Below are 56713 nucleotides of genomic sequence, written 5' to 3'. Positions count from 1 at the left end.
GCGTGGGCCAACGGCGTAATGCCATCGCCATCGGCCAGCTCGGGATCGGCGCCGGCGTCCAGCAGCAACTGCACGATCTGCACATGACGCGCCCCTCCATCGCCGAGCAGGATCGCTTCCAGGAGTGCGGTCCAGTGCAGGCGGTTGACATGGTCGACCGCCACGCCTGCGCGCAGCAGCGTGCGCACGGTGGCGACGTGGCCACGCTCGGCGGCAGGAATCAGCGCGGTACCGCCATAGCGATTTGTGCTGCGCAGATCGGCGCCGTGCGCCAGCGTCATCGCCAGGATCTCATCGAGGCCACGCGCACCGGCGTACAGGTAAGCGCTGTCCTGCAGTGCATCCTTGGCGTTGACGTCGGCACCGGCTTCGATCAGCTCGCGTGCGGCGTCCACGTTGTTGCCATGGGCAGCCAGCAGCAGCGCGGTGCGGCCCTGGCCGTCGCGTGCCTCCAGATCAGCGCCCTGCCCGATCGCCTCGCGCACGGCCTCGGCGTCGCCGCGGCTGGCGGCATCCCGCAGGTTGGCATCGGCGTCGGCCCTGGAGGTGGCGGTGCAGGCGGGCGTGAACATGATCAGCAGGCACAACATCAGCACGCGCGCCAACGGCGCAGGCCAGGCAGAGCAACGATGGAAGCGCATGTCGGTGTCTCCTCCTGTCCGTCGCCGCGACACAGCGCGGCGCTCGCAACGGCCGGGCATTGCCGGCCCCTGCCCTGCATGGTAGAAGTCGGTCCTGGTATCCAGAAGTGAAATGTTCAAATGCAAGACAGTGCCAAATCGAATAGAACGCTGTTCGAACTGGACCTGCTGCGCGCGCTGGTGATGGTGGCCGACTGCGGCAGCTTCACCACCGCGGCCACCCGCCTGCATTCGACCCAGTCCACCGTGAGCCAGAAGGTGCGGCGGCTGGAGGAACTGGCCGGGCATCGCCTGCTGGAACGTGGCCACCGCGATGTGCATCCGACCGATGCCGGTCACACCCTGCTCGGCTACGCGCGGCGCATGCTCGACCTCAACGAGGAAATGGCACAGGCGCTGGCCGGCGCCACCGTGGAAACCGCGGTGCGCATCGGTGTGCCTGAGGATTTCGTCAACGCGCAGACCACGCGCATGCTGGCCGCCTTCAGCCGCCATCACCCGCAGGTGAAACTGGAGATCAGCAGCGGCCTCAGCCGCGACCTGGCGCATGGCTTCGACCATGGCGAACTGGACCTGGTGCTGGTCAAGCAGCGCCGCAACAGCCGTCAGGCGGTGCATTGCCGGCGCGAGCCGATGCATTGGATCGACAGCCGACGCAGCAGCTGCCTGCAGCATGAGCCGCTGCCCTTGGTCACCTTTCCACCGCGTGGGCTGTACCGCGACGAGATGATCCAAGCGGTGGAGGCTCTGGGCCTGCGCTGGCGCATCGCCTTCACCAGCTCGTCGCTGAGTGGCATCCAGGGTGCGGTCGCCGATGGCATCGGCATCAGCCTGCTGCCGCGCCGCGCGGTCAGCCGCGAACACCGCATCATCGACGGCGAGCGTGGGTTGCCGGTCATCGACAACTACGAGATCGGCCTGCTGCATCGTACCGACGCCGATGAGGCCGTGCGTGCGCTGGCCAGCGAGCTGTGGCGGCAGGTGCAGCGCGAACCGGATTGATCACCGCACGTGGATGGAACTTGCACATCGATCATCGAAATCTGGTCAGACCTGTTCCACACGGGGGTTCATCGCCGGCTAGAGTGCCCGCTGTTTCCGTGCCCCACGGCGCTTTGCCATGTCCGACCAGACCCCCACCCGCTTCGACGCCCTGCCCGCGGCCCTGCAGACCCATCTGCAACACCAGCGATCGCAGATCGCCACACGCGTGGCCGCCGGTTTCCCCACACTGCCGGCGCAATGGCCGCTGACGGCCACCATGTTGCAGCGTGTGGTCGATGCCGAGCTGATCGATCGTGACGACTGCGAGGGCTGGGAAGCACTGGGCGTAGCGTTCGGCGATACGCTGGCCCAGCGCGTGCCGGGCCTGGCCTGGATGCAGGTCACCGATGCGTGGGGCATCGATGCGGTGCTGCGCTACGCCGACAGCAGCCTGCAGATCGGCGCCAGCACCCTGCTGCTCAAACGCGTTGAACAGGGCCAGGTGATCGACATTGCCCATCTGCTGGCGTGGCTGGAAGAGTTCGTCGCCACCCGCGCCGACGACTACGCCTGACCGACGCGCGCCGGCGATGATCGCATTCCATCCACGCACGGCGTGGATTTACCGCCAACGACCATCGACCACCACCCGGCGCTCCGCCGGGACCCCGGCCACGGCAGCCGGGCCATGATCGGCCCGCACCGCCACGAAGGTCGCCGGCCGGCCTTCGCCGATGCCGTGCTGCGGCAGCCCGATCACCTGCGCGGCATGGGTGCTGACCATGTCCAGTGCCAGCATCAGGTCGGCATCGGTATGGAAGCCGGAACGGTAGCCCAGCAGCATCGCCCGCTGCAGCAGATCGCCATTGCCATACGGCCACCAGCAGTCACGGATGTTGTCGTTGCCGGCGAACACACGCACGCCGGCGTCATGCAGCGCGCGCAATGGCGGGAACGGATGGTCGCCCGGTGCGTTGCTCATGATCGCCACGCCAGCGACGGCCAGCGCTTCACCCACCTGCAACGCGCGCACCAGCGGCACCTCGCCCAGCGAATACGCATGGCTTACCGCCACCCGTCCCTGCAGGCCGGCAGCGCGGGTGCGCGCGGCAATGCGTTGCAGCTGGGCCAGGCCGATCTCGCCGGGCTCATGCAGATGAATGTCCAGCAGCACGCCGTAGCGCTCGGCCAGGCCGAACAGCAGCGCCAGCTGGCCTTCCGCATCGCCATCGAGCGTGGTCGGATCGATGCCGCCCAGCACCTCCACGCCAGCGGCGGCGGCCTGCTCCAGCACCACGGCGGTGCCAGCACAGGACATCACGCCCGCCTGCGGAAACGCGACCAGCTGGATGCGCATGATGTCGGCACAACGCAGCGCCGCCTCGCGCACAGCCTCCAGATGGCGCAGGCCGGTACTGCCATCGATATCGACATGGCAGCGCATGCCCACCGTGCCAAAGCTGCTGCATTGGCGGATCAGCGCTTCGGCACGATCAACCATCGGCGCGGCCGTCGCCAACGCGGCCTTTTCCACCGCCAGCCGCTCGCGCAGGCTGTTGACCGGCTGATGCGGGTGCCAGCGGTCACCCACGAAACTCTTGTCCAGGTGGATGTGGCCATCGATCAGGCCTGGCAGGACGGTAAAGCCCTGCAAGTCGACGCTTTCCGCCCCCTGGCGCGGCGCGGCATCCTCATTGAGGCCATTGATGCGTCCGTCACGGATATGAAAATGCAGCGGCGCGCCATCGCGGTCGACACCCCCATGAACGAACTGAAGCGTCATCGGAAACTCCCGGAAAACCAGAACAGGGCGCCATCGTGCCCCCCACCGCAACCATCGGCCAACGAAATATCTACATGCAACGCATTCATCAGAACGATGAATGACCCTGCGACGGCCGGTCGCAGCTACGCCGTGCATACCCCTGAACGGGTACCATAGCCCCCTGTTTCCGTTGTGATGCCGCATGGGCCCGTCCGACCGCCACGATCGTCTCCGCCGCTGGCAAGCCGCGTCCCTGCTCGCCGCCGCCCCGATCGCCAGCCTGTCCGCCACGGATGCGGCGGCCACCGCGCCGTTGCAGGCGCCGCCGGGCCAGCAACGCATCGCGCCGGCTGCGCTGGTCGAACGCCTGCATCAGCGTGTGCTGTCCGGGCAGAGCGCCACCGCCACCCTGGAACACTGGTGCGCCGAGCACGGCCTGGCCGAACAGGCGCGGGTGCGTGCGGTGCGCGTGCACGGCCAGGACAAGCCGGCCCCCGCCGATGTGGTGCAGGCGCTGGGCGCGACCCAACCGGGCACCGCCCTGCGCTACCGCCGCGTGCAGCTGGTCTGCGGCAGCCGCGTGCTGTCCGAGGCCGACAACTGGTACCTGCCCGGCCACCTCAGCCCGGCAATGAACCAGGTGCTGGACAGCACTGACGAGCCGTTCGGCCGTGTGGTCGGCCCGCTCGGCTTCCAGCGTCAGACCCTGGCCGACCAGACCTTCTGGCCGCCGCGCGGCGAAGGCGACCACGGTGTGATCCTGGAAGTGCGTGCGCTGCTGCGTGACCGCCAGCAGCAGCCCTTCAGCTACGTCATCGAGTCATACCTGCTGCAGGCGCTGCCCTAGGCGGCCACCAGATGTAACGACACCGGACAGTGGAACAGCAGAGGGCCCGGTCATGCCGGGCCTTCCGCTTTCCTGCCGGATCAGCGGAACCGGTAGTCCAGCTGCAGCCAGTACTGGCGGCCATACGGGTCGTAGTTGCCGACCGGATAGAACGGCCAACCGCCGCCATTCCTGTCCGCCGGCGGGCGGCTGTCGCGCAGGTTGTTGACGATCACACCCACCGACAGGTTCTCGCCGAACTGGCGGAAAACGCTGGCGTTGTAGGTCATGTACGGCGCGATGCGGCCACTGCCATCGGTCTTCGGCAACGAGCCGAAACGATTGCCGTACAGGGTCGTAGTCCAGTCGCCCTGGTTCCAGGTGATGCTGCCGTTGGCCTTGCTGCGCCACTGGTAGTCATCCAGCGAATTGCGGATGTCACGCTCGGGGTCGTCGGAGAACTGCTTGTACGTGTGCTCCAGCACCACGGTGTAGGCCAGGCGCGTGGTGAAGCGGCCATAACGGCCGGCGTCAAAACGCCAGTTGCCCTTCAGGTCCAGGCCGCGTACCGATTCGGACGCGGCGTTGATCGGGTTGATCAGTACACGGGTCACCTGGTCCGGCTGCACCGTGGCAGTGGACGGATTGCGGATCACCCGCGACAGCGCGTCCTGGCAGAGCGGCGACGCGAGGTCGCGCGCCTCGCCGCCCAGCGTGCGGCCCAGCCGGCAATCGGCCTCGTCGCGCAGGATGCGGCTGGTGTCCAGGCTGGTCACTTCGTTGTCGATGCGGATGTCGTAGTAATCGGCGCTGAAGTCCAGCCCTGCCAACGGCGACCACACCACGCCGAAACCATAGGACTTGGCCGTTTCCGGCTGCAGCTGCGGATTGGCGCGGTTGCTGTAATCGATCGACAGGCCGTTGTAGTCGCAGTTGGCGTACGCCTGGCCGGCCGTACGGCAGCGCCAGTAGTCGGTCATGCCCGGGTTGTAGCCTCGGGTCTCGGTGGCGAACACGTAGTTCATGTCTGGTGCGCGGAAGCTGGTCGCCGCGGAGCCGCGGATCAGCAGGCTCTCGATCGGCCGGAACTCGACGCCGACGCTCCAGGTCGCCTTGCCGATGTGTTCGCCGCCGGCGCGATACTGGTCATAACGCCCGGCCAGGGTGGTGGTCAGCGACTGCAGCAACGGCAGTTGCAGTTCAACGCCAGCCGCGTAGCGATCACGATCACCACCGGCACCGATGCCGGCGCTGGTGTTCCAGAACTCGCCGGTGCCCAGGCGCGGGTCCGGGCGGTTGCGGTAGCCCTGGCTGCCGGCCTCGACTACCGCCGCCAGCGCGGCGTCACCGCCGGGCAGCGCGAACAGGCGGCCGTTGACGGTGGCGCTGAAGGTCTGCAGCCACGCGGCATTGCGGCTCTCCTGGTAACCGGACAGGCCCTGGTACTCGTTCGGCGTCAGCGGCTGGAACAGGCGCGCCGGGTCCGGCGCATAGACCTCCACGCCGTTGCGCACGCCCAGCTTCGGGCCGAGCAGGTACTCATTGATGCCGGCCAGCAGCACCGGGCGACGGGTACGGTTCTCGTAGCGCGAACGGCTGTAGACCGCTTCGTAATCCCAGCCGCTGTCACCGATCTGGCCGCGTGCGCCGACATTGAACGACCACGAGTTTTCCAGGAAGCGATTGGCATTGCGCGGCAGGCCGCCGATTTCCTCCGGTGCGAAGCGACGGTACCAGCTTTCCAGGTTGCCGGTGGTCTGGTTGTAGAAGTAGTTGCGTGCCGAGGTCCAGGTCGGGGCACGGGTGTTGTTGTAGATGCGTGCGCTGCCCACCGCGACGTCGGCGAACAGGTCGGTGTGCTCGTCCAGATGGAAGGTCAACAGGCCATAGCCGTTGAGGTTGCGTTTCTGGGTCTGTACGGTCCAGTAGCTCGCCGCGGCCTCGTTGCTGCCGCAGTACCAGCCCTGGCGTGGGTTGTTGGCGCGGAACACGCTGCCCCCGTAGATGTCCGATGCGGCGTCGCAACCGTTCACGCCCGGGTCGATGTTGCGCCCGGTGGCGGCATTGCGCCGGTAGGCAATCGCCGTCGCCTGCGGCGCCTTGCCGCTCGGATCATCGTCCAGCGAGTCCATGAAGTCGCGCTGGCGCGCATGGATCGCCTTGCGTACGTCGAATTCGAAGCCGAACAGGCCCTCCCAGCGTTCGCCGGAACTGCCTCCGACCACCTGCACGCGCTGGTTGTCACCACCACCCTGCTGGGTGCCGCCGGCACGTACGTTCACGTCCACGCCGTCGAAGCGGTCCTTGAGGATGATGTTGACCACGCCGGCGATGGCGTCGGAGCCATACACCGCCGACGCGCCCGCGGCCAGCACCTCGATCCGCTCGATCAGCGCACTGGGGATGTTGGCCAGGTTGACCACGTTCACCGAACCTTCGTAGGCCAGCGGGTAGTCGGCCTGACGGCGGCCATTGACCAGCACCAGCGTGCGGTTCGGGCCGAGACCGCGCAGGTTGATGGTGTTGGCGGCCGGTGTGAACGTATTGCCGAAGTCCTCGCCCTGCACGTTGCCGGTGTTCTCGGTCAGCGCACTCAGGGCATCGAAGGCATTGCGGTAACCCTGGGCGTCGATCTGCTCGCGGCTGATCACCGTCACCGGTGATGGCCCTTCGACGCTGGCGCGCGGGATGCGCGAGCCGGTGACCTTCACTTCCTGTAGCGAGACGGGTGCGCTTTCCTGCGCGAAGGCCGGCAGCGAGGCCAGCATCAGGGACGACAGCGCGAGCACCAGCGGACGCGGGCGCAACGCCTTGTAAGAGGCGGACATGGGCTTCCTGGGGGAGTGGCGGAGAGTACGGGGGCAGCGCTCTGTGCGACGCATAACGATCCCGTAACGAAAGTGTCCTGAATGGGAGGTTTCAACGGAAATGACCAGCCCTGATGGGCTTATGCCTGAACCGAATCAGACCCGTTCGCTTTGCAACCGGATTTTTGCAACGAATTGAATGGCATGGCCGCGCGCGTCCTCCCATCGTGCCGGAATGAACAACAGCGTCCCCAACTCACACCTCGCCCCGTTGCGACCGGTCCTGCGCCGCCATCTGCTGCAGCTGCAGGCCGCACCGATCACCCTCCGCTCATTCCAGCGCACCGACCTGCCGCGCTGGCGCATCTTCGACGACCGCCGTCAGCGCGGCCAGCGCCATCCCCCTGGTGTTGACGAAGAAGCACGGTTCCTGGCCAGCATCCACCGCTCGCGCCTGCAGCAGGACAATGACCAGCTGGTGCTGGGCGTGTTCGATGACACCCAGGGCGCACTGCTCGACCAGTTGCAGGTTCGCCTGCAGTCACAGCATTCGCGCTGTGCCGAACTGCAGTCGCTGCAGCACCAGCACGCCTATCCGCAGGCCGCGCTGCAGGCACTGTGCCCGTTCCTGTTCGAGGATGTCGGCCTGCATCGCGTCTTCGTGCTGCTGCCGCCGGCCTGCACCACGCCGTTCGCCCAGGCGCTGCAGAACCTGGGCTTCACCCGGGAAGGCGTACTGCGCGACCACCATCTGGACGCGGAAGGATGGCAGGACCGCCAGTTGCTGGCGCTCACTGCGCCGGTCTGGCGCAACTGCCAGCAGCGGATCGGCTAGCGCACGCGTTCCAGCGTAGCGCCGGCGCCGGTCAACACCGAGCAGGCATGGTCCTGCAGTTCCTCGCCGCTGGCATCGTTGCCGCTGGCGGCGTCCACGCGGGTGGCCAGCAGGATGAAACCGGGGCCACCCTGCACATCGTCGCGACCGGCTACCACCAGGCTCCACTGACCGACGTCGTCCACGCCGCTGAGACCATAGGCCAGCAGATTCAGGGGGTTGGCGGTCAGCTCGGCACCTGGCAGCAGGTAGGCCCGGTATGAATGGCCGCGCAGCGGCACCGGCAGCGGCGACCAGTGCGGGCCAAGGGCGCCGGCCTGTGCATCCAATGCCTGCAGCACATCCGCACGCAGGCAGTCGACATGGATGTGAAGCTGGTGCTGGGAACGGCCGTGCGGCGAGTTCAACGCCAGGCTGGCCACGTTGCGCGGCAGCGGCTGGCCCAGCGCCTGTTCGGTATGGTCGCGCGCCTGCCAGGCAGCCGCAAAGTAGTTCGGCGCGCCGCGCTGGTACAGAGCGTGGCTCTCGATGCCGCTGAGCTTGTCCAGCGGCATCAGCAGGAACTGATAGTCACCGTGCGCATCCTTGACCAGCACGTCGCGTCGGTCGGCAGCCGTCTCCACCCGCAGGCAGCTGCCACGGGGACCTTCGGCCCCCTGGCAGTCACGCTCGATCAGGCGCCACAGCGCATCGGAGTGGGCTGGCGCCGGCACGCTGGCACAGGCAGACAACAGCAGCAGGACGGGCAGCAGCAAAGGGCGCAGGGACACGGCAACGGCTCACGGAACAGGCACGGCAGACGGTGCCGCGCTGCATTCTAGCCAGTGCAACGCTGCAATCAGTAGGTGCCGAACGGCACTTCTACCACGATCGGGGCCACGCCCTCGCCCGCCTGCAGGGTGTAACGGTCCAGCGCGCCGTCGTCATCGGCCTGCGGCAGGCGCTGGAACTGCAGCAGATAATGGCTGTCGCCCAGGCGCAGGGTGTTGCCATCGGCCTCCAGTGCAGCCCCTTCTGGAACCAGCAGGCCGCCCAGGTCGCTGTAGGCGCCGGGTACATCGGCGAAACCGTAGTCGGCCAGTTCGTCCACCCGCTGCATCGCGTACACGTGCGGCATATAGGGACGCGCCGGACTGCGGCCATTGCTCAGGTCGGTCACCCAGGCCTGCGGCAGGTGGTATTGCTCACGCAGCGCGGCCACGCCCAGCGAGGGGCTCGCCACCTGCAGGCAACACACCGGGCGCTTGCCCTCGCGATCGAGAATGGCGAATCGATCGCCGCGGGTAGCCGCCTGCGGCAGCATGGCGAACGCCAGGTTGCGCTGGGCCGGTGCGTAGCCGACCTCGGTCTGCAGGTTGCGCCAGGCACCAAACACCGGCGCGTCGGCCGATGCCACCGGTACCGGTTCGGCGGCGGAGGCGGCAAACGCCACGCCCAGCACCGACAACGCCAGTGCCGTGATCGTCTTGCCCTTGCTGCGGAACGCGCCTGCCGTCATACCGTGTCCAACACCTGCACCGGAATGGCCCGGCCTGCCTGCCGGCGTGCTGCCAGCCATCCCTACCACTATGCAATGGCTTTGCTGTGCCGGCAATGACCGGGTCGCTGACGCCTTTCGCGCGGCGGGTGCTATCGTTCCGGCCATCTTCCCCGCGCAGGAGCGCTCCCATGCCCGCCTTCCGTTTGTCCTTGTTGCTGCCTGCCTCGGCCCTGCTGCTGTCGGCCTGCGTCAGCACGCCTGGCCCGCAGGTCAAGGGCACCGGCCACTGCGACGCCAGCCAGCTCGGCTGGGCGATCGGCCAACCGGCCAACGAACCCAACATCCGCCGCCTGTCCAGCGAAAGCGGCGCCGGCATGGTCAACCCCATCGGCCCGGCCACCATCACCACCAAGGACATCCGCACCGACCGTCTGCGCGTGTACGTGGACAAGGACAACATCATCACCGCTACCCGCTGCGAGTAAGCGCCGCAGAAGGTTTCTGTAGAGCCGGGCGCACGTTCGGCTGCTCTTTCGTGGTAGCCGAGCATGGCTCGGCTCTACAGGGTTCAAGGCTCGGTATAGCCGGCGCAGTCCGGCAGCGCCTGGTCGGGATGGAATACCCCGTCACTGAAGCGGAACAACCGCGTATAGCTGCACGCCGGGTCCTGCTCGCTGCGCAGGTCCTTCTTCTTCAGCGGGCCCTTGGCCAGCGAATCCTCGAAGCGCGAAACACCGGCCGGGAACCGGGTGGCCACGGTCTGGTAGCGCAGCACCGGCATGCCGTTGGCGGCGGCATCCAGCGCCAGCTTCGCCGAGAAGCCGTACTCGTCGTGGCAGGCGCCGGCGCGCTGCTTCATGTCCTGCTCGCTGAAACAGGCGCGGATCATCGCATTGCCCTGCCATGGCAGAGTCAGCACGTCGTCGTCCACCTGGATGTCATCCTGCAGATGACGCACGCGCGCCAGCTGCAGCGTGGACGCGTCGGCACCACCGCCTGAGTACATCGTGCTGAATCTGACGATACCGCCCACCAGCACGTTCTGGCGGGCGCGCTGCCGCGGGTCGCTCACTGTTTCATCGCTGCCCACGCCCGGCGCCAGGCGCACGATCCAGGGCCACAGCGACAGCTCGCTTTCCTGCGGCACGTCGATGCTGACGTGGTAGACGTGCGGCTCGCTTTCGCCGGGCACCGTCTCGGACACTTCCAGCGAGGTCGGCCGGTCGCCGTCCTCGGCCACCGGTTGCACGCGCGCGCACCAGGCACGGTCGAGGGTGCAGTAGTGCATGCGCGCGTCACCCTGCCCGCTCTGTTCCAGCACCTGTCCCAGCGGCTCCATCACATTGCCGGCGGCGTCACGCTGCTGCGGCAGGATCGAGCCCTGGGCCGCCGCCAGCATGGGGGTGGCCAGCAGCGCGGCGCATAGCGTGGCGCGGGCAAAGGTCGTGGACATCCGGTCGGCTCCTGCGGGTGGGATTCCGATGGTAACCGTTGCCCGGGCGCGGTCGAGCCATGCTCGCCATTGCCCTTGTAGAGTCGAGCAAGCTCGACTCTACGTTGCCGTCAAGGCCCGCCGCAGTCGCAGCCATGCCAGCCCTTGGCCTTCGAGGTCTGGCCGATGCCGGGGTTGAAGGTGTTGCTCGGGTCCAGTTGCCGGTAGAAGTCCGCCAGCGCCGGCTTGGCCGGGTACAGGTGGCCGACGTTGTGCTCGGCCGGGTATTCGGCACCACGCTGGTCCAGCAGCGCCCACATCGCGTGCTCGATCGCCATCGGGTCTTCACCCTTGCGTGCGATGTAGTCCTGGTGGAACACGTGGCACAGGAAATGGCCGTAATACAGTTTGTGCAGCAGGCGGTCGTCGATGTCGGCCGGCAACTGCTCGAACCACTCTGCATCGTCGCGACGCAGCGCAATGTCCAGCGCCACGATGTCCTGTACCTGGTCGCGATGCACCTCGCGGTAGCGCACCGCGGCACCGGCCACGGCGAAGCGATGCAGGAACGCCTTGCGCCCCTCCTCTGCCGTGCAGTGGAAGTAACCGCCCTCATGATCGGCAAAGAAGCCCCGCAGCCACGCCTCGGTCTGCGCTGCGTCCTGCGCGGAAACCTTCAGCAGCAGATGATGTTCGTAACGCTGGCGGAACTCGCCCATGCGCCCGGGCAGGTGCGAAGGCAGCAGCCCGGTCAGCGCCTGCATCACCCGGTCGGTGACACCACGCAGGCCGAGCCGTTCGAACCAGCCATCGACCCGGCTCTTCAGCGCGAACGCAGCAGGCACGCGCGCGGTGCCGAGGCGGTCGATCAGCAGGAAGCTGTCCTTGCCGTAGCGTTCGCCGATGTCATAGGCCTCGCGATGGATGTACTCGCCGGCAATCGGCAGGCGCTCGAAGCCGGTCAGCAGCTGGCGCCGGATCGCGGTCAAGCTGTCGGTGCGGTTGCTGCCGATGTAGAAGACCTCGGCGGGCTCCTTCTCGAAGGTATCCAGGCGCACCGCGAACACCGCCAGCTTGCCTGCCGAACCGGCCGCTTCGAAGTGGCGGCTGGGGTCAGCGTTGAAACGTGCCGGGGTATCGGCATCGACCTTGCGCACTTCCTCGGAGTAACGTGGATCGGAGGCGGCGCGGCCGTCGCCATCGCCCACATCGGAAGCACGGTAGTCGCCCGCCTGCAGGCGCTGCAGGATCTGCTCGGGCGTATCACCCAGCGCGATGCCCAGATGATTGACCAGCTGCAACCGGCCCTGCGCATCCACCTGCGCATACAGCGCCAGCTCGGTATAGGCCGGGCCACGGCGCACCAGCGCGCCCCCGGAGTTGTTGCAGATACCGCCCAGCACCGAGGCGCCGATGCAGGACGAGCCGATCACCGAATGCGGTTCGCGACCGAGCGGCGCCAGCGTCTGCTCAAGGCGGTCCAGCGTCGCACCGGGCAGGCACAGTACCTGGCGGCCTTCGTTCAACAGCTGGATGCCGGTAAGGCGCAGCGTGCTGACCAGCACGATCGGACGGCCATAGTCGCTGCCATCCGGGGTGGAACCGCCGGTCAGGCCGGTGTTGGCCGCCTGCAGGATGATCGCCGCCCCCCCCTGCACCGCTGCCTGCAGCACGCGCCACAATTCCAGCAACGTACCCGGACGCACCACCGCCAGCACCGGGCCATCGCCGAAGCGATAGCCGCGACGAAAGCGGCGCGTGGCTCTGTCGCCGGTCAGCACATGGCGGTGGCCTACCGCCGAACGCAGCTGCGCCAGCATCGGCGCATCGCGGCTCATGGCAGCCGCACCAGGGAATCGCGGCCGATATCGGCGATGCGGTGTGCGCCGGTCAGGGTCATGGCAACGCGCATTTCCTTGGCGATCAGGTCCAGCAGATTGGCCACCCCGGCCTCGCCCTGCGCCGCCAGCGCGTAGACAAAGGCACGCCCCAACAACACCGTGTCTGCGCCCAGCGCCAGCATGCGCACCACGTCCAGGCCGGTACGGATGCCGGAGTCGGCCAGGATCTTCAGGTCACCCTGCACCGCATCGGCGATCGCAGGGAGCGCGCGCGCGGTGGACAGCACGCCGTCCAGCTGGCGGCCGCCATGATTGGATACCACGATGCCATCGGCACCGAACGCGACCGCATCACGCGCGTCATCCGGGTCGAGGATGCCCTTGATCACCATCGGGCCTTTCCAGAACTCGCGGATCCACTCCAGATCCTTCCACGAAATGGACGGATCGAAGTTGCTGCCTAGCCAGCCGATGTAATCCTCCAGCCCGGTCGGGTTGCCCCGATAGGTGGAGATGTTGCCCAGATCGTGTGGGCGCCCGAACAGGCCCACATCCCACGCCCAGTGCGGATGGGTGATGGCCTGGCCGATACGGCGCAGCGAGGCATTGGGGCCGCTCATGCCCGAGTGGGCGTCACGATAGCGCGCGCCCGGCACCGGCATGTCCACGGTGAACACCAGCGTCGTCACGCCCGCCGCCTGTGCACGCTCCAATGCATTGCGCATGAAACCGCGATCGCGCAGCACGTACAGCTGGAACCACATCGGGCGCTGGATGGCCGGTGCGACTTCCTCGATCGGGCACACCGACACCGTGGACAGGGTGAACGGAACACCGCGGCTGTCGGCCGCACGCGCCGCCTGCACTTCACCGCGCCGGGCATACATGCCGGTCAGGCCGACCGGCGCCAGTGCCACGGGCATCGCCAGCGTCTGGCCGAACAACTCGGTTTCCAGACTCAGGTCGGACATGTTGCGCAGGACGCGCTGGCGCAGCGCGATGTCGGACAGATCGGAAACGTTGCGCTTCAGCGTGTGCTCGGCATACGCACCACCATCGATGTAGTGGAACAGGAACGGCGGCAGCCTGCGCTCGGCGGCGGCACGGTAATCGGTGGAGGCGGAGATGATCATGGGGTCAACCGGAAGTAATCAGCCATGCGGGGAAGGTAGACGCGACGCCCGCGCACGCCGGGCTTCGTTGTCATCAAGGGTGCGCAGCGTGGTGTGCACGAACTCGAGATGGGCATGTGCCGCGGCGCGCGCGCGTTCTGGGTCACCGGCCAGTACCGCATCCATCATCTCGCGGTGCTGGTCGGACAACGGCGAGAAGGTCTTCGCCGAGGTATAGAGCTTCTCGCGGCTCTGCGAGATGTTGGTCTGCAGCAGCTCGAACAGGCCGCGCATCACCTGCAGCAGCACCAGATTGTGCGAGGCCTCGGCGATGGACAGGTGGAAGGCTGCGTCGGCCTCGGCTTCACCGGTGGGGTCGTCCTTGCCGTGCGCGTCCATCATGGTCTGGAAGGCCTGCGCGATGCGCGTGCGGTCCTCGTCGGTGGCCCGCAGCGCGGCATGCCAGGCGGTGGCACCTTCCAGCGCGTGGCGGATCTCCAGTACGTCGAAGCGGTACTCGGGGTCGCCCTGGAACAGGGGCAGGTACGGGGCCAGCGGCTCGTCCAGTGCCTGGCGCGCACGTGCCGCCGGCTCGGCCACGTAGGTGCCACCGCCCACCCGTGCGGTCAGCAGGCCCTGGCTGGCCAACTGCGCAATGGCCTCGCGCAGCGCCGTGCGCGAGACCCCCAGCTGTACCGCCAGGGCCCGTTCGGCCGGCAGCCGGTCGCCCGGCAGCAGCCGTTGTTCCTGCACCAGGCCGCGCAGCTGCGCGGCCACCTTGTCCGAAATGCGTTGCGTGCTCATGGCGCCATTGTGGCCCGAAGCGTGCAACGGTGGGTCGGCCTGCGGGACATGGCTCAGGGAATCATCCAGGTCAGCCAGTAGGCCTGGGCCAGGGTGATCAGGCCGACCATCGTAGTGAAGATCAGACTGTGCTTGACGGTGAAGCGGAACAGGTCCGATTCCTTGCCGGCCAGGCCGACCGCCGCGCAGGCGATGGCGATCGACTGCGGCGAGATCATCTTGCCGGTGACCCCGCCGGTCGTGTTGGCCGCCACCAGCAGTACGTCGGACACGCCGATCTGCTGCGCGGTGGTGGCCTGCAGTGCCGAGAACAGCGCGTTGGACGAGGTATCCGAACCGGTCAGGAATACGCCCAGCCAGCCCAGGAACGGCGAGAAGAACGGGAACGCCTTGCCGGTATGTGCCAGCGCCAGCGCCAACGTCGCCGACAGACCCGAGTAGTTGGCGATGAAGGCGAATGCGAGCACCATGCCGATCGAGTAGATCGGCATGCGCAGTTCACGCACGGTTTCGCCGAAGGTCCGCAGCGCCGAGCGGGCCGGCATGCGCAGCGCGATGATGGCGATCACCGCAGCCAGGATGATCGAAGTGCCAGTAGCCGAGAACCAGTCGAATTTGTAGATGGCTTCATAGCTCAGCGGCGCGTCCACGATCGGCGGCATCTTCTGCACCCTCTGGTCCAGCCCCGGCACGGGGATTTTCAGCACCCAGCTTTCCAGCGGGCCGCCCGCCGCGAACAGCGACTTGAACGGCTTGATGCTCCACAGGGTGACCATCGCGGTGAGGATCAGGAACGGCGACCACGCCTTGGCGATCTGGCCGACACTGTAGCGGGGCGCTTCCAGCGCCTGTGCCGCGGCCTCGGCGCTGGTTTCGGTATCGAAGCGGAAGATCCGGACCGGCTTCCAGCGGCGCAGGAACAGGGTCAGACAGACCAGCGACGCCAGCGATGCGGTGATGTCCGGCAGCTCCGGACCGATGAAGTTGGAGGTCAGGTACTGGGCGATGGCGAACGAGCCACCGGCGACCAGCACCGCCGGCCAGGTTTCCTTGACGCCACGCCAACCATCCATGATCGCCATGATCCAGAACAGCACGATCACGGTCAGGAATGGCAGCTGGCGACCGGCCATCTGACCGATCTCGAAGGCATCCAGCCCGGTCACCTGTCCCGCCACGATGATCGGAATGCCCATCGCGCCGAATGCCACCGGCGCCGTATTGACGATCAGGCACAGGCCGGCCGCGTACAGCGGCTTGAAACCCAGCCCGACCAGCAGCGCCGCGGTGATCGCCACCGGCGCGCCGAAGCCGGCCGCGCCTTCCAGGAAGGCTCCGAAGGCAAAGCCGACCATCAGCATCTGCAGGCGCTGGTCTTCAGTAACCGAGAGGATCGAGGCGCGGATGATGTCGAACTGACCGGTCTTGACCGAGACCTTGTAGAGGAACACCGCGCCGATGATGATCCAGGCGATCGGCCACAGGCCGTAGACGAAGCCGAAGCCGGCCGCGCCCAGCGCCTGGGTCAACGGCATGCGGTAGAACAACAGGGCCACGCCAAGCGCGATGGCCACGGTGATCGTGCCGGCCAGCCAGCCCTTCATGCGCAGCACGGCCAGGGCCACAAAGAAGAACGCGATCGGCAGCAGCGCAATCAGGCTCGACAACCACAGGTTGCCGGCGGGGTCGTATAGATGTTGCCAGGGCTGCATGGAGACTCTCGACAGGGGACGGAATTCGCTCCACCGCAAGCGGTGGTTCGTGGCGGCACAATTATTGGTAGTACCAATAATAAGAAACATCTGGCAGCCAGGGCGGATTTAACCGCCACTCCGACGAAGAGCCTATTAGACCATAGGGCTAGATCCTATATTGGTCATACCACTTTCGATATCAGGGCCAGCGCCTGTTCGGGGATCTGACCCGCCTGCCCACTTCGGGGTCGGACCCTCAAAGGGGCTCTGACCCCGTCCCCTTATCCCTTCAGATCTTCTTCTCCAGCCGCCGCATCACTGCCAGCACCAGCACACACAGCACGCTCACCCCGATCGCGATCACGTACTTGCCGATGCCCACGGCAATACCGATGGCCGCCGCCATGATCAGCGAGCTTGCGGTGGTCAATCCGCTGACCTGGTCCTCGCGTGAGCCGCGCAGGATAGTGCCGGCGGCGACGAAACCAGCACAGGCCACCACCGCCTCGATCAGGCGTACCGGGTCGACCTGCAGCAGGTCGCGGTAGCGCTCCTGCTGGAAATGTTCGGCCACCGAGTCGCCGAGACCGACGATCAATGCCGCCGCCCCGGCAATCAGCATGTGCGTGCGCAGGCCGGCGGCGTGCTTGCCCATTTCGCGCTCCACGCCAAGCACGCCGCCGAACAGCATTGCCGCGGCTACGCGCAGCAGGATCGAAACATCCTGAGTGAGTTCCATTGGAAAGCTCCGGGATTTTCCCGGAGCGTCGCGTGGCATCCGTGGCACAGAGGTGAAGGCCACACCACGGCCCGTTCACCCGCTAGCGCCGGGCCGTGCCCGGCGACGCCGTAACCCGCGTTCAACGCATCACTGTGCGAGGTAACCACCATCAATCGCGTAGTACGTGCCGGTCGCGAACGAGGCATCGTCACTGGCAAGCCAGGCCACCAGCGCCGCCACTTCTTCGGCGGTCCCCAGTCGCTTCAGCGCGTGGCGTCCTTCCAGCGTCGCGCGCACCTTCGGATCCATCTTCTCCAGCAGCGGCGTGCTGATGAAGCCCGGGCCGACCGCGTTGACACGGATACCGTCGCCCGCGTGTTCCCACGCTGCGGTCTGGGTCAGCCCGACCACACCATGCTTGGCCGCCACGTACGCGGTGGAACCGGCATAGCCCACCTGCCCGAGGATAGAGGCCATGTTGATGATGCTGCCACCCGAACCGGCCGCACGCATTGCCTGGATCTGCGCACGCTGGCACAGGAACACACTCGTCAGGTTCACATCGATCACGCGCTGCCAACCATCGAGCGGATAGTCGCCACTGCTGGCAGCCGTGCCACTGATACCGGCGTTGTTGACCGCAACATGCAGGCCATCGAGCTCCTGGATCGTGCGCTGCACCGCCGCCTCCACGGCAGCATCGTCAGTGACATCCAGCGCGATGCCGATCGCCTTTGCACCGGCGGCCTGCAACTGCGCAACGGTGGCGTCCACTGCATCCTGCTTCAGGTCCCAGACCGAGATGCGGGCACCGGAAGCGGCCAGGGTCTGTGCAACGGCCAGGCCAATGCCGGACACTCCGCCGGTCACGATCGCGGTCTTGCCGGTCAACTGGTAATCAATCATCTGCGTTCTCCATCGGTGGGGGGGTATTGATACGACGCATGGCCGCCAACCCTCCACGCTACGCGTCCGGTCGTGATGACGAAGCTGACAGTGTTTCCGCAGGCGATCGTTCCAGTAATGAAACCTCAACTGCAGTTGATGTAGGGATTCGCGTACGGATATGCCACCAAAACGCTGGCGTATGTTCAACAGGATCTTCAAGTTGGCCGTAATGACCAATCGGTTTGACCGTATTGGAATTACACGGGGACGATTCGCGGCGACAATGGGAAACGTTTCCAGATTCTTTGACACATTCATTCCACCCTGGCGTTTGCCTGCTCCTCCAGCGTGCCGTCGCTATCGCATCACAACGTGCTTGCACAGGTAGCGACCGGCTCCGCTCCCGTCGTGCAGACGCACGCTGGCGAGCTGCGGACAGGCACCCGCCCCCACTGCACGTGCCGAGCGATGTCCCGATATTTCACCTTTGCTGATTACCGCCGCTTCGGCCAACGCCATGGTTTCGACTATCGCGCTGATCCGGAACACCTGCGCGAGGACCAGTGGGCCGGACGCGGCGAAGTCAACGAGCAGTTCATGCGCGGCGGCATGAGCCTGATCGCCTCCGATGTCCATAATCGTTTCCCCTATGTCGCCACTGCGCAGCAGCGTCCCGGGTTGGCCATCCGCGTGATGCTGCAGGGCCAGGTCGATGTGCACATCCCGCGGCGTAGCGGGTTCACCCTGCGTGCCGGCACCGCGATGACGGCCCACCATCGCGAGCAGATCGAAATGAGCGGTGCGCACCCGGGCGAAACGCGCATGCGCGGCGTCAGCGTGATCGTGCCCGGCGGCATCGATCCAGAGCTGTTCCAGCTGCCGCAGCTGGAGAAGGCGCTGGACGCGCAGCTGGAATGCCGCCACTGGGCCATTCCACACACCATGCTGCCGGTACTGGGCCAGCTGTTCGACAGCCCTTGGCTGGACGGTATCGACGCGTTGTGGCGCGAGGGCGTGGCCCTGCAGCTGCTGGCGATCGGCCTGCAGGCCGAGGACCTGCAGACCGACCCGGTGCGCACGCTGCGCGCCGGTCAGCGGGAGCGACTGGAACGGGTGCGCAGCTATCTGCACGACGATCCGAGCCACGCGCACAGCCTGCTCGAACTGGCCCAACTGGCCTGCATGAGCCCCAGTTCTCTGCGCCGCCATTTCGCCCAGCAGTATGGAAGTTCGGTGTTCGACTACCTGCATGAGCAGCGCATGCGCCATGCCGAACAAGGGCTGCGCGAGGACGGCTGGACCGTCGAGCAGGCGGCCGCCGCCAGCGGCTACCGCCACCCCAGCAACTTCGCCGCCGCATTCCGCAAGCGCTTCGGTCTGGTGCCCAGCCGCTGGCGTACCGGTCCATCGAAGGTCGGCTGAACGTTCGTGCATCCATTGGCCGCACCGGACCCCGTCAGACCCGGCGCGGCTTGAACCATCAGCGGATGCCGTCGTCCTGCGCGGCCTGCATCACCGCTGCAGGCACCTGGCAGGGCCGTGTGGGATCGCTGTCGACGCGCCAGCCACGGCCCTGCAGTACGGCTGACTCGTCCTCACGCCCACCCTGTCCGGTCGTGCAATGGATGGTACTGGCCAGCACCTGGCCGTCCCGTCCCAGCCACTGGCGCAGTTCATAGCTCAGGCCGTCGATGGTCATGTTGCCCAGTGACAGATCGAGGATCTCAGGCACTCCACCGCCACCTTCATGTGCCGACACCCTGCGCATCGCGCCCGACGCGAACGTGCGTCGCAGCAGCACGCGTTGGTCGCCATCGAACAACGTGACTTCGTTCTTCCAGTCGTCATCGCGCCCGATGTACTTCCGGGCCCAGATCCGCCCGGCTGACATGGGCAGGATCTGCGCATAGATCGGCGGCAGCACCTCGCGGCCATCGGCCGACATCATTCCGTAGCGCCCGTCACGCAGGAAGATCAGATGCCCGGCGGTCAGCTCCTCGACCGAACCAAAGGATGCCGCCACGACCTTGTCCTGCTGCGTGTTGTAGAGGTGCGCCTTGCCTTGGTCATCTTCCAGCACCAGCAGCGGAGGAGCGATGTACTCTTCCCTCAGCCGCAGGCCGGGAGGCACCCGGTGTGGCCGCAGATCGGCGCCCATCCACAGGCGGGGTGATCGCTCGTCCGCCAGCGTGCCCAGTACACCGGCGTCGGTCGCGCGGTAGTCGACGACATCTGCCTGTTCGAACAGCACCCCGCCGTCACAATCGAGGATCGCCGCGCCAACGCCGGCATAGGCATTGCGCAGCCGCCAGGGCAGCTGCGGGTGCTCGTCGGAGCCCAAGGAGCGTGCCTGTGCGACCACCTGCCCCTGCGCATCGACGATCGACTCGACCTCGCCGTCGGCACGCAGCAGCCAGCGCCCAGGGCAATATTCCATGATCGTGGCGGTGGCGGGCCCAGGCAGGGCGACAAAGCGGCCGTCCGCCAGCAACCAGCCGCGCTGTGGCGTATCGCTGTCGAGGCCGTTGGCATGGCGATCCACTTCCAGTGGCCGGCCTGCGGCACGGTCGAACCGGACGCTGCTGCGATAGCGCGGCCACAATGTCACGCCCTGGTACAGCGCCCGATCCACGCGCTTGCCCGCCGCATCCACGCGTGCCCAGGTATCCAGCTGGCGCAGCCACCAGCCGTCGTCACCGGCCGGGCGCGCCTCGTCGAAGATGGCGCTCAGCAGCACCGCGCCTTTCTCATCCTGTACGCGGCATGGGGCGACGTCGTAGTCGCCGCAGATCACGTAGACCTTGCGGTCCGCGAAGGGTCCAGCCACCCAGATTTCCTGTGCATCGATGCGCAGGACTTCACGCCCGTCGAGACTGAAGATGCGTGCCCCGCCATCGCGCCCCTGCCAGGCGATCCGATCCGGCGCGATCACCGCCCAGTCACCAGCCTCGCGTATCGGCGCGACGTGTACTTTCCCCTGCACATCGGCCAACCCGGTACCCAGATAGCGGCCCTGCTCGTCGCGCAGCTCGACCTTCCAGAGCACATCGCTGCCTTCAAGACGGTCGCCGTAGCGGACGCCTGTCGTGGACCCGCGCAGCAACCGGCCCTCATCATCGAACCACTGCGAGCGCTGCGCTTTGCCATTGCCTGTCTGCGGGTACCAGTCGCTGCGGTACCAGCGATCCGGTCCCAGCGGGATGATGCTCGAGCGATCAGGCGCCACCCGCAGGCGCCCCTCCGCGCCCAGCAGTGGATCGCCTTCAAATCCACTCAGTTGCGGTGCGAAAGCGCCAGGGGCGGCCATCGCCGCAGCGGAGGCCGACAGCGCCCAGCAGAGAAACATCCTTTTCATCGTTCATACCATCCAGAGCAGCGCTGCACGCTATGCGATGGAGGTGAACGATGCAATCGCGGTGCCGCCGTTGCGCGGATGGATGCCGGTCCTTGGCCGGCATCCATCCCGACACCGCTCGTTCAGTACACCGGCAGATCGACGTAGCTGGCCTGCGCGGCACTGTGCCAGACCCGCTGCGTCGCCTTCTGGTAATCGCCCGGCTTGGCCAGGTAGATGTTCGGCACGTAGGTCTGCGGATTGCGGTCGTACAGCGGGAACAGGCTGGACTGCACCTGCACCATCACCCGGTGGCCCTTCTGGAAAGTGTGGTTGGCGTTGGGCAGGTCGAAGCGGTACGGCAGCACCTGGTTCGCCGCCAGCGGCTTCGGATCACTGAAGCTCTCGCGGTAGCGGCCGCGGAAGATCGCCAGGGACACCGGCAGCTCATAGCCACCCATCTCCGGCGCCGACGCTTCCTGGTCCGGATAGACGTCGATCAGCTTCACCACCCAGTCGCTGTCGGTGCCGCTGGTGGACGCCTGCAGGTGCACCACCGGCGCGCCACCGATGCGCAGCGGCGCGCTCAGCGGTTCGGTGATGAAGGTCAGCACGTCCGGACGGCCATCGACGAAGCGTTGGTCCTTGACCAGCCAGGTGGTCCACATGTCGCGGTCGCCGAAGCGCACCGGGCGCGGCACGAACGGCACCGGCTTGGCCGGGTCGGACACGTATTCCTCGAAGTCGCCCTCGCCTGCCGCCGGCGCCTGGAACGCCAGCTTGCCGCCGGCGCGCAGGTACAGCGGCTTGCTGCTGGCGGCACAGCCCCTGTCGCAGCTGCGCGGCCATCCCTTCAGGCGATCCCAGTGGTTTTCACCGGTGTTGTAGATCAGCACCGGCGGCGTATCCGCCTTCGGCGCGCCATCCACCAGGTACTGGTCGAAGAACGGCTTGAGCACATCGCGGCGGAACTGCAGCGCGGTATCGCCGTCGAACTTCAGCGCGCCAAGCTGGCTGCCGTCATAGTTCACCTGGCTGTGCCGCCACGGGCCCATCACCAGATAGTTGCGGTTGTTGCCGCTGTCGCGCCCTTCCATTGCCTGGTAGGCGTGGTTGGCGCCCCACATGTCTTCCTGGTCCCACAGGCCCTGCAGCCACATGGTCGGCACCTTCAACGGCGTCTTCGCCATCACCGCGTCCAGCGCCTGGCCCTGCCAGAAACCGTCGTAGGCGGGGTGCTCGACCAGCTTCTTCCACCAGGTCAGCTGGTCCACGCCGGTGAAGCGCGCGTAGTCACCGGCCGAGCCGATGCGCAGGAAGGTGCTGTAGTCATCGTAGCCAAGGCTGGGCAGCGGCGTACCCTTGCCGCGCTTCTCGGTCTGCATCGCGAAATAGTTGAAATTGACCTGGCGGAAGGCGCCGTAGTTGAGCCAGTCGTCGCCCATCCAGCCATCGACCATCGGGCTCTGCGGTGCGGCCACCTTCAGCGCCGGATGCGGGTCGGTCAGCGCCATCACCACGGTGAAGCCTTCATACGACGAACCGAGCATGCCGACCTTGCCATTGCTCTCCGGCACGTTCTTCACCAGCCAGTCGATGGTGTCCCAGGCGTCGGTGGAATGGTCGACCCTGGTGTTGTTCAACGGCCCACGCAGCGGCCGGGTCATCACGTAATCGCCTTCGGAGCCGTACTTGCCACGAATGTCCTGGAACACACGGATGTAGCCGCCATCGACGAACACCTCGTCGCCCTGCGGCAGCAGGTCGCGCATGCGCGGCGAATCACTGCGGTTGGCGCGGCCGGCGGCATCGTAGGGCGTGCGGGTCAACAGGATCGGCGCATTGCGGGCACCCTTGGGTACCACGATCACCGTGTACAGCTTGGTGCCGTCACGCATCGGCACCATCACCACGCGCTTGTCGTAGTCGCGGCCGACATCGGGTGCCACGAAGGGTTTGCCACTGATATCCGGGGTCATCGGTGGCGTATCGGCGGCCAGCACGGCGCTGGACAGGCAAAGGGCGATGGCTACAGCAACGGCACGCACACGCATGGACAACCCCTCCCGGCAGGAAAGCCCCAAGCCTACTCCTGCCCCGAGCCGTGAAGTGTGTGCAGGCTTTGCATTCTGCGGTGGATGCGGGCAGGACTGATGGCACATGTGCTGCCAGCTGCCGCTGCGTTCGCCGGGCATGGTAAGGCGCTACCGGTCGCCGTGCCCCGGGGAGCACCGGGCCACGCCCGGCGGATCCGTCAGGCCGCTTGAACCTCATGCAGCGCCAACCAGCGCCAGCGGCCCTGTTCCTGGCGCAGCACCGCCAACGACTCCCGCCATGCGGGCTGACCGCCATCGATCGAATGCCCTTCGCGATAGCGCAGCACCGCCAGCGGCGATGGCGCATCCACCGCCTGCACGGTCTCGATGGCGATCTGCAATCCCGGGCGTGCACCATGGCCACCGGCGAACAGCGCCTGCACGGCCTCCCGCTCCAGCCTGCGCCCAGCGATGCCGACCATGCTGAAGTCCGCGCAGAAATGCGCCATCAGATCATCCAGCGCGTCCGTGCCCACGTCGGCACGGAACCAGGCCTGCAGCTTGTCGTGCAGGAGGTGGATTTCATGTTCTGCGGTATCCATCAGGCATTCTCGGGTTGCGGAAGGAAAAGTGGCTGCGACCGGCGCAACAGCGTCAGCGGCAGCAAGGTCAGTACAGCGGCCAGGCCCAGCGCCACGCCCGTGGCCCGGGTCGGCAGCCATTGCATGGCCAGCGCCAGCAGCAGCGCGATGGCGGCCGTGCCAAGGCAGAAACTGAGCTGGCGGTTGAGATTCCACAGTGCACTGGCATCGCCCAGTGCGTCGCCCTCGACGCCATGGAAGGCCAGCGTCTGCGCGGTGCTGCTGCACAGGCTGCCGCCGGCCCCCATCAGCGCGAACAACAGCCCGGCCAGCGCAAAGGTCGGCTGCGGCAGGAGTGCCATCGCCATCAGGCCGCTGGCCTGCAGCAGCATGCCGATGCGCAGTACCGTGACCGGGCCGACATTGACCAGCAGGCGACGGCTGGCGGTGATCGCCACCGCCGAGGCCAAGGCCCACGGCAACATCAGCGCGCCGATACGCGCGGCGCTGTAACCGGCCTGGTGCAGCTGCAGCGTGCTGACCAGCTGGCTGCCGATGAACACACCCGGCACCGCCAGGTACACCAGCATCGCCAACCGCAACCCACGATGGGACAGCAACGACCAGCGGAGCAGTGGTCGCGCCTGCCGCCGCGCATGCCGCAGGTGCAGCATCGCCAGAACGCCAGCAACCACCAGCAACACCGCACCTGCGCCCCGATGGCCAGGCTCACCCAGCCAGGTCAATGCCAACAACAGCGCGCCCAGCGCGGTCATCGCGGTGGAGAGCGCATAGGCCTGCAGGGGCGGCGTACTGCGCGCGCCATTGGCCGGCATCCAGGCCAGCACCAGACTGATCGCCAGCATCGCCATCGGCAGGCTGGCCCAGAGCACGCCGCGCCAGGACAGCCATTGCACCAGCAACCCGCCCAGTGCGGGCGCCAGTGCCGGCACCAGCAACGCCACCAGCAGGATGCGCCGGGTCAGCGCGCCGCGTTGATCCGGGCCGCATTGCCGATAGGCCGCCGCCTGTGCCACCGGAATCAGCAGGCCACCGGCCAGCCCCTGCAACAAACGCCACCCCAGCAGCCAACCGATACCCGGCGCCGCACCCGCCAGCACGGCGGCAGCGGCAAATACCAGCAACGCCACCAGCAGCAGGCGACGCTCGCCGCACCGCGCGGCCAGCCATGGCGCCAGCGGAATCACCACACTCAGGCCCAGCATGTAGGCGGTGCCGACCCAGGCCAGGGTGCCGACATCGGCATGCAGCTCCGCCGCCAACGCCGGATAGGCCACCGTGGCGATGAACATGTTGATCAGGTCCAGGGCGAACACCAGCAGGAAGATCGCCTCATGGCGCAGGCGGGGTGATGGCATCGACGGCGCTCCAACAGGGAAGCGGCCAGCATGCCGGCCGGGCCTTGTTGAAAAAACAGGACAACGGCTGCAACACTGTCAAACCTGTTTTGACAATGATCCGCCATGGTCAGCCTCGATCGCTTCGATATCTTCCGCGCCGTGGTCGAGGCCGGCAGTCTGACCGCTGCCGCCGATCGCCTCGGTCTGAGCCGCGCGGTGGTCAGCTTCAACCTGAAGCGGCTGGAGCAGGAACTGGGCGTAACCCTGCTGCTGCGCAGCACCCGCCACCTGGCGCTGACTGAGGCCGGCGAGCAGTTCCTGCAGCACTGCGTGCAGGCGCTGGACGCGGCACAGGCGGCGATTGATGCCGCGCGCCGTGACCAACACCAGCTGCAGGGCGTGCTGCGCCTGACCACCACGCCGGAGTATGCGCAGCAGCGGCTGATTCCCGCGCTGGAGGCATTCCGTCTGCGGCATCCGGCATTGCAGCTGCACCTGTCGACGTCACCGGCACCGGCCGATCTGATACCCGAGCGCTTCGACCTGGCGATCCGCCTCGGCCGCCTGCCGGATTCGCAGCTGCATGCCACTGAGCTGGAACGGCATCCGCTGTGCGCAGTCGCCGCCCCAGCATTGCTGGCCCGCCTGCAGTCAGCCGAGGCCGCGGATGATCCCGTGCAGCTGGGCACCCTGCCCCGCCTTGGCTATCCGCGCCTGACCGATGTGCCAGTGGTGGCGCCCGATGGCAGCGATGCCCTGTTCGCCACCAACCCGGGCAATGCGGTGGTACGCGTGGATGGCGCCAGCAGCCTGCGCGCCTTCGCCGTGGCCGGTGCGGGCGTGACCGTGCTGCCGCGCTGGTTGATCGAGGACGACCTGGCCCTGGATCGACTGCGCCCGGTGCTGCGCCACCATCGCTTCCCGCAGCAGAGCGTGTACGCGGTGTACCCGCACAGCACGCAACCGTCGCCCAAAGTGCGGCAGCTGGTCGATTTCCTGCGCGACTGGTTCGCCACCTGAAAAGGGGACGGAGGGGATTAAGTCGTTTATGCATAAACGACTTAATCCCCTCCGTCCCCTTTTTTGCACGGCCCCTTGCGGGGCCGTGTCTTAGAGCATCAGCGCAGTACCTGCTCCACCAGCTGCACGTCCACGCTCTGCAACGGTTCGGCCGCGTTGCGCGACAGCTGCACCTGGTAGGTACCGCCGTCGATCTTCCACTGGCGGGCGTGTGCATCGTAGTGCGCCAGCGTCTTCGGCTCAGCCTCGATGCGGATGCGGCGCTGTTCGCCCGGCTGCAGGTTCACCTTGTCGTAGCCAATCAGGCGGATCGGCGTGGTGCTGCCAGCCGGCAGCTTCAGGTACAGCTGGGCCACGTCGGCACCAGCGCGCTTGCCGGTGTTGCGGATGTCGACGCTGGCGACCAGGCGCGAACCCTCCACGCTCACCTTCAGGTTTTCATAGGCGAACGAGGTGTAGGACAGGCCGTGGCCGAAGGCGAAGGTCGGGGTCAGGCCCTTGGCCGCCATCCACTTGTAGCCGACGTTGGCACCTTCGATATCGAAGTCGAACACATCATCGAACGGCGTGGCCGGCTTGAAGCCGAGGCCATCGATGTGCGGGCGCGGCAGCTGCGATTCGTCCACCACCCAGGTCACCGGCAGACGGCCGGACGGATTGACCTGGCCGGTCAGCAGCGCGGCGATGCCTTCGCCGCCGCGGATACCCGGGTACCAGGCCTGCAGCATCGCCGGCACCTGCGCCAGCCACGGCGTGCGTACCGGGCCATTGGTTTCCAGCACCAGCACGGTCTTCGGGTTGGCCTTGGCCACCGCCAAGATCAGCGCATCCTGGTTGTCCGGCAGCTGCATGTCCGGCAGATCCACCGACTCGGCGGCCCACTGGGTGGCGAACACGATGGCCACGTCGGCCTGCGCGGCAGCCTTGGCCGCAGCGGCAGCGTTGGTGCCGTCCACGTATTCGATGGTTGCATCCGGACGCGCCGCACGCAGCGATTCCAGCGGCGAGGACGGGTGGAAGATCACCGGGCCCGGCCAGGTGGTCGGCAGCACGCCCGGCACCGCGTTGGTGCCCTTGGCAGTCACGCCCACCATCGACGAACCACCACCCCCGATCACGCCCTTGTCGGCGTGGCCACCGATGATGACGATGCGCTTCATGCTGTCGGCCAGCGGCAGCAGGTTGCCTTCGTTGCGCAGCAGCACGCTGCCTTCTTCCACGGTGCGCTGGGCGACGGCGAAGCCGGCCTCGGCATCGACCTTCTGGTGCTGCGGCGGGTTGTCGAAGTTGCCGTGCAGGAACATCGTGCGCAGGATGCGCGCCACCATGTCGTTCAGGCGCGCCTGCGGCACCACGCCGCCATGCACGGCCAGGCGCAGCGGCTCGTCGAAGAACACCGCCGCGTCGAACACTTCACCGGCCGACTGCTGGTCCAGGCCGGCCAGCGCCGCCTTCGAACCACTGTGCACACCGCCCCAGTCGGACATCACGAAACCGGGGAACTTCCATTCCTGCTTCAGCACCTGGTTCATCAGGTAGCCGTTCTCGCAGCCGTAGGTACCGTTGATCTTGTTGTACGAGCACATCGCCACGCCCGGGCGGCCGGCTTCCAGCGCGATCTCGAAGGCCAGCAGATCCGACTCGTGCATGGCCTGTTCGCCGATGCGCACGTCGTGGAAGTTGCGGCGGGTCTCCATGTCGTTCAGCGCGAAGTGCTTCATCGAGGAGATCACATGCTGGCTCTGCACGCCCTGGATCAGCGCGCCCACCATCGAACCGGCCAGCAGCGGGTCTTCACCGGCGTACTCGAAATTGCGGCCGTTGCGCGGGTCGCGCTGTAGGTTGACGCTGCCCGACAGCAGGATGTTGAAGCGCTGCTGCCACGCCTCGCGACCCATCGTCGCGCCGCCGGCGAAGGCCACTTCGCGGTTCCAGCTGGAGGCGGTGGACGGGCCCGACGGCATGGCGGTGGCGAAGTCGCCCGGGCGGATGCCACCCGGATTGGTCACGCCCACACCGGCATCGGCCGACTGCTGCGACGGGATGCCCAGGCGCGCCACGCCCGGAACGAAACCGGCCGAACCGACCGCGCCTTCCGGCAGCTTGCCGCCGTCCTTGCCCAACCCGAAATAGCTGTGCAGCATCTGGAACTTCTCATCCTCGGCCATCGCCTTCAGCAGCAGCGCAGCGCGCGCATCGGCGTTGAGGGTGGTGTCCATCCACGGCGTGTCGCCATGCCTGTCAGCGGCATAGGCCAGGGTCAGCAGCGTGGCGCGCAGGGTGCTGCCCTCGACCTTGAACGGTGCACTGCTGGCGGCCTGGAAGCCGTCGCTGAAGTAGCTGGCATCGGCCTCCAGCGCAACCCGCGCCGGGTCGAAGCCAGCAGCCTTGGCCGACTCACCGGCGACGGCGCCGAGCAGTACTGCCGGCGCACCCAGCCGCGAGCGCGTGACCAGCGCCGGCAGCTGCGCGGCACCGGCGCCGGCATCGGTATAGACCGCTACGGCGTGGCGGCCATCGTCCAGGCGCAGGTAATTCAGGCCCGGCTGGTCGGGGCCTGATTCAGCGGCGATCGGCAGCCGGGTCAGTACCGCCTGGCCACGCTGGGTCTGGCCGTCGTCCTTGCCGGCGGTGATGAAGCGGTATTCGTAGCCCAGGCCATCGGCCAGCACCTGCAGCGGATCAATCTGGCCGATGCCACGCTGCACCTGGCGCACGCTGACCGCATCCACCTGCAGGGTCTTCAGCTGGGCCGCCAGAGCCGGCATCGCGGCGGCGTCCGGCGCCTGTTCCAGGGTGAGCACGGTGAATGCAGCAGGGTCGGCCCAGGCGGGGGCGGACAGCGCCGCGGACAGGGCCAGGGACAGTGCGAGCGGCTTTGTAAACGTTTTCATCAGCGGGCGTCATTCCGTTGCCAAGGCAATCGGTCCAGGGAAAGTGCCGCCGAAGGGTGCAGCGTTCATGCCGCGCAAGGGTTGCCAGGCAACGCCAACGGGCCGAAGGACGGGCCGGTCTGCGCGCGGGACCCTCCTCCCGGCGTGACAACCTGCCTGCCCGGGCCGCGCAGGGCGACCCATCATGTGAAGATTGTGCGAGGGCGTTCATGCCTGTCAACAGGACCTAAGTCACAGGGGGCATCCAGGGCGGTGGTTATCAGGCCATCACCGGCGGTCATCAGCATGCGGCGCGGGGCTGCCGATAATGCAGATCCCTGGCCACGAACCAAGCCCATGACCGTACACCGCGACTTCGACCATCTCTGGCGCGACCGCTGCGATACGTCCAGCCAGCGCGCACCGCGTGTGCTGATCCGCGTGTTCGTGGCTCCCGGTGAGCTGGAGCGCAGCGTGGCCTTCTACGAGCAGTTGCAGGGCGTGGTGGCCGATGCCGGGTTTCCGTTCCCGGAAGCGGGCCTGCGCCTGGCCATGGTCGGTGCATTCCTGCTGATCGAAGGCAGCCAGGTGGCGTTGGCACCGTTCACTTCGACCACCGGAACCCTGCTGGTCGATGACGTGCGGCCTTATCACGAGAAGCTGGTCGCCGCCGGCGCCGAAATCATCTTCCCGCTGCAGGTCGTACCCACCGGAGCCGCGTTCAACGCCGTGCATCCCGATGGCACGGTGGTCGAGTACGTGCATCACCGGCCGGATCCGCACGGGCGGTGACCCCCGCGATCTGCAGTAGATCCACGCCATGCGTGGATGCGCTTCATCCACTTGTCGAAATATTCGATCTCGATGGACATTCATCCACGCATGGCGTGGATCTACCGATTCGCTCGGCCCTCCCTATCCACGCATGGCGTGGATGCTTTACCCCTTCAGCAACCTGAAACCTGGCCCATCGATTCCGTTAGTAATTCTACTCACAACGCGAGTAGCATGTCCGGTCTCAGCCCCTGATACCGGCCCGTCGATACTCGCTCCATGCTCGCCGTTTCCGCCCATTCCTGCCGCTTCCAGCCCGCCCGGCGCCTCTCCTGGAGGACCGGCTGATGGGCGCCGTTGTTGCCCTCGACCGGCTGCTGGACGGTCGTCAGCTGTGGCGGGGCCCGGCCCGCCAAGGCCCCGCCAGCGACCACCTGGCCAGCGGACATCCGGCCCTGGACGCCCGCCTGCCGGGCGGCGGCTGGCCGGCCAGCGGACTGTGCGAGGTGCTGCAGGCGGCCCCCGGTGTGGGCGAACTGGCCCTGGTCTGGCCCGCGCTGGCCAAGCTCAGCCAGCGCGAACGCCCGATCGTGCTGGTCGCCCCGCCCTATCGCCCGCATGCCCCGGCCTGGGCTGCGGCCGGGCTGGACCTGGCCCAGCTGCAGATCATCCACGCCGCGCCGAAGCAGGCGCTGTGGGCCACCGAGCAGTGCCTGCGTTCTGCGGCCTGCGCGGCGGTGCTGTGCTGGCCACAACAGGCTGATGACCGTGCCCTGCGCCGCCTGCAGGTCGCTGCCGACAGCGGCCAGTGCCTGGGCTTCGTGTTCCGCGAGGCGCGCGCCGCGCGCAATCCCTCCCCGGCCAGCCTGCGCCTGCAGCTCGACCATGGCCAGGTGCAGGTGCTGAAGTGCCGCGGCGGCCTGCCGCCGGCGCAACCGTTGCCGCTGGCCATCACCCACTGAGGCCGCGCCATGCACTGGGCCTGCCTGTTGTTGCCGCAGCTGGCGCTGGACAGCGTGCTGCGCCTGCAATCGGACCCGCAGCGGCCGCTGGCGCTGCTGCAGGGGCCGGCACAGCGCCGCGTGCTGCGTGCGGTCAGCCCTGCCGCACGCACAATGGGGCTGCGTCCTGGCATGTTGCTGTCGGCCGCGCAGGTGCTGGTACAGGATCTGCAGCTGCACGACTACGACCCCACCATCGAGCAGCACACCCGGCAGCTGCTGGCCAGCTGGGCCTATGCCTACAGTTCGCAGGTCAGCCTCGATTTCCCGCATGCGCTGGTGCTGGAGATCGGCGCCAGCCGTGCCCTGTTCGGTGACTGGCTGACGATCGAGCAGCGGCTGCGCAACGAACTGCACGAACTCGGTTTCCGCCACCGCCTGGTCGCGGCCCCCACACCACATGCCGCGCGGGTGCTGGCCAATGTGCACGATGGCCTCGGCATCGACGCGCAGCAGTTGCCGACGATGTTGGCGCAGTTGCCATTGGCACGCTGCGGCCTGCCCAGTGATGCGGTGACCGTGCTGGGCCGCTCCGGCCTGCGCACGCTGGGTGCGGTGCTGGAGCTGCCGCGCGACAGCCTGGCCCGGCGTTTCGCCCCGGAGGTACTGCAGCAGCTGGACGCACTGCGTGGCCTGCCCACCGCGCCACTGCGCTACTACCAGCCACCGGACCGTTTCGATGCACGCATCGAATTCGAATACGAGATCGAATCCAGCCAGGCCCTGCTGTTCCCGCTACGCCGCCTGTTGCTGGACCTGGCCGCCTTCCTGTGCTCGCGCGATGGCGGTGTGCAGCGTTTCGACCTGCATTTCGAACACGACCTGCTGCCGGCCAGCGTGCTGACCATCGGCCTGTTGGCACCCGAACGCGATGCCGCACTGCTGTTCGAGATCGCGCGCAACCGCATGGAGGCCTTCGCACTGCCGGCCGGCAGCCGGGCGCTGCGCCTGCAGGCCGAGCAACTGCCACCGTTCATACCCGCCGCGCGCGACCTGTTCGATACCCGGCCAGCGCAGGCGATGCCCTGGAACCAGCTGCGCGAGCGCCTGCGCGCACGGCTCGGCGATGACGCCGTGCAATCGCTGGCCGTGCAGGCCGACCATCGCCCCGAACGTGCCAGTGGCACCCAGCCATCGGTCAAGCCGCCGGCTTACTGGCCGCTGCGCCCCGGCTGGCTGCTGGACACACCACAGCCGCTGCGCGATCCGCGCCTGCGCATCATCGCTGGGCCGGAACGGATCGAATCGGGCTGGTGGGACCAGGCCGACACGCGCCGCGACTATTACGTGGTGGAAACCGCGCACGGCCAGCGCGGCTGGGCGTTCCGCGCGCGCAACGACCCGCATGCGCCGTGGATGCTGCACGGCTGGTTCGGCTGAGCCGCCATGCACAGCGAACTGCCCGGCTACGCCGAACTGCACTGCCTGTCGGCCTTCAGTTTCCAGCGCGGCGCCTCGATCGCCGAAGAACTGTTCGCACGCGCGGCCGGCCAGGGTTACCGGGCGCTGGCGATCACCGACGAGTGCTCGCTGGCCGGCATCGTGCGTGCCTGGCAGGCGGCGAAGACCCATGGCGTGGCGCTGATCGTCGGTGCCGAGTTCCAGGTCGAGGACGGGCCGAAGCTGGCCCTGCTGTGCACCGACCAGGCCGCCTACACCGGGCTGTGCCAGCTGATCACCACCTGCCGGCGGCGGGCCGGCAAGGGCGAATACCGCTGCCTGCGCGACGACCTGCTCGGCCTGCCCGACGGCCTGCTGTGCCTGTGGCTGGACCGGCAGCCGGCCGCCACCGACCTGGACCTGCTGCGCGCCGGTTTCGATGATCGACTGTGGCTGGCGGTGGAGCTGCACCACGAACACGATGACACGCGCCGCCTGCAGCAGCTGCAGGTGTTCGGCGAGCGCCATCGCCTGCCACTGGTCGCCAGTGGTGATGTGCACATGCATGTGCGCCGCCGCCGTGCCCTGCAGGACACACTGACCGCGATCCGCCACCGCTGCAGCGTGGCCGAAGCCGGTTGGCGCCTGTTCCCCAACGGCGAACGCCACCTGCGCCCGCGCAGTGCGCTGGCCCAGCTGTATCCACCCGGGCTGCTGGCCGAAACCCTGCGCATCGCAGAACGCTGCCACTTCACCCTGGAACAGCTGCAGTACACCTATCCGCGCGAGCTGGTGCCCGAGGGCCACGACCCGGACAGCTGGCTGCGCGTCCTGGTGGAGCGCGGCATTCCCTGGCGCTGGAAGCGTGGCATCGAACCGGCCCAGCGCAGACAGATCGAACACGAGCTGGCGTTGATCCGGGAGAAGAACTACGCCTCGTACTTCCTCACCGTGCAGGACATCGTGCGCTTCGCGCGCAGCCAGGACATCCTCTGCCAGGGCCGTGGCTCGGCGGCCAACTCGGCGGTGTGCTTTGTGCTGGGCGTGACCGAGATCGATCCGGCACGCAGCAATCTGTTGTTCGAGCGCTTCATCTCCGCCGAGCGCGACGAGCCGCCAGATATCGACATCGACTTCGAGCACGAGCGCCGCGAGGAAGTACTGCAGTACGTGTTCAACCGCTATGGCCGCGAGCGCGCCGCCTTGACCGCAGTGGCGATCAGCTACCGTGGCCGCAGCGCGATCCGCGATGTGGCCCGCGCACTCGGCCTGCCGATGGACCAGGTCAACGAACTGGGCGCAGCGATGGACCACTGGGGCGGCCACGTACCGCTGCCGGAGACCCTGCGCGAACGTGGTTTTGACCCGGAAACACCATTGATGCGGCGCCTGCTGGCGCTGACCGCCGAGTTGATCGACTTCCCGCGCCACCTGTCGCAGCACCCGGGCGGTTTCGTGATTTCCGAGCATCCGCTGTCGACCCTGGTGCCGGTGGAGAACGCGGCGATGGCCGACCGCACCGTCATCCAGTGGGACAAGGATGACCTGGATGCCACCGGCCTGATGAAGGTCGACTGCCTTGCGCTGGGCATGCTCACCGCCATCCGCAAGTGCCTGGCGATGCTGCAGCAGCACGGCCTGCACAGCGGGCGCATGGATGCGATCCCGGACGAGGACACCCCGACCTACGACATGATCAGTGCCGCCGATACCATCGGCGTGTTCCAGATCGAGTCGCGCGCGCAGATGGCGATGCTGCCGCGCATGCAGCCGCGCAATTTCTACGATCTGGTGATCGAAGTGGCGATCGTGCGTCCCGGCCCGATCCAGGGCGACATGGTGCATCCCTACCTGGAGCGGCGTCGACTGTTGCGCGAACAGGGTCCGCAAGCGCTGGACACCCTGGAAGAACCGCTGTACCCGCCGCAGCTGGAACGCGTGTTCGCACGCACCCTGGGCGTGCCGCTGTTCCAGGAACAGGTGATGCAGCTCGCAGTGGATGCGGCCGGCTACACCCCGGGCGAAGCCGATGCATTGCGCCGTTCGATGGCGGCCTGGAAACGTCGCGGCGGGTTGGAGCCGCATCGCGAGAAACTGCTGGCCGGCATGTTGAAGAACAATTTCAGCCGTGAGTATGGCGAGCACCTGTTCGAGCAGATCAAGGGCTTCGGTGACTATGGTTTCCCCGAAAGCCATGCTGCCAGCTTCGCCCTGCTGACCTATGCGAGCTGCTGGCTGAAGTGCCATCACCCTGCCGCGTTCACTGCCAGCCTGATCAACAGCCAGCCGTTGGGGTTCTACAGCCCCGACCAACTGCTGCAGGATGCACGCCGGCATGGCATCGGTGTACTGCCGCTGGACGTGCGCCACAGCGACTGGGACTGCACGCTGGACTTCAGCAAGGGGCCGGCCGCGATCCGGCTTGGCCTGCGCCTGATCGAAGGCTGCAATGAACCAGCCGCGCGGATCATCATGCGCGAGCGCGCACGCCGCCCGTTCGACGACGTCGGCGACCTGTGCCAGCGCACCACGCTGGACCGCCGCCAGCAGGGCCTGCTGGCCGATGCCGGTGCACTGCGCGGGCTCAGTGGTCATCGTCATCGTGCGCGCTGGGATATCTCCGGCGTGGAAAACCGGTTGCCGCTGTTCGACCAGGCCCGCGCTACTGCTGAAACGCGCGTGCCGTTGCCCTTGCCCAGCGCCTGGGAAGACATGCAGGCCGACTACCGCAGCACCGGCACCACCCTCGGCCGCCACCCGGTCTCGTTCCTGCGCGCGCAGCTGCGCGGCCGCGGCTGCCTGGACGCGGCGCAGCTGGCCGGCCACGGCCATGGCCGCCGCGTGCGCATCGCAGGCCTGGTGCGCATGCGCCAACGCCCGCAGACCGCCAGCGGCGTCACCTTCCTCACCCTCGAAGATGAGACCGGCATGGTCAACGCCGTGGTCTGGCGGCACCTGGCCGACCGCCAGCACCGGGTGCTGGTCGATACCCAGCTGATGCAGATCGACGGTCGCCTGGAACGCGTCGATGGTGTGCAGCATGTCATCGTGCAACGCATGCACTGCCTGGATGAACTGCTGCAGGGACTGCGCAGCCACAGCCGCGATTTCCATTGACGATACACAACGTCACACAACCCACTCGCCATTGTCCGCCCGCATCCGCTATCGTCGGCATATCCAAGGAAGGACGACCCGATGCCCCGTGCACTGCTGCTGACCACCCTGGTGGTCTCGACCCTTGCCCTGTTTGTTTCCGGCTGGACCGCCTGGAACCTGCATCGCAGCCAATCGCCAGACCGCATCATCGAGGCGCGTGGCCTGGTCATCCATGATGGCAACGGCCAGCCGCGGGTGATCCTCGGCGCACCGGTTCCCGATCCACTCAGCCAGGGCCGCACGCAGGGGCCACGTGCCACCGCCCTGTCCGGCCTGATCCTGCTCGGCCCGGATGGTTCCGAACGCGGTGGCTACGGCACCAGCGACCGTGGCGGTGAAGCCGTGCTGACCCTGGACGATGCCAGCGGCACCACCGAAGTATTCAAGGTGGTGGCCAACCCGGACCGTGGCGCCAGCCTGATGGTCAAGCACCAGAACAACACCGGGGCCATGCTCACCTCCTGGCAGGGCAAACCCGAACTGATGTTCGTCGATGACAGCGGCAGGTCCTACTACCTGCGCCCGGGCGCCCACGCCGCTCCCTGACCGCCCCTGGCGACTGATTTGCAGAGTCGAGCCGTGCTCGACGCTACGCCCCACACACCGCTGCCAGGTCATCGGCCAGCTGCCGCTGCTGCGTCGAACCCAGCGCCGAACAGGTGATGCGCAGGCCATGTCCCGGCGCAGCCACCGCAAATACTTCGCCAGGGCGCACATGCCAACCACGCGAGGCCAGCGCCAGCACCTGCGGATGGCTGTCGGCGGGCAACGACAACCACAGATTGAGCCCTTCCATCGGTAGCGGCGTCGGCACGCCACGCGCGCGCAGCAGTTCCTGCAGTGACTGCAGGCGCTGCTGGTAACGCTCGCCCGCAGACGCGATCTTCGCCCGCTGCGGCGCCGACTCCAGCACCGAGGTGGCTGCATCCTGCAGCAGGTGGCTTACCCAGCCCGTGCCCGCGGCCAATCGCAGCCGCAGCCGCATCGCGGTCTCTTCATCGCAGGCCAGCCAGGCCAGCCGCAGGTCCGGGCCAAGCGGCTTGGACAGCGAGCGCAGCAGGGCCCAGCGACGGCCATCGAGCGGCAGTACCGAGTGATAGGACTGCTGCGAGAGCAAGGCGTAATGATCGTCGATCAACACCGCCACCTGCGGGTAGGCGGCCAGAAGCTGGCGCAACGCACGCGCGCGCTTGGCATCCAGGCTGGCCCCGGTCGGGTTGTGCGCCCGCGGTGTCAGCAACACCGCACGTGCACCGGCCTCCAGCGCCTGCCGCAGCGATTCCACCTGCATCCCGTGTGCGTCCACCGCCACCGGCAACGGCGCGTGGCCAGCCGCATTGAGTACGTTGAGGCTGCCGAGGAAACATGGGTCTTCCACCGCGATGCGATCACCTGGCAGCAGCCACGCCGCCAGCAGGCGCTCGATGCCATCCACCGCACCATGGGTCAGCTCCAGCGCATAGCCTTCGGGGCAGTCCGAATCCAGCGACGCCCGTGCCAACCGTTGCAGGCGTGGATCGACCGTGCCCACGCCGTACAGGCGCGGCGCGGCTGGTGCCAGACGCAGGTTCGGCAACAGGCGGGGGTCCGGGTTGCCACCGGCCAGGTCATGCAGGGCCAGCCCCGGCGTGCTGCCTTCGCGTGCCATCGCCGGCGGCAGGCCACGCACCACCGTGCCACGGCGGCCACCGGTGCTGGCCAGACCGGCCGCGTCCAGCCGCTTGTAGGCGGCCGCCACGGTATTGCGGTTGACCCCCAGCTGCTCGGCCAGTTCACGCACCGGCGGCAGCACGCTGCCGGCCGGCAGGCGGCCCTTGCCGATGCCGTCGCGGATGCTGTCGAAGATCGACTCGGCGCTGTACCCGGTGATTTTCATTTTGTCCTATGCCAAAATAATTCTTGTCCTGTGCCAGTGTATCCCACCCTGGCCATCCCGCATTGGAGGTGCCCGCATGCCCCTTGCCGCCGCCGACTGGCCTGTTGCCCAGTCCGTCGAACAGATCGCCGCCAACCTGGTCACAGTGCGGCAGCGCATCGCCCGCGCCTGCGCCCGCGCCGGCCGTGACCCGGCCAGCGTACGCCTGCTGCCGGTCAGCAAGACCGTCGATGACGCCCGCATCCGCATGGCGGTCGCCGCCGGCTGCCACGAACTGGGCGAAAACAAGGTTCAGGAAGCGCAGCGCAAGGCCGAAGCGATGGCCGACCTCGGCGTGCACTGGTCGGTGATCGGCCACCTGCAGACCAACAAGGCACGCTACGTGGCGCGCTTTGCCAGCGAGTTCCAGGCGCTGGACAGCCTCCGCGTGGCCGAAGCCCTGCAGCAACGGCTGCAACTGGAACAGCGCACGCTGGAGGTGTTCGTGCAGGTCAATACCTCCGCTGAACCGAGCAAGTACGGCCTGGAACCCGATGAGGTGGAGGCCTTCGTACAACAGCTGCCCGCGTTCGATCGCCTGCGCGTGCGCGGGCTGATGACCCTGGCCATCTTCACCCCTGACGTCGAGCGCGTGCGGACCTGCTTCGTACGCCTGCGCGAACTTCGCGACCGGTTGCAAGGCACCGCGCCACCGGGTCTGGACCTGTCACAGCTGTCGATGGGAATGTCGGGTGACTTCGAAGTGGCGATCGAGGAAGGCGCCACCGTGGTCCGCGTCGGCCAAGCGATCTTCGGCGCCCGCGCCACCCCGGACAGTTTCTACTGGCCGAGCAGCGGAGCCCCGGCATGAAGCACGCCGTCATCCTGCAACACGTCGCCTTCGAAGATCCCGGCACCCTGCAACCGCTGCTGCTGGCGCAGGGCTGGCAGCTGCAGGTACTGCAGGCCGGTGTCGATGCGCTCGATCCGGCCGAAGCAGCCGACCTGCTGGTGGTGCTGGGCGGCCCGATCAGCGTCAACGACGGCGCCCTGTATCCCTTCCTGGCCGACAGCATCGCACTGCTGCAGCGGCGCCTGCAGCAGCAGCGGCCGACGCTGGGCATCTGTCTGGGCGCGCAGCTGATGGCCCGTGCCCTCGGTGCCGATGTCGCCGCCAGTGGCGGCAAGGAAATTGGTTTTGCGCCACTACTGCTGACCGATGAAGGCCAGCGCTCCCCGCTGCAGGCGCTGCAGGGCATTCCGGTCCTGCACTGGCATGGTGAAGCCTTCGAACTTCCCGATGGCGCGCGCCGGCTGGCCAGTACGCCCGCCTGCCGCCATCAGGCCTTCGCCATCGAAAACCATGCGCTGGCACTGCAGTGCCATCCGGAGCTCGATGCGCGCCAGTTCGAACGTTGGTTGATCGGCCACACCCTGGAACTGGCCCAGGCCGGCATCGATCCGAACGACCTGCGCGCACAGGCACGTCACTATGGCGCACCGCTGGCTGCGGCCGCCACCGCGATGTTCGACCATTGGTTGCAGGACCTGCCGGAGAGGCCACGATGAACTATCGATTGCAGATCCATCGCGATGGCGCTTACTGGGGCCACTTCGACTGCAGCGGTCCCGACGCCCTGCAGCACATGGACCGCATCGCCGCGCAGCTGCCTGCCGACCAGGGCTTCCGGCTGCAGCGGCAGAAGGGTGTCGGCGAAGAACGTATCCTGTCCAGCAACGCCGACGGCCTGCGCGTACTGGCCGTACAGATCCAGTACCGCGATCTCTGACGATCGTCATGGTAGTGCCGTTCGCTGGCCGGCATCTGGGAGGACAACACGTTTGCCGGCCAACGGCCGGCATTACCCTGGCCGCTCGCTCCCATGCGAAGCTTCACGCATGCTGACCCTGCAACGCGGCCGCCACCACGGACTGCACATCGCCCCACGCTGGCCCGCCACCCACATCCAGATCGAGGAAGACGCACTGCAGGGCCTGCTCGATGCGCAGGCCCGGCTGCCTGCCGAACTGCGGTTGCTGGTCACCCGTGGCTTCGAATCCCGTCAGGGCCGCCTCGGCGACTTCCGTCGCAGGGTACGCCGGCTCGGCATCCGCGTATTCCGTGCCTGCTACCCGGGACGCCACGACGAAATCGACGCCATCTTCGGCGCCAACGGCCACGACATCGATGGCCATCATGTCGATGTCTCACTGGTACTGCATGGCAAGCGGCTGCGGCTGCTGCCACTGGGCGTGTTCACTCCGCCCCGCTGGCAGGATCGTCGCGTCGCCCGCCATGCCGAAGCGGTCGCACTGGTGAAACACAGCCTGCAGTACTGCGGCTTCGACCTGCATCACAACCCCACCGAAGCCCTGCAGATCCATTGCGACTACCGCGGGAGCAACCAGCTGGCCGACAGCGGGATTCTGCAGCTGCTACCGAAACCGTAGGCGAGCCAAATGGCAGTCGACTGACAATCGACTCTACAGTCCGCCTGTCGACGCACATCGCCCGCAGATGCAAATGATTCTCTTTTGCCGTAAGATGCAGCCGCTGCCCTTGCCGCCGCGGGCTGTTCCCTTTCCCAGTTGTCGCCCGCCCCGTGTCCACGCCTGTCGAACCGACGGATGTCGCGCATCTGTGCGCGGCCCATTACCGGCCGCTGCACGCCCATGTCCGCCGCAAACTCCCGCAACGCAGCGACGCCGATGACGTCGTCCAGGAAACCTGGCTGCGCGTCGTCAAGATCGCCGCAACCGGCGTACTGAACAACGGCCGCGCCTATCTGTACCGCGTTGCCCACAACCTGATCGCCGATCACTACCGGCAACGCCAACGCCGTCGTGAAGAAGCGCTGGATGACGCACAGCTGCATGCGATCGCCGACCCGGCGCCGCTGCCCGAGCAGCGCCTTCTCGATACCGAGCAGCTGCGCCACCTCGATGCCGTCATTGCCGCACTGCCGCCCCGTTCGCGCCAGGTATTCCTGCTGGCACGGGTGGAACAGATGGCGCTTGCCGAAATCGGCCGCCAGCTCGGCATCAGCCGGCAGACCGCGCATGGCCATCTGCTGCGCGCACTGGTGGCGCTGCAGCAGGTACCGGGCGCATGAGCCAGGAGGCCATCGCACGTGAAGCAGCACGCTGGTGGCTGGACGGCCATGATGGCGGTCGCGACGAAGCCTCGTTCGACCAGTGGTATCACGCCGACCCCCGCCACGCCGCGCAATACCAGCACCTGCAGTCGCTCTGGCAGGCCGGTGATGCAACGCCGAGCCTGCAGCGGCACCGGCTCAAGCGGCAACGCCGCCGCCTGCGCGAAGCGGGCACGGCAGTGCTGCTGCTGTGCGCGCTGGGCGTGTACACCCGCCATGCCTCTCCACCGGCTGCGCAGGTGATGCGCACCGCGTCAGGTGAAATCCGCGAGGAAGCACTGCCGGATGGCTCGCACGTCCTGCTCTCACCGGGCAGCGAAGTGCATGTGCGCATCGATGCACAGCGTCGCCAGTTGCAGCTGCAGCGCGGCCAGGCCTGGTTCAAGGTAGCTCCCGACGCCCGCCATCCGTTCCAGGTACATACCGCGCACGGCACGGTCACGGCTCTCGGCACCGCCTTCGACCTTGCCGTGCAGGGCAGCAGCAGCGTGGTCACGGTCACCGAACATCGCGTCCGCGTCGACAGCGGAGCCGGCCACGCGCAGGCCATCGAAGGACAGCAGCTGCGTTTCGACGGACGAGCAGCGGGCGTCGTGGTCGTCTCCACCGACCCGGGGGCCCTGGCGTGGCGCGAGCGACGCCTGCAGTGGGTGTCCACGCCCTTGGCCGATGTTGCCCAAGGCCTGGATCGCTGGCATGGCGGCCATACCTGGATCATCGGCGTTCGTCTGCGCCAGCAGCCGGTCACCCTGCTCGGCAGCGCTGAGGGTGCGGCCCGCAGCCGCGACCAGCTGGCAAGCCAGCTGCATGTGCGCGTGCTGCGCCTGGGCGCCGGCGTGCAGGTATGGCTGCCGCCACGCAAGGAACGCCGCGATGCACCCTGACATCGGTACCGCCTTCGCGTCTACCCAGGATGACGACGCTCTGCGTCAGCCCCTGGAGCCCCCGATGCTGTTCCACCGCCCCCTTGTCCTTGCCCTCTCGCTGGCCTGCGCCAGTGCGATTCCGCTGCTTCCCGCCAACGCCCGCGCACAAGCGTCCACACGCCACTTCAATCTTCCCGCACAACCGCTGGCCACCGCGCTGGATGCGTACAGTCGCCTGACCGGTGTCGATCTGGTGATCGGCGCGGCACTGCCCACCGGTCAGACCGCGCCGGCAGTGCGCGGTGACTTCGACGATGCCCAGGCCCTTTCGCGGCTGCTCGCCGGCAGCGGCCTGCGCCCCCGCTTCATCGACGCACGCCGCGCCACCCTGGAACCGGCGCCGACCGAACAGGTCGACGGCAGCCGTCGCACCGGCCCGCTGCGCGTGCAGGGTGAGACCACATACCGGCATGCACCAGGCGCCGGTGCCAGCCAGTACGTACCGGCTCAGCGTGATGGCTTCGCACCCGCCGTTGGTAGCGAACGCGTGGCGATGGCCGAACGCCAGGACGGCAACAGCCTGCTGCGCTCGATGCCCGGTACGCACAGTTTCCATTCGCGCAGCCAGCCCGGCCTGCAGGTCAACATCCGTGGCATGACCGGCGCCGGCCGGGTCAACACCATGATCGACGGCGTGACCCAGACCTTCCGCAACAATGCCGGGCATGGCTCGGGCGGCCCGTTCGCCTATGTCGACCCGTTCCTGCTGGCCGGCGTGGACGTGCAGCGCGGTGCGGTCGCTGGCGGTGAGGGCGCCGGCACGCTGGCCGGCACGGCCAATTTCCGCACCGTGGACATCGACGATCTACTCGGCGAAGGCCGCGACTGGGGCCTGCGCGCGGGCTACCGGCAGGGCAACAACGGCTATGGCACCGGCCGCACCTTTGCCGGTGCCTGGCGCCACAGCGAAGACGGTGGCGACCGCCAGTTCGGCGTTCTGGCCGCCGCCAGCAGCAGCCGCAGCAACGAATACGCTACCGCCCGTGGGCAGAAGAACAACGCCGACCCGGGCAGCCAACAGCCCAGCAGCTGGCTGCTGAAGGCACGCCTGCAGCCCAGCGACCAGCACCGCCTGGATCTGAGCCACATGCGATATGAAAACGACTTCTACCACAACTACCCGTGGCAGATCTCCGCGCGCAACCAGCGTGCCAGCTACCACTACACACCCTATACACCGTGGATCGACTTGCGCGCGACCTTCGCCAGCAACAAGACCCGGTTGTTCTACCCGCCGGTGGAGGATTCGAGCTACATCGGCCGCCGCACCCACAGCAGCCTCAACAGCTGGACCCTGGACAACACCAGCCGCTTCGATTTCGGTGCACTGCAGGCACGCTGGAACACCGGGCTCAAGCACCAGTCGGACATCTACGTCGCAGACACCCCCGCTCTGCGCGGCGCGAATCCGCAGGGCCGAAGCCAGCTCGACAGCGTGTTCAGCACGCTCGAACTGCAGTACGGCATCTATGCACTCACCGCCGGCCTGCGCCAGGACCGCTATGGCATCCGTGGCCATATTCCGCTGTGTTCCGATGTACCCGGCCAATGCACAGAGATCAACGGCGGTGGCATCGACGTGCACCGCACCCAACGCGCACTCAGCCCCAGCCTGGCGGTTTCCGTGCAGGCCACCGATTGGCTGCAGCTGTTCGCTGAAGCCTCGCGCACCTCGCGCCCGCCACGCGTGCAGGAGATGTTCTTCGAGAAGATCCCGCTGGAGGGCATGAGTGATGCAGACGGCGTGGGCGCCAACCCGTTCCTGCGCCGCGAGCGCTCGCGCAACCTGCAGTTCGGCGCCAACCTCAGCACCGACTCGCTGCTGGTCGAGGGCGATCTGGCCCAGTTGCGGATCACCCGCTTCGACAACCGCATCCGCGACTACATCAAGCCGCAGTACCTGCTGATCGTGCATCCACCGGAAGTGGAGCCGTTCGTGGTGCCGATCGACAGCGACCCGCAGCTCAACGCCTGGACCGATGCGCTGGACGTGGACGACTTCAGCACCACCACCCGCTGGATGAACCATCCCGGCGTGGTTCGCATGCGCGGCATCGAACTGGAAGCCCACTACGCCAGCGAGCATTACCACGCCACGCTGAGCTGGACACGTTCGCACACCAGCGCGCCGGCCATCGAATTCGTCAACCTGGAAGACATCACCGCTCTGCCCGACCGCTACTGGACGCTGGATGTCGGTGGCCGCTGGTGGCAGCAGCGCGTGCAGGCCGGCCTGCGTGCCGAGTATTCCGGCCCTGCCGAGGAAGGCTACGACTTCTTCCAGACCCGCAAGACCGGCGGCACCGGCGTGCTGCTGGACTTCTACGCCAGCTTCAAGCCCCAGGCCAACACGACACTGTGGCTGAACATCGAAAACCTGCAGAACAAAGCCTATGACAACAATGCCTCGATCGACAGCATCTTCAGTCCGATCCTGGACCGCGGCAACGGCCGTGGCCGTACCGTATCGATGGGCATCAATGTGGCGTTCTAGCCGTCGCTGGTTGCCGCTGTGCCTGCTCGCGCTGGCTGCCCTGGCCAGCGCGCAGCCGATGCCGGGTACGGTGATCGACCTGGCCAGCGGCCAGCACCTGGACGAGGACGCGTTCATCCAGCGTGCGGCGGGTGCCCAGCGACTGCTGCTGGGCGAACGGCATGATCTTGCCGGCGACCATGCCGCGCAGCGTTGGTTGCTGCGGGCGCTGCAGCGGCAGCGCCCACAAGGCGCACTGGTGCTGGAGATGATCGCCAGCGAACGACAGCCGCGCCTGCGCCGCGTCCAGCGCTGGATGGCCAAGGGCCATCACGCCGAAGGCGCACGCCTGCAGGAACTGCTCGAGTGGGATCCACGCTGGCCATGGACCGCCTATGGCGCGCTGGTGCAGGATGCTGCCAGCACCCACGTCGCGCTGTTCGGTGGCAATCTGTCACGCGCCGAAGTCAACACCCTGCTGGCCTCGACTGAACCCGTAGCGTTTCCGGTTGCTTCGGCGCGGCAACGGTTGTCGGCAGTGGTGCTGGCGCAGCATGCGGACGCCACACCGATGCTGCACGGCATGCTGGCCGTACAGCACGCACGCGATAGTCGCATGGCCCAGGTACTGACCGATGCAACAGCGCCGGCGCTGTTGCTCGCCGGGCGTTGGCATGTGCTGCGCGGCACCGGCGTACCGGGCTATCTGCCATCGGACACTTCCGCGCTGGTGATCGCACTGGCCTCACCCGGTGAAACCCTCGATGCGACCGATGCCGATCTGCTGTGGGTGCTTGGCGATGACTGAGCGCAGTCACCATTGGCAGGCCATCGCGGTCAGCATCGGCCTGCACCTGTTGCCCTTGCTGTTGCTGGTGCACTGGGTCGCGACCCCGACGATACCGCCGCCACCGGAACAGGACGTGCGCATCAGCCTGCGCCTGCTGGCACCGGCCACGCCACCGCAGCCGGTGGAGGAGCGCCAGGCCGACACGCCCAGCCAGGCACAACAGGCCCGTGCGTCGCAGCCTACGAAATCACCGCCGCCGCCCACGCCCACCGCCGCACGCGAGGGTGAATTGGCCGCCGGCGAGACCGGCGGCCGTGGCCGCCAACCTTTGCCAGTCGCGCCGCCTGCGGCCGCGACCGACGCCAGTCCCGCACCGGCATCGATCACGGCCGCGCCGCCCGCTCCTGACGCGCCACCGGCGGACTTCCAGGCCGGCGCCGCCAGCGACCAGTGGGAAGCCCGCCTGATGGCGCGGCTGGAGCGTTACCGCTACTACCCCGCTGCCGCACGCTCGCGGCGCCAGCAGGGCACTGCCTGGGTCAGAGCCAGCATCGACCGCCAAGGCCGCCTGCTGGCACTGCGGCTGGAGCAGTCCAGTGGCCAGCCGATGCTCGATGACGCCGCGCTGCAGACATTCCGCCGCGCGCAGCCGCTACCGCCCATTCCCGATGAACTGAAGGCACCGCAGGAACTGGTGGTGCCGGTGGAGTACTACCTGCGCTAGGCGCCGTAGGCTTCTGCCTCGATCTCGAACAGCATGCCGTCCAGCGCCAGCCGCGGCACCGGGATCAGGGTGCAGGTCGGTGCCGCGCGGTTCGGCCAGCGCCGCCGCACCTGCTGGGCGACAATGGCCAGCCGGTCCTCGTCATGGTCAACCACTAGAATGCGCAGCCGGGCGACATCGGCCAGGCTGGCCTGCGCCGAACGCAGCGCGATCTGCAGGTTGTCCAACGCCTGCCCGACCTGTTCCTCGAAGCTGGGCGAGAGATGGCCATCAGCGCCTTCCCCCCCCTGCCCGGCGATATGGATCACCCGCGCCGGCATACGCACCACCGCCACATGCGAGTAGCCGTTGGCGGAAGGGTCGTAAAGCCCCGGGGGGTTGAACAGTTCGAGCAAGCCGTGGCTGAGATCCGGGGTGGTCAGCAGGTTCATGCCGCATGCCTCGTGGGGGGATGCGGGGAAGTCTGCAACCTCAACACGAGTTGAGGTCAAATACATTCCGTGCAACAGACCGGTTCGCCGCACGCAACGATCACGCAGTCCATAGCGTCGAGCGTGCTCTACCCTACGTCCACGCAGGGTCCGCGGTAAAATCGATCGTCAACCAGAACGTGCTGTCGCGCGCCTCCAGATGCACCGCGATCTCATCGCGCATCGCATCGACCTCGCCCACCGAACCCAGCGGCGTGGCCGGATCGGCCAGCACGTGGATCTCGACGAAGCGCATCCGTCCCATTTTCGCCACGTGGCTGGTGAAACCGGCATAGCCGCGTTCGCTGACGAACGCCTGCATCACCTGCTGCACGCGCCGATCCAGGTCATCCGGGGCCACCTGCAGCACTTCACGCATGGCCTTCCACGCGCTGCGCGCCGGTACCGGTAGCACCGCCAGGCTGATCAGCACCAGCACCATTGAATCCAGGTACGGCACCCAGTGATGCCATTGGCCGCCATGCAGGGCCAGCGCCAGCACGAAGGCCAGTACCACGGCCAGGCTCATCAATCCTCCCAGCAGCCAGCCGCGCACGTCCAGCCACAGCAGCGCCGAGCGCAGCCGCCGGGCCCGCTGCGCGACGAATGCGGCCATCGCCAGGTTGCTGGCACTCAGCAACGCCGCCCACCACAGCGCGGGCCCGAACTTTACTTCGTGCCCGCCCGTGGTCAAACCGATCACCGCATTGGCCAGCGCATACACACAGGCCAGCGACAGGATCACCCCGCCGAGCGCCTCGACCATCGGTTCCAGATGCCAGTAGCCGTACTGGAAGCGCGGGCTCTGCTCCCGCGCCACCAGTCGAAGCACCGACAACGAGACCAGGGTCAGTGCAACGTCGACCAGGCTGTACACACCGTCAAACAGAATGGCCTGCGATCCCACCAGCAGGCCACCGGTGAAGCCGATGGCACTGACCGCCACCGTCACCCCGATCGAGAACGTAAGGATGCGTTGCTCGCGCGAGGTATCCATCGTTGGCCGAAGGGCAGACCGTCGCCGGTCAGGCCTTCAGCACCTCCACCTTGTACGACGGAACGTCGCCGTCCTCGCCGATGATGAGCCCATGCACATCCGACTCGAAGCCCGGGAAACGGGCATTCTGCTCGCGGGCGATGCGCAGCGACTGGATGATGGGCTCGTCGCTGTCGCCGAAACGCTCACCCGGCATGATGGTCGGAATGCCCGGCGGGTACGGCACCAGCATGGTCGCCGCGACGCGGCCACTGAGCTGCTCGATGTCGACCCGCTCGATCTCACCCTTGACCAGATGGTTGTAGGCATCGGCCGGGGTCATCACCGGCGTCGGCAGGTCCACGTACATCTCGCGCATCACCTTGGCCACCGAGAACTCCTGGTTGAACGCATGCAGCGCGTCGCACAGGTCACGCAGGCCCCAGCCGGCATAGGCATTCGGATAGTCGGCCGCCAGCGACGGCAGTGCCTGGCTCAGCGGTGCATTGCGGTCGTACAGTTCCTTGAACGCCATCAGCTCGGTAACCAGCGTGCTCCACTTGCCCTTGGTGATGCCCATCGAGAACAGGAACAGCACCGAGTACAGGTTGGTCTTCTCCACGGTGATGCCGCGGCCCCACAGGAACTTGCTCAGTACCGCCGCCGGAATACCCAGCTTGCCCATGCTGCCGTCCATCGCCAGGCCCGGGGTCAGCAGGGTCACCTTGATCGGGTCGATCAGCACATAGTCATCGACCAGGTTCTCGAAGCCGTGCCAATGGGCATCCGGTTGCAGGTACCACTCCTCGCGCTTGGCCACCAGCGGCGCCGGTGTATCACCCTTGTCCAGGCTCCGCTCGACCTGGGTCGGCTGCCACACACTGAACCACCAGTCGTCGCGGCCCAGATCGTCACGGACGTGCAGCATCGCACGGCGGAACGCGATCGCCTCGTCGTGCATTTCCTGCACCAGCGAACGTCCGGCGTCGCCTTCCATCATCTTCGAGGCCACATCGCAGGCTGCGATCACCCCGTAATGCGGGCTGGTCGAGGTGTGCATCATGAATGATTCGTTGAAGCGCTCCGCGTCCAGGTTGCGCTGCGCAGAATTGCGCACATGGATCATCGACGCCTGCGAGAACGCGGCCAACAGCTTGTGCGTGGAATGGGTGGTGAAGATGATCGCATCCTGCTCACGCGGCTTGCCCTTGGCCATGCCGTAGTGGTTCTCGTAGAACGGATGGAACGCGGCGTAGGCGTACCAGGCTTCGTCGAAGTGCAGGAAATCGACCGCACTGCCAATCTCGTCGGCGATCTTCTCGGCGTTGTAGCACAGGCCGTCATAGGTCGAGTTGGTGACCACTGCGATGCGCGGCTTGGAGCCGGCCTGGTAGGCCTTGCTGGCCAGCGGATTGGCGGCGATGCGCTGCTGCAGCGATTCCGGCGTGAACTGGTCCAGGCTGATCGGGCCGATGATGCCGTGGGCATTGCGGCTGGGGGTGAAGTACACCGGCACCGCGCCAGTCATGATCAGCGCATGCAGCAACGACTTGTGGCAGTTGCGATCGACGAACACCACGTCGCCGCGGGCCACCGTGCCGTGCCAGACAATCTTGTTGGCGGTGGAGGTGCCATTGGTGACGAAGAAGGTGTGGTCGGCACCGAAATTGCGCGCTGCCTCGTTCTCGGCATCCTTGATCGGGCCGGTGTGGTCGAGCAGCGAGCCCAGCTCCGGCACCGAGATCGACAGGTCGCTGCGCAGGGTGTTCTCGCCGTAGAACTGATGGAAGGCACGGCCGACCGGCGACTTGGTGAAGGCCACGCCACCGGCATGGCCCGGCGTGTGCCAGGAATAATTCGACTCGGCCGCATGGTGGATCAGTGCCTTGAAGAACGGCGGCAGCAGGTTCTTCATGTAGTCTTCGGCCGCGCGCATCACCTGCCGCGAAATGAAGCTCTTGGTGTCTTCGAACAGGAAGATGAAGCCGTGGATGTACTTGAGCAGCTTGCTGGGCACCTTTTCGATGGTGCGGCGCTCGCCGTACAGGAACACCGGCAGGTTGGCGCGGCGCGCACTCTGCTCGCGCAGGAAGGCGGTCAGGCGCTGGAACTCGCCATCGACTTCTTCGCTGCCATCGATCGAGATCAGTACCGCAGAGGCCGCCACGTAGGTGCGCGCGCCGGCGCGAGCATCGTCCAGATTGAGGCCGCACAGCACACGCTGGTCATTGCTGCGCAGCTCTTCCACCAGCGCACGGATCAGGATGCCGCCGATGCGCGGCGACTCGTAGTCGTTGTCGATGACAATGACCGGGTAGTCCAGGGACTTGAAATACACGTTGATTCTCCTTGTCGAACTCAGGAACGCTGGGCGCCGGCGGTAATCGCCGATGCCTCGCGGGCGCGCTGCCGCTGCTGGCGGCGCTCCTCGCTGAAGAAGGGATAGAACACGGTGATGAACAGCACGAACAGGAACGCGTACTGGACGATGGTTCCCGACGAACCGTAGATCGCCCACAGGCAGTACACGACGGTCAGGCTGGTCAGGGTCCAGAACGCGCCGGTGTGGACCAGGGTGTGCGAACGTTCGACCACGAAGTAGCAGGCCACGCACGAGTAGATGTAGGGCAGCAGGGTCAGTACCACCGCCGCCGAGGTGATCACGTCGAACTGCGCCGAGGCGGTCTTCGAGGTGGACGTGACCAGCACCGCCAGGGTCATCAGCACGGCCACGATCAGCACGCCCTTGACCGGCACGTCATCCTTGTTGGTCTTGCTGAAGATGCTCGGGAACAGGCCGTCGTCGGACGCGGCCTTTGCACTCTGCGCGGTCAGCAGGATCCAGCCACCCAGCGAACCCGCAGCACCGATGAAGGCACACAGGCTGACCAGTGCACCGCCCCAGCCACCCACCGCCTTGGCCGCCGCCAATGCGAACGGCGCGTCGGAGGTCTGCAGCTCACCGTTGGGCACCATGCCCATGATCACCGACGAGCTGGCGATGTAGGCGATCGCGGCCAGGAACACGCCAGCCAGGGTGGCACGGGCTACGTTCTTTTCCGGGTTCTCGACCACACCGGCGGTCACCGAGGCCGACTCGACACCGATGAAGGCCCACAGGGTCAGCGCCGCAGCGCTGGAGATCGCGCCGAAGTTCGACTCACCGGACACGTTGTAGGCGCCCTTGAAGATGTCGGCATCGAAGAAGAACCAGCCAAAGATGGCGATGCCCAGGATCGGCACCAGCGCGAAACTGGTGGTGACGGTCTGCACGCGGCTGACGAAGGCCGGTCCGATCATGTTGGCAAAGCTCAACGCCCACACCAGGATCAGCACCGCGATGCAGCGCACCAGCGGCTCGGACAGGATCGGGAAGAAATAGCTGAAGTAACCCACCGCCGCGATCGGAATGGCGACGTTGCCGATCCAGTTGGCGAACCAGTAGATGGTGTTGGTCTGGAAGCCCATGTAGGGGCCGAACCAATCGCGGGCATACGCATACGGGCCGCCCGCCTTGGGCGCCAGCTTGCCAAGCTTGGCGAACACGAAGGCCAACAGCAGTGCACCGGCCGTGGTGATCAGCCACCCCCATATCGAGGCGGTACCGATCTTGGCCAGGCTGGAGGGCAGCAGGAACACCCCTGAGCCCATCATGTTGCCGGCGACGAGGAAGGTGGCTCCGACCACCCCGATTTTCTTTGCTTCTGCCATGACAATCTCCTGTACTGGCATGAGCCCGGTGCGGCCGGGCGTGGGGACGGTTGCGCTGGCGTACAGCCGCTGGCGCTTACTTGATGAAGTTGTATTGCAGGCTGCCCTGTACCCGGACCGTATCGCCGCGCGCGCCGCCCTGCTGTTCCAGGCGTCCGTACAGCAGCTCCATGCCCATCGTCCACGAAGGCGCCGGGCTCCAGATCAGGTTGAACACGCCGTAGCGGCTCTGCCGGAACGCATCGGCGGAGAGCGCGGCATTCCGCTCCAGGGTCAGTTGGCCGACGATCAGGTTCGAACGCCACAGCCCGGACCAGTAGTGGGTGTAGCCCACGAAGCCACCGTGCAGATCCAGCGCATCGAGGCGCCCATCGGCACCGACCACCGCGTCCAGGCCTGAGCCGGTCAGGTCGGCGGTGTAGCGGCTGAGGCCGCGCCCTCCCAGCGCACCAAACAGCAGCAGATCGCGCTCGCCCACCGACGCCGAGCCGCTCAACTGCACGCCACCGCCCATGCGACGGGCGCGCTCGCCGTCACCGTCGTAGGCCAGGCTGCGCGCCACGGCGCCCAGTTGCAGATGGCCCCAATCACGCTCCATGCGCGCGGTCACCGTGACATCGGGCAGCCGGTTCACCGCTGCCCGCGCCTCGCTGGCACCTGCCAACTCGGTCTTCGGGTCTTCAGCGGCCAGGGTCAGGGTGTTGCCCTTGCCCATCGCGAAGCTGTGGTGGATGCCGGCCACCAGCAGATAGCCGGCGCCGCCGGGACCGGCGAAGTCCAGCGTGTCGGGCAGGCTGTCGGGGTCCATGAAGCTGGAATAGCCATAGCCGGCGTAGGTGTTGCCGAGCTGGCCATAGGCATGGCGCAGGCGGAATTCATAGCCGTCGCTGCTGCCGAAGAAGTCATTCTCCAGGTAGAAGCGCAGGTTGCCATGCGTGGTCGGGCGCCGCGCTTCGAAGCTGAAGCGGGTCTGCTTGGCGTGGATGTTGAAATTGGACACATCACGATGACTGCCGCCCACCGGCATCGACGACGGGATGAACTGGTCCTCGTCACCGGCCGCGCGCGAGTCGGCGATGGCATCGAGCTTGGCGTAGCCGCCGATGCGGATCACCGTATCGGTACCCGGAATGGCGAAGAAGCCCTTCAGGTCGGGGTCGGTCGGGCCGGCTGCACTGTCGGGACGTGATGCGGCGGTGGACGGATCGGCCACTGACTCGCGTTGCGGCAGCACCGGCGGGGCGACCCCCGGTACCTGGGTGGGGTGCATCACGCTCGCCACAGCGGCAATGGCCGAGGTCGACGGCTGCGGCACCGATGATGAGGGCGGTCGTTCAATGGCCGGCGCCACGGCCCCTTCACGCTGTTCGAGCCGGTCCAGTCGCTGCTGCATGCCTTCCAGCGCCTGCCGCATGCTGACGATCTCACGGCGCAATGCCTGCGCATCCTCCGGGCCATCCTGCTGCGCATAGGCTGGCGTGATCGCCAGCGCGGTCAAGCAGGCCAGACTCAGTACCGCCAAGCGCATCGCATCCTCCCTGGACGAACACTTGCATCGCGCTGCCGGAGCGCACGCACGCGCCACCCTGGCCTCACGTTGCCGTTGCTGGAAACACGGGTACTGCGTCGACGACACCGGACAGCCTGCGCATCACAGGCAACAGGACGATGACACTGTCCTGCCTGTACCGATGTCGAGTCCACCAAGGTCGCGCTGCCAGCGAGGTGGCGACCGCAGCGGTCTGGGTAACAATCGAAGAGTGAGAGTGTCGTGAATGGCGGTGCCGTTCCGCCCCATTCGAGGCGGGACAGGCGCGGCATCCATGGCGCGTTGACGCTGTATTCCATGCGTCAAAGGCTAATTCGTCTGTCGTTTTTGGCCTTGATTGGAATCAAGGCACGATGCTTGATGTCAGTCACTATTCAGACGTGATCACGAGCAGGCATTGCGCGAGCCGCAACATCCTTCAGGGTCACAGAAAGCAACAGGCCCGCATGTTGCCATGCAGGCCTGTGCCTCATCCTTCCATGCGAAGCGGGCTCAGCGCGGGCCCAGCACCGTTTGCAGGTCGGCGCCCTGCGGCAACCCTGCGCGACGCTGCACCTGGCCCTGCGCGTCCTGGAACAGGATGCCCGGCGTGCCCTGGAAGCCCATTTCGATCATCAGCACCTGGTTGGCGTCGAGCTTGCCAGCCATCTCGCGACTGATGCTTGGCAGCGCCTTGATGCCGCCACGATCGAACTGATGTTCGTTCTCCAGCAGGGCCGCGCTCGGGTCGCGTGCGGCGAGGATGGCAGCGGCCTTGGCGGGGCTGTCCTCGCGGATCACGCCCACCATGATGTGGCGCAGCTGCACCTTGCCGGCGTCGACCCACGGACGCGCCGCTTCCCAGAACTTGTGGCAATACGGGCAGTTGGCATCGCTGAAGGTGTAGACCACACGCGGTGCATCGGCCTTGCCGTCGCGCACCCAGGCACTGGCTTCCAGCTTGGTCCACATCTTGGCCGACATCGGCGCGGCTACCAGCTTCTCCACCGCCTCTGCGGCCACGTCATTGCCTTCGGCGTCGAAGAGGCTGCCGACCAGCACATGCTTGCCATCGGCCGTGACGTAGGCGGCAGCAGGCTGCTGGCCACCCACCACACCGGCAAAGCCCCGCAGTCCGCCCGGCGCGTCGAATTCGGCAACGACTTCAAAACCGTGTTTCTCGATGCCCTTCAGCACCGCGGGACGGTCGCCCTTGGCTGCCGAGGCCGGCGTGCTCGCTGCCGGTGCCGCGGCAGTCTTGCCCGGCGGCGTCTGTGCCTGGCTGCAGGCGGCCAATGCCAGCATGACCGGCAGCAACAGCATCGCAGGGGCGATGCGCAGGGAAGTGGACAACATGGGAACTCCGTAGTGAGATGCCCGCGCAGGCTACCGCAGCCGGCGCAGTTTGTGTTCAAGACCCGCCGCGGTCAGTTCGCCGAGGTGCAGTTCACGCAGGCGTCCTTCGGCGTCGAAGAAGAGCGTCGAGGGATAGGCCTGTACGCCAAGTACGGTTGATGCGGAGGCAGCGTCGTCCAGCAGTACGTTGCCAAGGGTGAGCTTTTCGGATCGCAGGAAGGCCTGGACGTCGTCCACGGCTTCCCCTTGGTTGAGGAACACGAACTGCACCTCCGCGTGCGCCTGTTGTGCGGCGGCCAGCACCGGCATCTCGCGCCGGCAGGGGCCGCACCAGCTGGCCCAGAGATTCAGCACCACCGGCCTGCCACGGAACTGCTGCAGATCGATCGTCCTCCCTTGCAGGTCCGCCACCTGCACGGCCGGCAACGGCATCCGCTGCTCCTGCCATGCCGCCAGCAGATGACTGCCACCCACCCACAGCACCACACCTGCCAGCGCGCCGGCCAGCACCGGCGCCCGCAACGTGCGCCACACGCGGAGCCGCCAGGCGCCCCACGCCAGGCCAGCACCCAGCACCACCGCAAGGTGATAACCCCCATCGGCGATCTGCAGAATGCTCCATGGCGCTTCACGATAGAGTGCGAAGTTCAAGGCGACGAAGCTGATCCGCCCGCACAACAGGCCGATCAACAGCATGTCCAGCACCATGCTTGCTGCGGAGGGCAGCGCCAGTTCGTCCTTCCGGCGCGGCCAAAGACGGGCCACGGCCATCGCCAGCAGCACGCAGATCAGTATCAACACCACCGGCATGGGAACCGGCCCAATACTCGACATCAACTCACCTATGCATCATCCACTGCCTGCATGGTCGAAGCGTCGCGCCCCGGTTGCAAGCACGACGCCCCCAGCCCACATCAGGCCGCGCTGCCGCGCAGCTGCATGGCGGACGCCGGATGCAGTCCGCGCAGACTGCCCGCGACGGATGGCATCAGCGGTCGCTCCCGGCGCTTGTTGTTGACCAGCCGGCGATAGTTGGCCGGCGTCATGCCGACAATGCGCAGGAACAGGCGTCGAAACGCACTCTGGTCGGCATAGCCCACGCCCCAGGCCACCTCGTCGATGCCGGAGCCCTGCTGCAGCAGGGTCTGTGCCTTGGCGATCCGCAGCCGCTGGCAGTATTCGATCGGCCGCAGGCCGGTGGCCTTCAGGAAGCGCCGCTGCAAGGTCCGCGGCTCCAAACCGGAGACGTCACAGATCGCGCCCAACGTGGCGCCACGTGCCGCCGTGGTGTGCAGCCAGCGCTGCGCCTTCAACACATCGCGGTCGCCGTGGGCGAAATTGGCACTGAAACGCTCGAGATCCTGCTGGATCGCCGCCGGTACGGTGATCCCCAGTTGCTGCGCGACCGCGCTTGCCACACCCTGGCCGTACAGCCGATACAGCAGGCGCAAGCCGAGGAAGCGCCACGCCTGGGATCCGGAGACGGTGAGCAGGTCGCCGTCATCAACCAGCGCGCGCTCGCTCGGTACCCAGCTGGCGGCCTGACCCAGCAGACCGGGATGACGCCCCAGGTCCGGGCCGCTGACGGTGCGCCCAGCGAGCAGCCCGGCACGGGCCAGCATGCTGACACCGTCACTGGCCGCGGCCAGCAGGCTGCCACCGTCGTAGTGCGCACGCAGCCAATCCAGCAGCACCTCATCGGCACGCAGGCAGATGCCCTGACTGATCTGGCCAGGCACCGCGATCACCGCAGGAATGGCCGCTTCAAGCATCTCCGCGCCGGCGATTCGATGCACGCCGGTCTGGCTGGCGGGTACAATCCAGCGTGTCACCAGCACGCGTTTGAACGGACGGCGCTGCTGCTGGGCAAGCCGGTTGGCGACGTGTGCCATTTCAGTGAGCACCGACGCGGCCGATGGGTCACCCCCCGGATATTCGACCACCGCGACCTCGACGAATCCTTCGTTCCTGAATCCTTCCACAGCCCTCTCCTCGGTTCGTTGCAGGCCATCGAGCGGCCGGTTCAGGCGCAGGGTAGGAACTGGCCCAACCGCGGGGCTATGAAGAAAGTTGCAAAGTGTCCTGAATGCGCCCCCTGCTTCCGGCGCCTTGACCCTGGACCGGACTCAAGGCTTCACAATGGCCGGCAGCATCCGCAGGAATCCGCCATGAACATTGGTCAACTGGCACGCCAGGCCGGCGTGCCGATCGATACGGTGCGCTATTACGAGCGCCAGCAACTGCTGCCCACGGCGGCACGCTCGGCCGGTGGCTACCGGATCTTCGGCGAGCAGGATCTGCGCCGGTTGCGCTTCATCCGCCGGGCCAAGGCACTGGGCTTCAGCCTGGAGGAGATTGCCGAACTGCTGGCACTCAGCACTCGCCATGCGCAGGACATGGGCAGCGTGCGCGACACGGCCCGGGCGCGCCTGGCCGACATCGAACAGCGGATGGACGAACTGCAGCGCATGCACGCTGCGCTTTCGCAGCTGGTCGATGCCTGTCCGGGCCACGGCGCGCTGGATCAGTGCCCGATCCTGGCCGCCCTGACCGGCGACAGGACGTGAGTGCGGGCGACGGCCATAGGCGTCACAGCGCATGTGAAGAAAAGTGCAACAAATGCTTGCCAACCCCCTGGGGCAAGGCTATTATTTCGCTCCTCAGCGACGTGGGGCCATAGCTCAGCTGGGAGAGCGCCTGCATGGCATGCAGGAGGTCAGCGGTTCGATCCCGCTTGGCTCCACCAATCTTTCGGCATTAGGCCGTCGAAAGGTCGCGAAAGAACATTGATGAGAATTGCGTCCCCATCGTCTAGAGGCCTAGGACATCACCCTTTCACGGTGGCGACCGGGGTTCGAATCCCCGTGGGGACGCCACTCATCACGAACAACGAGGACCCGGCCGATAACCGGGTCTTTTTTGTTCACCGCCTACCGGCATTCGGGTTGTGGCGTTGCGGTTCCCCTGCCCTTGTGGCTGCGGTTGAACCGGAGCGAAAAAGTTTGAAAAAAGCTTCCACAAACGTGAACACGCAGGTATGATAGGCGGCTCGGTAACACGGGGCCATAGCTCAGCTGGGAGAGCGCCTGCATGGCATGCAGGAGGTCAGCGGTTCGATCCCGCTTGGCTCCACCACTTTCGACATTAGGCCGTCGAAAGTTCTACAACTTGAAGTTTTTCGTGCGTCCCCATCGTCTAGAGGCCTAGGACATCACCCTTTCACGGTGGCGACCGGGGTTCGAATCCCCGTGGGGACGCCAGTTTCAAAACGGACTCTGCTCCCAGCAGAATCTCCGGAGTTTCATCGGGGCCATAGCTCAGCTGGGAGAGCGCCTGCATGGCATGCAGGAGGTCAGCGGTTCGATCCCGCTTGGCTCCACCACTTTCGACATTAGGCCGT

At 66.9% G+C, this 56713-nt stretch carries 48 protein-coding genes and 5 tRNA genes (1 of these 53 cut by a window edge); 27 read left to right on the top strand and 26 right to left on the bottom strand.

Going from position 1 to position 56713, the window contains the following annotated elements; translation table 11 throughout:
- A protein-coding gene (locus ABH900_RS00265) for an ankyrin repeat domain-containing protein (protein ID WP_429620154.1) crosses the window boundary here: on the bottom strand, nt 1–641 show its 5' portion. Its footprint begins 61 nt before the window's first position; 641 of the gene's 702 nt are visible here — the first part of the coding sequence; the start codon lies at nt 639–641; its stop codon lies beyond the left edge, outside the window.
- Nucleotides 642–761: 120 nt separating this feature from the next.
- On the opposite strand from ABH900_RS00265, the gene ABH900_RS00260 reads away from it, so the two are divergent.
- Both ABH900_RS00260 and ABH900_RS00255 read left to right on the top strand, forming a co-directional pair.
- Complete coding sequence (locus ABH900_RS00260) at nt 762–1643, top strand: LysR substrate-binding domain-containing protein (protein WP_429620152.1); 882 nt, start codon at nt 762–764, stop codon at nt 1641–1643.
- 118 nt (nt 1644–1761) lie between these two features.
- Nucleotides 1762–2199 carry a DUF3806 domain-containing protein gene (locus tag ABH900_RS00255; RefSeq protein WP_429620151.1) on the top strand — a complete coding sequence of 146 codons (438 nt, stop codon included), beginning with the start codon at nt 1762–1764 and terminating at the stop codon, nt 2197–2199.
- A 48-nt stretch (nt 2200–2247) separates the two neighbouring features.
- Here ABH900_RS00255 and ABH900_RS00250 read toward each other — a convergent pair whose 3' ends face one another.
- Nucleotides 2248–3408 (bottom strand): amidohydrolase family protein, encoded by a 1161-nt coding sequence (locus ABH900_RS00250; RefSeq protein ID WP_429620149.1) that lies wholly within the window; start codon nt 3406–3408, stop codon nt 2248–2250.
- Nucleotides 3409–3592: 184 nt separating this feature from the next.
- Between ABH900_RS00250 and ABH900_RS00245 the strand changes: the two genes are divergently transcribed.
- Nucleotides 3593–4237 (top strand): hypothetical protein, encoded by a 645-nt coding sequence (locus tag ABH900_RS00245; RefSeq protein ID WP_429620146.1) that lies wholly within the window; start codon nt 3593–3595, stop codon nt 4235–4237.
- Nucleotides 4238–4317: 80 nt separating this feature from the next.
- Here the strand turns inward: ABH900_RS00245 and ABH900_RS00240 are convergent, their stop codons facing one another.
- On the bottom strand, nt 4318–7044 hold the full coding sequence (locus ABH900_RS00240) for a TonB-dependent receptor (RefSeq protein WP_429620143.1): 2727 nt from the start codon (nt 7042–7044) through the stop codon (nt 4318–4320).
- A 214-nt stretch (nt 7045–7258) separates the two neighbouring features.
- Here ABH900_RS00240 and ABH900_RS00235 point away from each other — a divergent pair, with 214 nt between their 5' ends.
- Complete coding sequence (locus ABH900_RS00235) at nt 7259–7858, top strand: GNAT family N-acetyltransferase (RefSeq protein WP_429620141.1); 600 nt, start codon at nt 7259–7261, stop codon at nt 7856–7858.
- Here the strand turns inward: ABH900_RS00235 and ABH900_RS00230 are convergent.
- Both ABH900_RS00230 and ABH900_RS00225 read right to left on the bottom strand, forming a co-directional pair.
- Nucleotides 7855–8628 carry a CDP-diacylglycerol diphosphatase gene (locus ABH900_RS00230; protein WP_429620139.1) on the bottom strand — a complete coding sequence of 258 codons (774 nt, stop codon included), beginning with the start codon at nt 8626–8628 and terminating at the stop codon, nt 7855–7857. The genes ABH900_RS00235 and ABH900_RS00230 overlap by 4 nt on opposite strands.
- Before the next feature lie 68 nt (nt 8629–8696).
- Nucleotides 8697–9356 (bottom strand): decarboxylase, encoded by a 660-nt coding sequence (locus ABH900_RS00225; protein ID WP_429620138.1) that lies wholly within the window; start codon nt 9354–9356, stop codon nt 8697–8699.
- Between the two features lie 170 nt (nt 9357–9526).
- Between ABH900_RS00225 and ABH900_RS00220 the strand changes: the two genes are divergently transcribed.
- Entirely contained in the window at nt 9527–9823 is a 297-nt protein-coding gene (locus ABH900_RS00220) for a hypothetical protein (RefSeq protein WP_429620136.1), read from the top strand.
- Between the two features lie 83 nt (nt 9824–9906).
- Here ABH900_RS00220 and ABH900_RS00215 read toward each other — a convergent pair whose 3' ends face one another.
- From ABH900_RS00215 to ABH900_RS00185, 7 genes are all read right to left on the bottom strand, one after another.
- Entirely contained in the window at nt 9907–10791 is an 885-nt protein-coding gene (locus ABH900_RS00215) for a hypothetical protein (protein ID WP_429620134.1), read from the bottom strand.
- Between the two features lie 110 nt (nt 10792–10901).
- Nucleotides 10902–12608 (bottom strand): D-lactate dehydrogenase, encoded by a 1707-nt coding sequence (dld, locus tag ABH900_RS00210; RefSeq protein WP_429620132.1) that lies wholly within the window; start codon nt 12606–12608, stop codon nt 10902–10904.
- Nucleotides 12605–13744, bottom strand: coding sequence for an FMN-dependent L-lactate dehydrogenase LldD (lldD, locus tag ABH900_RS00205; RefSeq protein WP_429620130.1), 1140 nt, complete (start codon nt 13742–13744; stop codon nt 12605–12607). The genes dld and lldD overlap by 4 nt, the downstream gene beginning before the upstream one ends.
- Nucleotides 13745–13762: 18 nt before the next feature.
- The gene (lldR, locus tag ABH900_RS00200; protein WP_429620128.1) at nt 13763–14527 is read right to left on the bottom strand and encodes a transcriptional regulator LldR; all 765 of its coding nucleotides are present in this window, start codon (nt 14525–14527) and stop codon (nt 13763–13765) included.
- A 53-nt stretch (nt 14528–14580) separates the two neighbouring features.
- Nucleotides 14581–16239: an L-lactate permease gene (lldP, locus tag ABH900_RS00195; RefSeq protein ID WP_429620125.1), complete on the bottom strand. Its 1659-nt coding sequence runs from the start codon at nt 16237–16239 to the stop codon at nt 14581–14583.
- A gap of 271 nt (nt 16240–16510) precedes the next feature.
- Nucleotides 16511–16960, bottom strand: a complete 450-nt coding sequence (locus ABH900_RS00190; RefSeq protein WP_429620123.1) for an MgtC/SapB family protein — start codon at nt 16958–16960, stop codon at nt 16511–16513.
- A 129-nt stretch (nt 16961–17089) separates the two neighbouring features.
- Nucleotides 17090–17848 carry an SDR family NAD(P)-dependent oxidoreductase gene (locus ABH900_RS00185; protein ID WP_429620120.1) on the bottom strand — a complete coding sequence of 253 codons (759 nt, stop codon included), beginning with the start codon at nt 17846–17848 and terminating at the stop codon, nt 17090–17092.
- 450 nt (nt 17849–18298) lie between these two features.
- Between ABH900_RS00185 and ABH900_RS00180 the strand changes: the two genes are divergently transcribed.
- Nucleotides 18299–19252, top strand: coding sequence for a helix-turn-helix transcriptional regulator (locus tag ABH900_RS00180; RefSeq protein ID WP_429620118.1), 954 nt, complete (start codon nt 18299–18301; stop codon nt 19250–19252).
- A gap of 58 nt (nt 19253–19310) precedes the next feature.
- Here the strand turns inward: ABH900_RS00180 and ABH900_RS00175 are convergent, their stop codons facing one another.
- The 4 genes from ABH900_RS00175 to ABH900_RS00160 all read right to left on the bottom strand — a co-directional run bounded on the left by ABH900_RS00175 (nt 19311) and on the right by ABH900_RS00160 (nt 25160).
- Nucleotides 19311–21185: a hypothetical protein gene (locus ABH900_RS00175; RefSeq protein ID WP_429620116.1), complete on the bottom strand. Its 1875-nt coding sequence runs from the start codon at nt 21183–21185 to the stop codon at nt 19311–19313.
- Between the two features lie 122 nt (nt 21186–21307).
- Entirely contained in the window at nt 21308–23218 is a 1911-nt protein-coding gene (locus ABH900_RS00170) for a CocE/NonD family hydrolase (protein ID WP_429620114.1), read from the bottom strand.
- 200 nt (nt 23219–23418) lie between these two features.
- Nucleotides 23419–23802: a DUF4440 domain-containing protein gene (locus tag ABH900_RS00165; RefSeq protein ID WP_429620112.1), complete on the bottom strand. Its 384-nt coding sequence runs from the start codon at nt 23800–23802 to the stop codon at nt 23419–23421.
- Nucleotides 23802–25160 (bottom strand): MFS transporter, encoded by a 1359-nt coding sequence (locus ABH900_RS00160; protein WP_429620110.1) that lies wholly within the window; start codon nt 25158–25160, stop codon nt 23802–23804. The genes ABH900_RS00165 and ABH900_RS00160 overlap by 1 nt, the downstream gene beginning before the upstream one ends.
- A gap of 105 nt (nt 25161–25265) precedes the next feature.
- Between ABH900_RS00160 and ABH900_RS00155 the strand changes: the two genes are divergently transcribed.
- Nucleotides 25266–26162, top strand: coding sequence for a LysR family transcriptional regulator (locus ABH900_RS00155; RefSeq protein ID WP_429620108.1), 897 nt, complete (start codon nt 25266–25268; stop codon nt 26160–26162).
- Nucleotides 26163–26260: 98 nt separating this feature from the next.
- On the opposite strand, the gene ABH900_RS00150 is transcribed toward ABH900_RS00155, so the two are convergent.
- The gene (locus tag ABH900_RS00150; RefSeq protein WP_429620106.1) at nt 26261–29056 is read right to left on the bottom strand and encodes a beta-glucosidase; all 2796 of its coding nucleotides are present in this window, start codon (nt 29054–29056) and stop codon (nt 26261–26263) included.
- A 336-nt stretch (nt 29057–29392) separates the two neighbouring features.
- Here ABH900_RS00150 and ABH900_RS00145 point away from each other — a divergent pair, with 336 nt between their 5' ends.
- The 5 genes from ABH900_RS00145 to ABH900_RS00125 all read left to right on the top strand — a co-directional run bounded on the left by ABH900_RS00145 (nt 29393) and on the right by ABH900_RS00125 (nt 35895).
- The gene (locus ABH900_RS00145; protein ID WP_429620104.1) at nt 29393–29827 is read left to right on the top strand and encodes a VOC family protein; all 435 of its coding nucleotides are present in this window, start codon (nt 29393–29395) and stop codon (nt 29825–29827) included.
- Between the two features lie 329 nt (nt 29828–30156).
- Nucleotides 30157–30771 (top strand): translesion DNA synthesis-associated protein ImuA, encoded by a 615-nt coding sequence (gene imuA, locus ABH900_RS00140; protein ID WP_429620102.1) that lies wholly within the window; start codon nt 30157–30159, stop codon nt 30769–30771.
- 9 nt (nt 30772–30780) lie between these two features.
- Complete coding sequence (locus ABH900_RS00135; RefSeq protein ID WP_429620100.1) at nt 30781–32190, top strand: Y-family DNA polymerase; 1410 nt, start codon at nt 30781–30783, stop codon at nt 32188–32190.
- A 6-nt stretch (nt 32191–32196) separates the two neighbouring features.
- Nucleotides 32197–35307: an error-prone DNA polymerase gene (locus ABH900_RS00130; RefSeq protein WP_429620098.1), complete on the top strand. Its 3111-nt coding sequence runs from the start codon at nt 32197–32199 to the stop codon at nt 35305–35307.
- 81 nt (nt 35308–35388) lie between these two features.
- On the top strand, nt 35389–35895 hold the full coding sequence (locus ABH900_RS00125) for a hypothetical protein (RefSeq protein WP_429620096.1): 507 nt from the start codon (nt 35389–35391) through the stop codon (nt 35893–35895).
- A gap of 43 nt (nt 35896–35938) precedes the next feature.
- On the opposite strand, the gene ptsJ is transcribed toward ABH900_RS00125, so the two are convergent.
- Nucleotides 35939–37225 (bottom strand): transcriptional regulator PtsJ, encoded by a 1287-nt coding sequence (gene ptsJ, locus ABH900_RS00120; protein ID WP_429620094.1) that lies wholly within the window; start codon nt 37223–37225, stop codon nt 35939–35941.
- 76 nt (nt 37226–37301) lie between these two features.
- Here ptsJ and ABH900_RS00115 point away from each other — a divergent pair, with 76 nt between their 5' ends.
- From ABH900_RS00115 to ABH900_RS00075, 9 genes are all read left to right on the top strand, one after another.
- Entirely contained in the window at nt 37302–38075 is a 774-nt protein-coding gene (locus tag ABH900_RS00115; protein ID WP_429620092.1) for a YggS family pyridoxal phosphate-dependent enzyme, read from the top strand.
- Complete coding sequence (locus tag ABH900_RS00110; protein ID WP_429620090.1) at nt 38072–38773, top strand: glutamine amidotransferase; 702 nt, start codon at nt 38072–38074, stop codon at nt 38771–38773. Before ABH900_RS00115 ends, ABH900_RS00110 begins: the two co-directional genes overlap by 4 nt.
- On the top strand, nt 38770–38994 hold the full coding sequence (locus ABH900_RS00105; RefSeq protein ID WP_429620088.1) for a hypothetical protein: 225 nt from the start codon (nt 38770–38772) through the stop codon (nt 38992–38994). The genes ABH900_RS00110 and ABH900_RS00105 overlap by 4 nt, the downstream gene beginning before the upstream one ends.
- Before the next feature lie 109 nt (nt 38995–39103).
- Entirely contained in the window at nt 39104–39655 is a 552-nt protein-coding gene (locus ABH900_RS00100) for a hypothetical protein (RefSeq protein WP_429620086.1), read from the top strand.
- Between the two features lie 152 nt (nt 39656–39807).
- On the top strand, nt 39808–40317 hold the full coding sequence (locus ABH900_RS00095) for an RNA polymerase sigma factor (protein ID WP_429620084.1): 510 nt from the start codon (nt 39808–39810) through the stop codon (nt 40315–40317).
- Nucleotides 40314–41243, top strand: coding sequence for a FecR family protein (locus ABH900_RS00090; protein WP_429620083.1), 930 nt, complete (start codon nt 40314–40316; stop codon nt 41241–41243). Before ABH900_RS00095 ends, ABH900_RS00090 begins: the two co-directional genes overlap by 4 nt.
- Before the next feature lie 64 nt (nt 41244–41307).
- Nucleotides 41308–43779 carry a TonB-dependent receptor domain-containing protein gene (locus tag ABH900_RS00085; protein WP_429621383.1) on the top strand — a complete coding sequence of 824 codons (2472 nt, stop codon included), beginning with the start codon at nt 41308–41310 and terminating at the stop codon, nt 43777–43779.
- Nucleotides 43766–44566 (top strand): ChaN family lipoprotein, encoded by an 801-nt coding sequence (locus ABH900_RS00080; RefSeq protein ID WP_429620081.1) that lies wholly within the window; start codon nt 43766–43768, stop codon nt 44564–44566. Before ABH900_RS00085 ends, ABH900_RS00080 begins: the two co-directional genes overlap by 14 nt.
- Nucleotides 44559–45272, top strand: a complete 714-nt coding sequence (locus tag ABH900_RS00075; protein WP_429620079.1) for an energy transducer TonB family protein — start codon at nt 44559–44561, stop codon at nt 45270–45272. Before ABH900_RS00080 ends, ABH900_RS00075 begins: the two co-directional genes overlap by 8 nt.
- Here the strand turns inward: ABH900_RS00075 and ABH900_RS00070 are convergent.
- The 8 genes from ABH900_RS00070 to ABH900_RS00035 form a co-directional block, all read right to left on the bottom strand.
- Nucleotides 45269–45703: a RidA family protein gene (locus ABH900_RS00070; protein WP_429620076.1), complete on the bottom strand. Its 435-nt coding sequence runs from the start codon at nt 45701–45703 to the stop codon at nt 45269–45271. The genes ABH900_RS00075 and ABH900_RS00070 overlap by 4 nt on opposite strands.
- A 133-nt stretch (nt 45704–45836) precedes the next feature.
- On the bottom strand, nt 45837–46739 hold the full coding sequence (locus tag ABH900_RS00065) for a cation diffusion facilitator family transporter (protein ID WP_429620074.1): 903 nt from the start codon (nt 46737–46739) through the stop codon (nt 45837–45839).
- Nucleotides 46740–46767: 28 nt separating this feature from the next.
- Nucleotides 46768–49056, bottom strand: coding sequence for an Orn/Lys/Arg decarboxylase N-terminal domain-containing protein (locus tag ABH900_RS00060; RefSeq protein ID WP_429620072.1), 2289 nt, complete (start codon nt 49054–49056; stop codon nt 46768–46770).
- 20 nt (nt 49057–49076) lie between these two features.
- Nucleotides 49077–50429, bottom strand: coding sequence for an arginine/agmatine antiporter (adiC, locus tag ABH900_RS00055; protein WP_429620069.1), 1353 nt, complete (start codon nt 50427–50429; stop codon nt 49077–49079).
- 76 nt (nt 50430–50505) lie between these two features.
- The gene (locus ABH900_RS00050; protein WP_429620068.1) at nt 50506–51957 is read right to left on the bottom strand and encodes a DcaP family trimeric outer membrane transporter; all 1452 of its coding nucleotides are present in this window, start codon (nt 51955–51957) and stop codon (nt 50506–50508) included.
- A 513-nt stretch (nt 51958–52470) separates the two neighbouring features.
- Nucleotides 52471–53313 carry a thiol:disulfide interchange protein DsbG gene (gene dsbG / locus ABH900_RS00045; RefSeq protein WP_429620066.1) on the bottom strand — a complete coding sequence of 281 codons (843 nt, stop codon included), beginning with the start codon at nt 53311–53313 and terminating at the stop codon, nt 52471–52473.
- 30 nt (nt 53314–53343) lie between these two features.
- Nucleotides 53344–54147: a redoxin family protein gene (locus tag ABH900_RS00040; protein WP_429620065.1), complete on the bottom strand. Its 804-nt coding sequence runs from the start codon at nt 54145–54147 to the stop codon at nt 53344–53346.
- Between the two features lie 80 nt (nt 54148–54227).
- Nucleotides 54228–55295, bottom strand: a complete 1068-nt coding sequence (locus tag ABH900_RS00035) for a GlxA family transcriptional regulator (RefSeq protein ID WP_429620064.1) — start codon at nt 55293–55295, stop codon at nt 54228–54230.
- A 186-nt stretch (nt 55296–55481) separates the two neighbouring features.
- Here ABH900_RS00035 and ABH900_RS00030 point away from each other — a divergent pair, with 186 nt between their 5' ends.
- The 6 genes from ABH900_RS00030 to ABH900_RS00005 all read left to right on the top strand — a co-directional run bounded on the left by ABH900_RS00030 (nt 55482) and on the right by ABH900_RS00005 (nt 56695).
- Nucleotides 55482–55880 (top strand): heavy metal-responsive transcriptional regulator, encoded by a 399-nt coding sequence (locus ABH900_RS00030; RefSeq protein ID WP_429620062.1) that lies wholly within the window; start codon nt 55482–55484, stop codon nt 55878–55880.
- 103 nt (nt 55881–55983) lie between these two features.
- Nucleotides 55984–56059, top strand: a tRNA-Ala gene (locus tag ABH900_RS00025).
- Between the two features lie 54 nt (nt 56060–56113).
- A tRNA-Glu gene (locus tag ABH900_RS00020) sits at nt 56114–56189 on the top strand.
- Between the two features lie 183 nt (nt 56190–56372).
- Nucleotides 56373–56448: transfer RNA gene (locus ABH900_RS00015), tRNA-Ala, on the top strand.
- A 49-nt stretch (nt 56449–56497) separates the two neighbouring features.
- Nucleotides 56498–56573, top strand: a tRNA-Glu gene (locus tag ABH900_RS00010).
- 46 nt (nt 56574–56619) lie between these two features.
- Nucleotides 56620–56695: transfer RNA gene (locus ABH900_RS00005), tRNA-Ala, on the top strand.
- Nucleotides 56696–56713: the final 18 nt, after the last annotated feature.

It is taken from the genome of Stenotrophomonas sp. AN71 (assembly GCF_050435725.1).
Taxonomy (GTDB): Bacteria; Pseudomonadota; Gammaproteobacteria; order Xanthomonadales; family Xanthomonadaceae; genus Stenotrophomonas.
This window is presented reverse-complemented; position numbering and strand designations above follow the sequence as displayed.

What these genes read in the sequence shown, in the direction of transcription:
- ABH900_RS00050 (WP_429620068.1), bottom strand. Translation starts at nt 51,957, where the DNA reads ATGCGCTTGGCGGTACTGAGTCTGGCCTGCTTGACCGCGCTGGCGATC.
- ABH900_RS00105 (WP_429620088.1), top strand. Translation starts at nt 38,770, where the DNA reads ATGAACTATCGATTGCAGATCCATCGCGATGGCGCTTACTGGGGCCAC.
- ABH900_RS00185 (WP_429620120.1), bottom strand. Translation starts at nt 17,848, where the DNA reads ATGATTGATTACCAGTTGACCGGCAAGACCGCGATCGTGACCGGCGGA.
- adiC (WP_429620069.1), bottom strand. Translation starts at nt 50,429, where the DNA reads ATGGCAGAAGCAAAGAAAATCGGGGTGGTCGGAGCCACCTTCCTCGTC.
- lldR (WP_429620128.1), bottom strand. Translation starts at nt 14,527, where the DNA reads ATGAGCACGCAACGCATTTCGGACAAGGTGGCCGCGCAGCTGCGCGGC.
- ABH900_RS00100 (WP_429620086.1), top strand. Translation starts at nt 39,104, where the DNA reads ATGCTGACCCTGCAACGCGGCCGCCACCACGGACTGCACATCGCCCCA.
- imuA (WP_429620102.1), top strand. Translation starts at nt 30,157, where the DNA reads ATGGGCGCCGTTGTTGCCCTCGACCGGCTGCTGGACGGTCGTCAGCTG.
- dsbG (WP_429620066.1), bottom strand. Translation starts at nt 53,313, where the DNA reads ATGTTGTCCACTTCCCTGCGCATCGCCCCTGCGATGCTGTTGCTGCCG.
- ABH900_RS00250 (WP_429620149.1), bottom strand. Translation starts at nt 3,408, where the DNA reads ATGACGCTTCAGTTCGTTCATGGGGGTGTCGACCGCGATGGCGCGCCG.
- ABH900_RS00150 (WP_429620106.1), bottom strand. Translation starts at nt 29,056, where the DNA reads ATGAAAACGTTTACAAAGCCGCTCGCACTGTCCCTGGCCCTGTCCGCG.
- ABH900_RS00080 (WP_429620081.1), top strand. Translation starts at nt 43,766, where the DNA reads ATGTGGCGTTCTAGCCGTCGCTGGTTGCCGCTGTGCCTGCTCGCGCTG.
- ABH900_RS00145 (WP_429620104.1), top strand. Translation starts at nt 29,393, where the DNA reads ATGACCGTACACCGCGACTTCGACCATCTCTGGCGCGACCGCTGCGAT.
- ABH900_RS00065 (WP_429620074.1), bottom strand. Translation starts at nt 46,739, where the DNA reads ATGGATACCTCGCGCGAGCAACGCATCCTTACGTTCTCGATCGGGGTG.
- ABH900_RS00260 (WP_429620152.1), top strand. Translation starts at nt 762, where the DNA reads ATGCAAGACAGTGCCAAATCGAATAGAACGCTGTTCGAACTGGACCTG.
- ABH900_RS00215 (WP_429620134.1), bottom strand. Translation starts at nt 10,791, where the DNA reads ATGTCCACGACCTTTGCCCGCGCCACGCTATGCGCCGCGCTGCTGGCC.
- ABH900_RS00160 (WP_429620110.1), bottom strand. Translation starts at nt 25,160, where the DNA reads ATGCCATCACCCCGCCTGCGCCATGAGGCGATCTTCCTGCTGGTGTTC.
- ABH900_RS00090 (WP_429620083.1), top strand. Translation starts at nt 40,314, where the DNA reads ATGAGCCAGGAGGCCATCGCACGTGAAGCAGCACGCTGGTGGCTGGAC.
- ABH900_RS00075 (WP_429620079.1), top strand. Translation starts at nt 44,559, where the DNA reads ATGACTGAGCGCAGTCACCATTGGCAGGCCATCGCGGTCAGCATCGGC.
- ABH900_RS00180 (WP_429620118.1), top strand. Translation starts at nt 18,299, where the DNA reads ATGTCCCGATATTTCACCTTTGCTGATTACCGCCGCTTCGGCCAACGC.
- ABH900_RS00030 (WP_429620062.1), top strand. Translation starts at nt 55,482, where the DNA reads ATGAACATTGGTCAACTGGCACGCCAGGCCGGCGTGCCGATCGATACG.
- ABH900_RS00115 (WP_429620092.1), top strand. Translation starts at nt 37,302, where the DNA reads ATGCCCCTTGCCGCCGCCGACTGGCCTGTTGCCCAGTCCGTCGAACAG.
- ptsJ (WP_429620094.1), bottom strand. Translation starts at nt 37,225, where the DNA reads ATGAAAATCACCGGGTACAGCGCCGAGTCGATCTTCGACAGCATCCGC.
- ABH900_RS00070 (WP_429620076.1), bottom strand. Translation starts at nt 45,703, where the DNA reads ATGAACCTGCTGACCACCCCGGATCTCAGCCACGGCTTGCTCGAACTG.
- ABH900_RS00170 (WP_429620114.1), bottom strand. Translation starts at nt 23,218, where the DNA reads ATGCGTGTGCGTGCCGTTGCTGTAGCCATCGCCCTTTGCCTGTCCAGC.
- ABH900_RS00130 (WP_429620098.1), top strand. Translation starts at nt 32,197, where the DNA reads ATGCACAGCGAACTGCCCGGCTACGCCGAACTGCACTGCCTGTCGGCC.
- ABH900_RS00175 (WP_429620116.1), bottom strand. Translation starts at nt 21,185, where the DNA reads ATGAAAAGGATGTTTCTCTGCTGGGCGCTGTCGGCCTCCGCTGCGGCG.
- ABH900_RS00040 (WP_429620065.1), bottom strand. Translation starts at nt 54,147, where the DNA reads ATGTCGAGTATTGGGCCGGTTCCCATGCCGGTGGTGTTGATACTGATC.
- ABH900_RS00085 (WP_429621383.1), top strand. Translation starts at nt 41,308, where the DNA reads ATGCTGTTCCACCGCCCCCTTGTCCTTGCCCTCTCGCTGGCCTGCGCC.
- ABH900_RS00225 (WP_429620138.1), bottom strand. Translation starts at nt 9,356, where the DNA reads ATGACGGCAGGCGCGTTCCGCAGCAAGGGCAAGACGATCACGGCACTG.
- ABH900_RS00220 (WP_429620136.1), top strand. Translation starts at nt 9,527, where the DNA reads ATGCCCGCCTTCCGTTTGTCCTTGTTGCTGCCTGCCTCGGCCCTGCTG.
- lldD (WP_429620130.1), bottom strand. Translation starts at nt 13,744, where the DNA reads ATGATCATCTCCGCCTCCACCGATTACCGTGCCGCCGCCGAGCGCAGG.
- ABH900_RS00245 (WP_429620146.1), top strand. Translation starts at nt 3,593, where the DNA reads ATGGGCCCGTCCGACCGCCACGATCGTCTCCGCCGCTGGCAAGCCGCG.
- ABH900_RS00190 (WP_429620123.1), bottom strand. Translation starts at nt 16,960, where the DNA reads ATGGAACTCACTCAGGATGTTTCGATCCTGCTGCGCGTAGCCGCGGCA.
- ABH900_RS00155 (WP_429620108.1), top strand. Translation starts at nt 25,266, where the DNA reads ATGGTCAGCCTCGATCGCTTCGATATCTTCCGCGCCGTGGTCGAGGCC.
- ABH900_RS00235 (WP_429620141.1), top strand. Translation starts at nt 7,259, where the DNA reads ATGAACAACAGCGTCCCCAACTCACACCTCGCCCCGTTGCGACCGGTC.
- ABH900_RS00240 (WP_429620143.1), bottom strand. Translation starts at nt 7,044, where the DNA reads ATGTCCGCCTCTTACAAGGCGTTGCGCCCGCGTCCGCTGGTGCTCGCG.
- ABH900_RS00135 (WP_429620100.1), top strand. Translation starts at nt 30,781, where the DNA reads ATGCACTGGGCCTGCCTGTTGTTGCCGCAGCTGGCGCTGGACAGCGTG.
- dld (WP_429620132.1), bottom strand. Translation starts at nt 12,608, where the DNA reads ATGAGCCGCGATGCGCCGATGCTGGCGCAGCTGCGTTCGGCGGTAGGC.
- ABH900_RS00165 (WP_429620112.1), bottom strand. Translation starts at nt 23,802, where the DNA reads ATGGATACCGCAGAACATGAAATCCACCTCCTGCACGACAAGCTGCAG.
- lldP (WP_429620125.1), bottom strand. Translation starts at nt 16,239, where the DNA reads ATGCAGCCCTGGCAACATCTATACGACCCCGCCGGCAACCTGTGGTTG.
- ABH900_RS00125 (WP_429620096.1), top strand. Translation starts at nt 35,389, where the DNA reads ATGCCCCGTGCACTGCTGCTGACCACCCTGGTGGTCTCGACCCTTGCC.
- ABH900_RS00110 (WP_429620090.1), top strand. Translation starts at nt 38,072, where the DNA reads ATGAAGCACGCCGTCATCCTGCAACACGTCGCCTTCGAAGATCCCGGC.
- ABH900_RS00255 (WP_429620151.1), top strand. Translation starts at nt 1,762, where the DNA reads ATGTCCGACCAGACCCCCACCCGCTTCGACGCCCTGCCCGCGGCCCTG.